The following is a 57,671-nucleotide window of genomic DNA, read 5'->3' as shown; positions in this document are numbered from 1 at the left end:
TGATATAGTGAAAGCTTATCACGAAGTTGGGTTTACAGGATATGTAAGGCCAGATCATGGAAGACATATCTGGAATGAGCAGTGTAGACCAGGTTATGGACTTTATGATAGAGCACTTGGAATTATGTATTTATGGGGAATTTGGGATACATTACAAAGAAATAAATAATGTTTAGGAATAAACAAAATTGGATATTGCAAGAAAAGCTTAGATTTATTAATCCTAATATATAAAAGATAATTAAAATTTGTAATGCCATTAATAATAGTTTTTAAGAGGTGAAAATAGGAATGAGTAATGCCAAATTAATACTAAGCAAAGAAAGTATTAAAAACAGAGAGTTATGGGAAAATGCTGGAATAGAACTTCCAAAGTTCGATCATGATAAGATGTCAGCTTCAACTAAGGAAAATCCTACTTGGGTGCACTTTGGAGCAGGAAATATATTTAGAGGATTTATAGCAATGCTGCAACAAGAACTTTTAAACAATAAAAAAGTAACTGGAGGTATTGTTGCTGTAGAAGGATATGACTATGAAATAATAGATAAAATTTATGCGCCTCATGATGATTTAAGTTTGTTAGTAATTATGAAACCAGATGGAAGCTTGGAGAAAAAAGTTGTAGGAAGCATAGGAGAAAGCCTAGCTTGTGACTATTCAAGAGAAGAAGATTGGAATATATTGAAAGATATATTTTCAAATCCAGCATTACAAATAGCAAGTTTTACGATAACTGAAAAAGGTTATAGTGTAAAAAATCTATCCAAAGAGGATATAACAGATGGATTAGAACATCCTGTAAGTATTATTGCTAAAGCTACTTCCTTAGCATATGTGAGATATAAGAATGGACAACTTCCAATAGCTTTTGTAAGTATGGACAATTGTTCAAAAAATGGTGAAAAGCTTCATGATGCAATGGAAACAATAGCAAAGAAATGGACTGAAAATGGATTAGTTGATAAAGGCTTTTTACAATATATCAATGATGATAAAAAGGTATCGTTCCCTTGGAGTATGATAGATAAAATTACGCCTAGACCATCTCAAAGTGTTAAAGATACTTTAGGAGAAAACGGCTTTGACAGTACTGAGATTATATGTACTAATAAGAATACTTATATTGCACCTTTTGTAAATGCAGAAGGACCTCAATATCTTGTTATAGAAGATGATTTCCCAAATGGACGAATGGCATTAGAAGAGGCTGGAGTATTTTTAACAAACAGAGAAACAGTCGAGAGAGTTGAAAAAATGAAAGTTTGTACTTGTTTAAATCCTCTACACACTTCTTTAGCAGTCTTTGGATGTTTACTTGGATATAATTTAATTGCAGACGAAATGAAAGACCAAACTCTAAAGAAACTAGTAGAAAAGATTGGGTACGACGAAGGAATGCCAGTTGTTGTTGATCATGGAATATTAAAGCCTGAAGATTTTATCAAAGAAGTACTAGAAGTTAGACTTCCGAACCCATATATACCAGATACTCCTCAAAGGATTGCATCAGATACATCTCAAAAGGTTGGTATAAGATTTGGAGAGACAATCAAGGCTTACAGAGATAGAGTAGATTTAGATCCTAAAAACCTTAAATATATTCCACTTGTTATTGCAGGTTGGTGCAGATATTTAATGGGAATAGCTGATGATGGTAATGCAATGGAATTAAGTCCAGATCCATTATTAGACGAACTAAAGAAATATGTAGCTAATATAAAATTAAGTACTACAGAACAATTAGGAGATACTCTAAAACCAATACTAATGAATGAAGAAATTTTTGGTGTAGATCTTTATTTTATAGGATTAGGAGAAAAAATTGAAGGTTATTTCAATGAAATGATTTCTGGAACTGGTGCTGTTAGAGCAACTTTAGAAAAGTATTTAGAATGCAGATAGTTTATGGTGAAATTAAGATATGTAAAAAATAACATTTTTATCATTCCAGTTTATTATATTCTGCCAAATAATATAAACAAAGAATGATAAAAATGCTAAGAAAATTATTAAGAAATACATTATAACACAAATTGTACTAACTAACAATCTTGCTTAGATTATGAAGATTTAAAGAAATATTAGAGTTGGGAACATAATCTAAGTAATGAAAATTTACAAAGATTAGTGTAAAAGAAAACGTTATAGTAGGGTGTTGGATATATAAAGATTACGATAATGTACTCTAATTAGTAGAGTGTGTACCGTTAAAGAAAATCCATTCAATACTTTACAAATATTAAACTTTTATTTGAAAGTAGGATGATGAATTTGAAGAAATTTATGGATGAAAATTTCTTATTATCTAATAAAACAGCTATAGAGTTATATCATAATTATGCAAAGAATATGCCTATTATCGATTATCATTGTCATATTGATCCTAAGGAGATATATGAAAATAAAAAATTTAATAACATAACTGAAGCATGGTTGTACGGGGATCACTACAAATGGAGAGCAATGAGATGTAATGGTATTGATGAAAAATATATTACAGGGGATGGTAGTGATTATGATAAATTCATAGCCTGGTCAAAAACTATACCTATGTCTATAGGAAATCCTCTTTATCATTGGACTCACTTAGAACTTCAAAGGTTTTTTGGAATATATGAACCTCTTGATGAAGACACTGCTCCAGCAATTTGGAAAAAAGCAAATGAATTATTGAGTGGAGAAGGATTTAGAGCAAGAGATTTAATTACAAAGTCAAAGGTTGAAACTATATGTACAACTGATGATCCTACTGATACTCTAGAATATCACATTAAGCTTAAGGAAGACGAGAGTTTTAATGTAAATGTTTTACCAACTTTCAGACCAGATAAAGGAATAGAAATAAACTTAGATGGTTTTGTTTCATGGGTAAAAAAATTAGAAGAAATATCGGAGATCACTATAAGTAATTATGATGAATTTCTAAATGCATTCGACTCAAGAGTAAGGTTTTTTCATTCGATTGGATGTAGGATAGCAGACCATGGCATAGATGGTACAGTAGTTTATGCAGAAGCATCAAAAGAAGATGCTTCAGCTATATTTGCTAAAGCCTTAAATGGAGAAGTAGTAAGCATTGATGAAGAAAAGAAGTATAAAACTTATACATTAACACATGTATTTAAACTTTATCATGAACTTGGATGGGCTATGCAGCTTCATATAGCTGCGCTAAGGAATAATAATAACAGAATGTTCGAAAAAATAGGCCCTAATACAGGATTTGATTCAATTAATGATGAGAGTATAGCGTACCCATTGTCTAGACTTTTAGATTCTGTAGATAAGGAGAATTCCCTTCCTAAAACAATTTTATATACGCTGAATCCAAAGGATAATTATGTTCTTGGAGCTATGACAGGAAATTTTCAAGGTGAGGGAATTCCAGGAAAAATTCAATTCGGTGCAGCTTGGTGGTTTAATGATAATAAAGATGGAATGATTGAACAAATGAAAGCATTAGCAAATCTTGGATTATTGGGCCGTTTTGTTGGAATGTTAACGGATTCTAGAAGCTTCTTATCATATACAAGACATGAGTATTTTAGAAGAATTGCATGCAATTTAATCGGAGAATGGGTAGAAAATGGTGAAGTACCAGGAAATATTAAATTGCTAAAAACAGTTGTTGAAGGTATATGCTACAACAATGCAAAGGAATATTTCAATATTTAGATAGAAGACTTGTAATTAAAAATATTAATTAAAGAAAGAGGTAGATTATATGTCTATAAAAGATAAAAAGATTACTTTACCTAGATGTATTGGATATGGATTAGTTGATATAATGGGCGGCGGAGCCTTTACAATAATTGGAGCTTTCTTATTGTTTTTCTATACAACTTATTGTGGACTTACACCTATACAAGGGGCATCTATTGTTGCGGTTGCTCGTTTTGTAGATGCAATTGCCAGTCTTTTTATAGGGAGTATATCTGATAATTTTTATAAAACTAAGCTTGGAAAGATATTTGGGAGACGTCGTTTCTTTTTATTAATTGGAGCGCCATTAATGGCAATTTATGTATTAATATGGACAATAGGAATGAATTACTGGTTTTATTTAAGTTGCTATTTATTATTCGAGATAGTTGCAGCCATGGTATTAATTCCATGGGAAACACTACCGACTGAAATGACAACTAACTACTCTGATAGAACTAAAATTTCTACTTGCAGATTAGTTATTTCTTCTTTAGGTCAGTTCTTAGGGACTTTTGTTCCTGCACAATTGATTGGACATTTTGGCCAAAAGAATCCTTATGCATATTTCTATAATGGATTATTTTTTGCAGTATTGTATGCGATTTGTATATTTATAACATATAAAGTTACTTGGGAAAGAGAAATTACACCAGCAATGGAGCAAGAATTATTAGCTGCATCTCAATCTAAAGGAAAGAAAAATTTTAGTGATTACTTAAAAGTGCTTGGGGAATATGCATCTACATTTAAGCTAAAAAGTTTTAGGAAACATTTAGGACTTTATTTGTTATCTTTTACTGCTGGAGATATATTTAATGCCGTATTCTTATTTTTCTGTGTTTATAATTTAAAGGTTTCATCATCTTTTGGTGCATATTTGCTTTCATTTAGCATTATTGGCATACCAGGAACAATTATAGGTGGAATTTTATTTTTAAAGCTTGGACCTACTAAATTATATAAGATTACGTATACATTTATGATATTAAGTGTACTAGCTTATTATGGAGTTTATTTAGCTGATCCTGCAGCTAAGACTGCCATTTTACTTGGAATATCTATAGTTTACTTTGCATTTAGATCATTGGCGGTTCTAACTCCTTGGACAGTGTTCCCATTTATTCCTGATGTTGATGAGATTGTTTCGATGAAAAGAAGAGAGGGGCTTTTTGCAGCAGTTATGACTTTTACTAGAAAGAGCACTGTAGCCCTTGCTACATTTTTAATCGGTGTTGTGTTACAAGAAGGAGGATTTGTTAAAGGTCAAGATGTTCAATCTCCTCAAACAGTACAGATTATTGGATATGTTCTACTTATTGGATGTGTTGGTTTGTTTGCATTATCATTAGTACTTGCATTTACTTTCAAGCTTAATAAAGAAACTCATCAGATATTAATAGATGAAGTTGAACGTTTGAAAAATGGTGGTTCAAAAGATGATGTTGACTCAAATACAAAAGAGGTTGTTGAAAGTCTTACTGGATACAAATATGAGGAGGTTTGGAAACAGAATCTTACACAAGATAATTTAATGAATAGTATCAGTTAAGTTATTTTGCTGCTCTCATAATGTTATATAGATATAGGTTGTTAAATAATTGAGTTTTGACAGTTGTTGAAAAAAATCATAATTCAACAACCTATATAACAAGTTTATAAACGGGAAATCTACGCCTTAATAGGTTGTTGATAAATTAATAAGTATAAATTAGTAGTTTAGGAGGAAGTTACATGTTATTAAAGGAATTTATGTCTATAAATAGAATACAGAATGGTTATTTAGTGAAGGGGGATACCGCAGATATAAAAATAATTTTTATGTCAGATGATATTATACGTGTTAGAGCTTCTTTTAATAGAAAGTTTGAGGAAGCATCTTATACATTGGTTACGACTGCATGGGAAGATCGTTTTGATTCTTTGCTTGCAGAAGAACGTGAAAGAATAGAAGCATTAGATATTCCTTTTGAAGAAAATGAAAAAGAAATTATATTTTATACAAAAACATTAAAATTAGTACTAGCTAAATCACCATTACATTTTTCTATATATAAATTAAATGGAGAAAAGTTATATAGTGATCTTGCAGATAGAGCTTTTGAATGTGATCAACTAGGAAGAATTTCTCATTATAATGAAGTTGATTTACAAAATGATCATTTTTACGGATTTGGTGAAAAGACTGGCAAGTTAGATAAAATGGGCAGAAGAATGCGTATGTCGCCTAAAGATGCAATTGGGCATGATCCTGAATTTGGTGATCCTTTATATAAACATATTCCATTTTATATTAAGTTAAATAACAATAATCATCATGCCATTGGACTTTTCTATCATAATTCGTATGATTCAGTATTTGATATGGGTAATGAAATTAGTGGATACTGGCCGCGTTATAGTTATTATCAAGCTGATGGAGGAGACATTGATCTATTCTTTATTAATGGACCAAAAGTTGAACAAGTCTTAGATAATTACACAAAACTTACAGGAAAGCAGGCAATGCCTCCTAAACAAAGCTTAGGTTATACAGCTTCTACAATGTATTATGCTGAACTTGAAAAAGATTGTGATAAAGAAATATATGAAGTAATTAAAAAGCATTTTGATGAAAAAATGTATATAGACAACTTCAAATTAGCATCTGGTTATTCTTCTGGAGAAGAAGATAATTTAAGATATATTTTCAATTGGAACAAAAAGAGATTCCCAAATCCAGATGAATTTATGGAAAAAATGAATGAAATGGGCCTTAATGTTATACCAAATTTAAAACCAGGTATTTTAGCTAAGCATCCTTATAAAAAAGAATTTGAAGAAAATGATGTATTTATTAAAAATCCAGATGGAAAGGGAGATTATAATGGCCGTTGGTGGGGCGGTGTTGGAAGATTTGTAGATTTTACTAAGCCATCTGGTAGAGAAACGTGGAAGAAGCTACTTAAGGAAAATATTTTAAGTAAAGGAACTATAACTGTTTGGAATGATAACTGTGAATATGATGGAATAGAGGATCGTAATGCTGTATGTGATTTTGATGGAAAACCAGGCACTATGGCGGAACTTAAAATAATGCATTCTAATTTAATGGCTTATGTTGGAAAGCAAGCTGTAGCTGAACTTTATCCAAACCGCCGTCCATATATTATAAACCGTGCTGGATTTGCAGGTATTCAAAGGTATGCACAAACATGGGCAGGAGATAATTTGACAGACTGGCGTACATTAAAATTTAATATAGCAACTATTGTTGGAATGGGGCTATCAGGAGTAGCAAATACAGGTTGTGATATCGGGGGCTTTGCAGGAGGTGCTCCAGAAGGAGAACTATTACTAAGATGGATTCAAAATGGTATATTCCAGCCAAGATTCTGCATTAATTCAGCCAATAATGATAATACTGTTACTCAGCCATGGATGTATGAAGAAAATAATGAATTTGTACGTAATGCATATAGTCAGCGTTATAGAATGTTACCATATCTATATTCTTTAATGTATGAAGCTCATACTACTGGTAAATCAATAATGCGTCCATTATTCATGGAATTCCAAGATGATATTAATTGTTATGATGATCAATATATGACATTTATGTTTGGACCATCGGTGCTAGTTGCCAATGTATTAGAAAAAGGAGCACAGTCAAGAAAACTTTATTTGCCAGAAGGATGTACTTGGTATGACATGAATAACAATATGTCTGCATATAAAGGCGGAGATGTGATAGAAATTCCAGTTACCCTTAACAGTATTCCTATGTTCCTAAGAGGCGATGGAATTTTCATAACAAACGAAGAAGTAAAGCATATTACTACTGATAAAATGAAGACATTAGACATTTTAATCGGAGGAGAAGCAGAAAGAAGCTTTAATTTCTACAATGATGATGGTGTAACTAATGATTTTGAAAAAGGTATATATGAAAAGACAGAAATGAATGTAAGCGGAGGAGCACGTAAGAAAATTTCTTTCAAGACAACAGGAAGTTATGAAAGTGGAATATCTGATCTTACAATTAAATTAGTAAGTAAAGAGAAAGGCGCATATTGGGTTTCTGTAGACAATGAACAAATACCTCGTTTCTTAAACAAATCATCCTGGGAAAAAGCAGAACAAGGATGGTACTATGAATTATCAGACAGAACAGTATTAGTAAAATGCAAGAAACCAGCAAAGAAAGAATTTGAAATTATAATTTCTTGTGAAAGATTTGATTTAATTGGCATGGGAGACGAATAGAGCCTATGCTTCAATATAGATATTAAGTATGTAAACTAGACTTTGTGTGACTTACCGAAACAAGTAACATATTGTGTTTCGGTTTCCAGGAATTTTTATGGATGATTCTACGACTAGAAGTTGCACCCACAATGCTTGCCTCAAAAACAAGTTTTGAACAAGCATTGTGGAACAACTTCTAGTTAAGAATCATTACCAGAAAAATTCCAATGAAACACTGCACACAATATGTTACTTATTTCTAGTATAGTTATGTACTCAAAATTATATGATAGATAGTTATGCCAATTACGAGTTGAATTTTTGAATTGGATATCTGTAATGAAATAACTATTATTGAAGTGTATGAAAATAATTATTTGGAAATTGAATTGAAAAAATATATAGAATTCAAGGAGGCTTTCTTATGGCATTTCAAGAAAAAAGTTTCGAATCATTTAATAAAAGAGATATGGTGCAAGCATGGATTTATACACCTTTTTGTAAACCAAGAGGAATCATTCAGCTTATACATGGGTATCATGAACATTCACGTAGATATATGCACATGATATTAAAATTAAATGACGCAGGATTTATAGTTGCTGCGGATGATCATGTGGGACATGGAAAAACTGCTTATGTTTCGGACAATTGGAGCGATTGGGGAGATAAGGGTTATATGACAATGGTAGAAGATGAACATTCACTTCGTAAAATTGTGCAAGAAGAATATCCTGATTTACCTTATTTTATGTTTGGTCATAGTATGGGATCAATGATTGCCAGATGTTATGCTACCATTTATGGAGAAGGAATTGATGGCTTGATTTTATGTGGAACTTCAGGAGTAATTCCAACAGCAAGTTCAGTAATACCTGTTTTTAAAAATTTAATAGATGAAGGTAGAGGAGAAGAAGTTGATCCTTCTTGCTTAGAGATGCTCATGGGATGGATGTGGAAAACAGAACGTTATGAAGAAAATCCTGTTACTTCAAATACCTGGGCATGTGGTGATCCTGATGTAAATGCAGACCATGCAAGAGATATATATAGTGATCTTCTAATGCAGCCTAATATACGTTCACTATATTATTTTGCAAATTTAATGAATGATATTGTTGGAGTTAAGTGGGCAGAGAAAGTGCCGACATCAATTAAAGTTTACAATATTGCAGGAGATAAAGATCCAGTTGGTCTGTACGGAGAAGGTGTTTATGCGGTGTCGAATTGGCTTGCAGAAACAGGGCACATGGTAAAGACAAAAGTTTATTCAGGATATCGTCATGAAATACAATATTATTTAGATATTAGGGATGAAGTTGAAGATGGAGTCATAGATTTTGTGAACTGCATTATTGAGAAGTAGATAAGAATTTCTCAATTCGTTAAAATGGTTGATAAGACGAGGCTTATATTGTAAATAAGGTAAAAATTATAAAATAAATATACTAGGAGATAGCATTATGAAGATAAGTAATAAAATTATAAGTCTAAAGAATATTGATAATTATTTAGAAATAACTACCAATGCAGCTAAATATAGAATTATACTTTTAAATGATGATATAGTAAGAGTTCGCTGTACTTTTGATGAGGAGTTTCAAGAAGAAGCATCATATGCTTTAGTTATGACAGCTTGGAAAGATAAAATGGACGAGTTATTAAAAGATGAAAGAAAGCAAGTAGAGGCAATTAGCAGCAGCTATGAAGATTTAGGTAATTATATTCTATTAGCTACAAAAAGTATAAATATAAATATTTATAAAGAACCTTTTGGAGTAGAGATTACAGATAAGCAAGGCAATATATTACATTCAGATTTAAAAGAAAAATCATATGTAAAAGATAGCTTAGGAAGACTTTATCATTATTCATGTATGGATGATGAAGATTATTTTTATGGATTTGGGGAAAAGGCTGGGTATTTAAATAAGAAAAAGAGAAGAATGAGAATGCATAATGTAGATACTATAGGTTATGATTCAGAACATACAGATCCATTATATAAGCATATACCTTTTTATATAAAATTTAATAATAAAAATAACATAGCTAGCGGAATATTCTATAACAATTCTTATGATTCTACTTTCGATATGGGATGTGAGAGAAGTGGATATTGGAATAAATACAGTTATTTCTGTGCTGATGGTGGAGAATTAGATGCATTTTTCATTTATGGACCTAAAATCAAAGATGTGGTAAGAAATTATACTGATTTAACAGGAAAAACTGCAATGTCTACAAAGTATTCCTTAGGATATATGGGATCAACTATGTATTACACAGAATTAGATAAAGATTCAGATAAAGCTATCTTACGATTTTTAGATAGGTGTAAAGAAGAAGGAATCCCTTGTGATGGTTTCTTTATGTCATCAGGATATACTACAGGGGAAGATGGAAAAAGATATGTATTCAATTGGAATTATGATAGATTCAAAAACCCTGAAGATTTTGTAAGCCAAGTGAAGGAAAAAGGGGCTTGCGTGGCACCTAACATAAAACCAGGTATGTTAATTTCTAATCCGCTATACAAAGAATTTGATGAAGCTGGGGCTTATATAAAGGACGACGAAGGAGAAAAATCTCAAACAGATAGATATTGGGGAGGACAAGCTTCTTTTGTAGATTTTACAAATCCTAAGGGAAGAGAATTGTGGAAAAAGCATTTAAAAGAATCCTTAGTTTCATTGGGAATTACATCTATATGGAATGATAATAATGAGTATGAAATAAATAATACAGAAGCAATTTGCCATTTTGAGGGTATGAAGAAAGAAATAAGTGGTTTAAGACCAATAATGCCAAATTTAATGGCATTTATGGCAAAGGAAACAGTCACAGAAGTTTATCCCAATGTAAGACCATATATAGTGAATAGGGCTGGATTTGCAGGAATTCAACGTTACGCTCAAACATGGGCTGGAGATAATAATACAAGTTGGAAGAGTTTAAAATTCAATATTCCAGTAATGCTTGGAATGGGACTTTCAGGAGTTGCAAATCAAGGATGTGATATAGGAGGATTTTTTGGACCAGCACCTGAGCCAGAGCTATTTGTAAGATGGGTTCAAAACGGAATATTCCAACCAAGGTTCTCAATTCATTCTTGCAATACTGATAATACTGTTACAGAACCATGGATGTATCCATCTTATACAAAATATATAAAAGAAGCTATAAAGCTTAGATATAAATTAGTACCATACTTATATTCATTGTTATTTGAAGCATCTAAAGAAGGATCACCAATTATGAGGCCTTTAATATATGAATTCCAAGATGATAAAAAATTACTTGAGGAAAGCTTTGATTTTATGCTTGGAAGTTCTATTTTGATTGCAAACGTCCTAGAAAAAGGTGCAAAAATAAGAAAAGTATATTTACCTGAAGGAGCTGTTTGGTTTGATTGGTATACAAAACAGGCATACGAAGGGGGACAGACGGTTGAAGTTGAAGTTTCATTAAACTCTATTCCTATGTTCTTTAGAAGTGGAGCAATAATTCCAATGGCTGAAGGCTTAATGAATATTCATAATGATTCAATAGAAAAACTTAAGCTTCTAATAGAGCCATCAGAGGAATCAAGCTTTGTATTATATGAAGACGATGGTACAACTAATAACTACAAAAATGGTGAATGCTTAAAGACGTTAATATCAGTGAAGAGGGAGAATAGTGTTAAAATTGTATTTGAAAAAGAAGGCACATATGATAAGCAGCCTAAAGAAATCAATATAGATTTAATATGTAAGGATATAGCTCCAGTTCAAGTTAACTTAAGAGATAAGAAGCTTACTATGTTCCTAGATATAAAAGAATGGGAATTAAGCGAAGATGGTTGGTATTTTGATATAGAACAAAAAACAACTAAAATAAAATATCAGAATATAACTGAAAATTATGATCTTAATGTTAATTTTAGCGTTAAAGATTTAATTTCTATATAAATTGTAATATTCAGAAATATACATGAGAAAAAAGTATAATGGGAGCATTCATCTTACTTAAGATGGCTTATGCTTATAAGAAATTATGGCACTAGTTATAATAAAATAAATGAAAAAATATATAAATAGATAGAAGAGAATAAAATTAATAATTAATTCTATTTAGAATTTGAGGCTAGAGAAGAAGTATCTTTAGCCTTATTTTTTTTGTATTATAGTATATAATAGAAATTATAGGTAAATATTTTACAAGAAAATTTTGAGTAAATACATGTTGTAGAATATATAAACGAGTATGGAGGGATTAAGAGATGATAAAACTTATTGCAGCTGATATGGATGGAACACTGCTTAATAGCAATCATAAGATATCAAAGGAAAATATAGAAGCTATAAAAATGGCTGAGAAAATGGGAGTAAAATTTGCAATTTCTACTGGAAGAATGTATGAAGATGTTAAACCCTTACTTGATGAATCTAATTTAAAATGTCAATGTGTCGTTCTAAATGGTGGAGAATACATAGATGAGAATGGAAAGGTATTAGAAGGAATCTACATTGATAGTAAGCAAGCAAGAGAAATTATAGATATGATATTAAAGGAAAAAATTATAGCTGAAATTTATACTAATGATGGATTATACAGTGTAAATACAAGAGAGGAAGCATTAACTGAAGTTGCATACAGAATTATGGTATTTGACCCAGAAACAACTTTTGAAGATGCTATGGAAATGGCTAAAAATCATCCTCATTTTATTAATTTAAAATATGTTGAAGATATAAACGATTTTTTGAATAGTAATGTTAAGATAGGAAAATTTGTTGCGTTTTATAACGATGAAGAAACAACTAAAAAGGTAAAGAACAAATTGGAATCAATAGGGGAACTTGCTATAGCATCAACTTTTACTAAAAATATAGAAATAAATAATAAAAATGCACAAAAGGGATTAATATTAGCAAGAGTTGCGGAAAAAATGGGGATAAAAAGAGATGAAGTAATGGTTATTGGGGATAGTTTTAATGATTACTCAATGTTTACTGAATTTACTGAATCTGTTGCTATGGAAAATGCAGTACCGGAAATAAAAGAAATAGCCAAGTATATAACTGATACCAATGATAATGCTGGAGTTGCTAAAGCTATTTATAAGGCTTTGAATTTAGAGAACAAAAAATATTAAAAATAAGTTTATATGGAGAATGTTAAACCGCTATGTTCTGGAATAAAGCCTTCTAGACCTATAGTGGTTTAATTATTATTAGGTTGTTGAATAACTAATTTTTACAAATAGTTATTTAAGAAAATATTCTTAGGAATCAAAGATTCCAAGGATATTTTCTCGATTTTATTCCCTGCTGTTTTTTATTAAATTCATCTATTAAATAGGCTAATAAAACCCATTTTATATGACGTTCGTATCGGGCTTGCCATAGAGCCTTGGATTTTCTAAGTTATATAAACCTTTTAGAACTGAGAATAATTGCTCTATTTTCAATCTATTTTTATATAGGTTCGCTCCGATAGGAGATTCAAAAAATAAAGCATTCTCATATCGTTTATCAATGAACGCCTCAATGCTTTTAGCTTTACGCATATTTATATCAGCTAATAAATTAAATTCTAGTTTTGCAGCAATTTCAAACCATTCGACTGAGTCATATGCCGCATCAGCAAGTATTAAGAATGGATTATAATTTTTAGCTTCATATAGTAAATCCTGAACTTGATTATCGTAAACATTAGCTGTTGTTAAACTAAAAACTAGAGGAATCATAGTATCAGTAACTGTTGCAATGCAGTGTAACTTGTAACCTTTATAATATCCCAGACGTGTACCTTTGCCGGATTTAGCTTCGCTATCGTATTTTGAACTTCTTAAGGCAGTAGCATCAATTGCACATAGTCTAGTTTCTGGGTTAATAAGTTCAACAAACATAGCATAAATACCATAATATATATGTTTCTCTAAAGTCTTAGCTCTTAACGAAAAGGTAGAATAATCAGGTATTTCATTAAGATTAATTATAGATTGAAACACATAATCTTTTTTTATTTCGTATTCAAGTTCTCTCAGACTGAATATACTATGTTTAACACCATATAACATGCAGGCAACTATTTGCTCATCTGAGTACTTTCGTGGTCGGCCTTTAGCATTTTTACTATTAGAATTTAATTTAGCAAATGCAATTTTAACAGCTTCAAAAATCTTATAATTATCATTTTCAGTTTTAATCTTTCGTGATATAATCATATTTAAGTCATTCCTTGTGTGATGTGATTTGGTTTTTAGCGAAATTATTATATCACAAAGGAATGGCTTATTTACTTTTTACAAATTTTGTTTACTCAACAACCTAATTATGCGTATAAGTGATTTTAAGTTTTTATAAATACTACTTGACATCTTTTGGTGAAAGCGTTAACATTATATTAAGTTTAGAAACCGGTTAACTAAAACGATAAACTAAAGTGAAAATATTCAAATTTAAACTTGAGTTTTAAATCTGAATATTTGAAATAGCCTAATAACGGTAGGGGGAATGCAAGAAAATAATCGATATTATTATAAACTCGCTGAAGGAATAATAAATTTTCTAAATTGAACAAATGATTGCACAATAAAGCTGAAATTGTTTTTAATTATTAAATTATATGGAAATTAAAATGATTATTATGGGAGGATATGAAATGGATAAATCAAGTATTCAATTAACTTCTAAAAGGTGGAAAAGATTAATACCAGTAGCATTTATTACTTATAGCCTGGCTTACTTGGATCGTGCAAATTATAGTTTTGGTGTTGCAGGAGGTATGGGTGAATCTTTGCATATTACAGCATCGATAGCATCACTTCTATCCGCCTTATTTTTCTTAGGATATTTCTTTTTTCAAGTACCAGCAGCATGGTTTGCAGAAAAGAAAAGTGCTAAAAAATTAGTTTTTTGGAGTTTAATATTCTGGGGGATATTAGCTGCTTCAAATGGTTTAATAACGAATGTAAAAGTTTTAATGGTCACTAGATTTATACTTGGAATAATTGAAAGTGCTGTTATGCCAGCTATGTTGATTTTTTTAAGTAATTGGTTCACAAAAAAAGAACGTTCAAGAGCAAATACATTTCTAATTTTAGGTAATCCAGCTACTGTTTTATGGATGTCAATTGTATCAGGATATCTAGTAAATTCTGTAGGATGGAGATGGATGTTTATACTTGAAGGAATACCACCAATTTTATGGGCATTCTTTTGGTTGAAACTTTCAGATAATAAACCAAAGGAAGCAAAATGGCTAACTGAACAGGAAAAGAAAGATATTGAGATGGTGATGGAGGAAGAACAAAAAGGTATAAAGCCAGTAAAAAATTATAGAGAAGCATTTAAATCACCTAAGGTAATAATTTTATCATTTCAATATTTCTTCTGGAGTATAGGGGTTTACGGTTTTGTAATGTGGCTACCATCAATACTAAAGGCAAGTCCTCAAATTGGTATTGTTTCAGCAGGTTGGCTATCATCATTACCATATGCTTTAGCAGTAGTATTGATGCTAGTATCATCTTATTATTCAGATCGTACCGGAAATAGAAAGACATTTGTTTGGGTGTACTTATTAATAGGTACAATTGCATTTTTTGGTTCATATTTAATTGGAACTTCAAACTTTTGGCTATCATATATTTTACTTGTAATTGCAGGAGGGGTTATGTATGCACCTTATGGTCCGTTTTTTGCAATAATTACAGAAATATTACCTAAGAATGTATCTGGAGGAGCAAGTGCCTTAATCAATAGTATGGGTGCACTAGGATCATTTGTAGGCTCATATGTCGTAGGATATTTGAATGGTATAACAGGCTCAGTAGATGCATCATATATATTTATGTCAGGGTCACTTTTGTTATCAGTATTTCTAATGATTGCGGTTAAAACTTCTAAGGTATCGAATAAAATAGAAAATGCAATAGAGGCTTCATAAATTAGTAATTCATTAGGTTATTGAATTTATAGTATAAAAAGAATCTTATACAAACTAGACTTAATATTTAAGAGATAGAGGTAAGTCTTTTATTTAAAATTTTTGTAAAGGATATCTAGAATAATAAACTTAATCAGATTATTATATAAATGATCGTTAGTAATGGCTTGACATTTTTTGGTGAAAGTCTTAACATTATATTGTCACTTTAGAAACCGGTAAACTAAAACGATAAACTAGTAATGAATACGATTGTTAAAGTGATTTAATCTGATTGAGTTGATTAATAAATATGTTAAAGAAAAATAGAGAATAGTAGCATAAATTATTGAATCTTTGACAGTTAAGATTGATAATAAAAGTATTGAATGGAGGAATAAGTTATGCTGAAAAATTCTACAGATAAACAAAAGAACGTAACAATTGCAGATGTTGCTGCTTATGTAGGAGTCTCTAAGACAACAATATCTAGATATCTAAACAAAAATTTTGAATTTATGTCACAAGAAACTCAAGAAAAAATAGATGAGGCAATTAAAGTATTAAAATATAGACCAAATCGTATAGCTCAAACACTAAAAGCTAAAAATTCCAATATAATTGGGGTAACAATTGCAGATATAGGAAACCCATTTTCTTCATTACTAATTAAAGGAATAAATGACGTATGTAGAGCAAATAATTATCAGCTACTGGTAACAAATGCTGACAATCTAGCAGAGAGAGAAAGAGAGAACATAGAATCCCTGTTAGATAGCCAAGTTGATGGTTTACTAGTTAATACTACGGGTAATAACTATAAATATTTACAAGAGTTTAAGGATAGTGATAATTTTAAACCAATAGTATTATTGGATAGATTTATAAATCCATTAATTTATGATTCGGTGACAATGAATAATGCAGAGGTAACAAAAAACATATTAGATGAGTTGCTAAAGAATGATTATGATCATTATGTATATTTTTCAGAAGACATAAATGGGATAAGTTCAAGAATAGAGAGAAAGAAAGCAATGGAAGAATTTCTATCTAGAAATGCAAATACGTCGGGAGAAACTAATATTATCAAAAAAAATGATATAAAAGAAATAAAAGAAAGTATAGAAAATATTCTAAATAAAAATAAAGATAAGAATATCTGTTTCTTTGCAAATAATGATGAAATTTTAAAGGTTCTTATAGAATGTTTATATGATTTAAATATAAGAATTGGAGTAGATATCGGTATATTTGGTTTTGCTGAGGAGAAATGGGCACGCTTAATTGGCCCAGGGATTACATCAATAGATGAGAACCCATATGAAATGGGAGAAAGAGCAGCTAAGCTACTATTTGAAAGAATAGATGGAAGTAGAAAAGATGATTTTGTCTTAGAAGAAATTCCGGTTAAAATACATCTAAATTACTCAACAAGAAATATAAAAAAATAAGTGGGGATAGTTATGAATCAACTGGGTATAAATTTATTAGTATTTAAAAATGAATTAGACAAAGGGATAAAACAACAACAAATATTAGAGCAAATAGAGGTGTTAGGTGTTCATATAGCCGAAATAAGAAGAGAATGTCTAAAGAACTTAGCGGAAGAAATTCCGATTATAAGTAAATTAGCTAAAGGATTTGGAATGGAATTATATTATTCAGTTCCGGAGAAAGTAGCTTATGAAAAGAAATTAAATCCAGATATTAATGTCTATTTTGAGGAAGCAAAACTGATGGGGGCAACTCATATAAAATTCAACATAGGTGACTTAGTAGATTTAAGCTTAGATGAAATAAAAAAATTAAGAGATATTATTTATAAATTTGAGATTAAAGTAACAATAGAAAATGATCAAACTCCTGAAAATGGAAATTTGAAATGTGTAATAAGTGCTATTGATATTATAAATAAAAATTCATTACCAATTGGATATACTTTCGATTTAGGAAATTGGTATTGGCAGAATGAAGATCCTGAAAATGCATTTGATATCTTACGTTCAGCTATTACAGTATTTCATTTAAAAAATGTAGAGTTTCTAAATAATAAGCCTACTACAACTTTACTGTCAAAAGGACAAATTAATTGGAAGGCAATGTTAAAGAAGTTATCTAATAATGTGCCAGTAATGATCGAATATCCAATTAGAAATGAAGATATACGAGGAGAATTAGAGGAAGTAAGAAAAATTTTGCTATAGATTGGCAACGGAAAGGGTGAAAAAAATGAGTGAGATTATTACAATTGGTGAACCAATGGTAATGTTTTTAGCAGATACTAAAGAACATCTTAGCAGTGTAGAACATTTTACAAGGTTAATTGCTGGAGCAGAACTTAATGTAGCTATGGGACTAAGAAGACTTGGACATACAGTTACATATATAAGCCAAGTTGGAGAAGATCCATTTGGGCAATATGTAAAGAAATATCTAGAAAATGAAAATATAGATGCAACTTTTGTAAAGACATATAAAGAAGCGCCAACAGGATTTCAATTTAAAAATAGAACTGATGAGGGAGATCCAGAGGTACTATATTTTAGAAAAGGGGCAGCAGCATCAAGAATAACTAAGGATATTTTAGATGGAATAAGTTTTTCAGATGGAAAGGTGCTTCACATTACAGGAATTTTTCCAGCATTAAGCGAAACAACTTTAGAAACAACATTTAAAGCTATAGAAAAAGCTCACGAAAATGGTATGCTTGTTACTTTTGATCCTAATCCAAGACCCGTACTATGGGAGAGCAAGGAAAAGATGATTCAAGTGACTAATGAGTTAGCAGTTAAATCAGATATTGTATTACCTGGTTTCAGTGAAGGAAAATTATTTACAGGGAAAAATTCCAAGGAAGAGATTGCTGATTTCTATTTAGACAAAGGTGTAAAAAAGGTAGTTATAAAAATGGGAACTACTGGTTCATATTCTAGGGAGAAATTAGAAAATGGACAAATAAAAGAGGCTGAATGTCCAAGCTTTGAAGTTCCAGTTTTAGATACAGTAGGAGCAGGAGATGGATTTGCAGCAGGCGTTATTAGCGGAATTTTAGAAAATCTTGAAGATAATAAAATTTTAGAAAGAGGAAACGCTATTGGTGGAATTCAAGTAATGCATTTAAGTGATAATGAGGGATTACCAACAGTAAATGAATTAGATAATTTTTTAAAAAATCATAAAAGAAAAGTTTCATGAGAATTTAAGGAGGATGAAATGAAGTTACAAGTTGCAATAGATAGGGTGTCTTTAGAGAAAGCAGAAAACTTAGTTAAAACTTTTGATGGATTAGCAGATATTATTGAGATTGGAACATCTTTAATAAAAGACTATGGACTTCTTAAATTAAAAGATATAACAAGCAAAAAAAGTAAATCTCAAATACTGGGAGATATAAAGACAAGTGATGAAGGTGCTTATGAATTTGAACAAGGTTTTAGACAAGGATTTGATATCCTAACTGTGATGGGGAGTGCATCACTTGGTACTATAGAAAAATGTTACGAAGTTTCTGAGCAATATAATGGAACAATGATGATAGATTTATTAGAATGTTCAGATGAAAAAATTAATGAAATATCACATTTCAGCAGTGCTATTTATTGTATACATGCCTCTATTGATAAAGAAAAACTAGCCAACCCAGGTGGAACAGTAAAGAGATTTAAAGAACAGTTTCCTTCAATTAAAAGAATTGCAGTTGCAGGAGGAATAACATTAGATTCCATACCAGAATTGAATAAATATAATATAGAGTTAGTTATAGTAGGATCAGCAATAACTAGTGCTGATGATAAGATGGAAAAAGTAAAAGAGTTTAAGGGAGTAATAGATAAATGAGAGTAATAGATCAAATATTAGAAGAAATTAAAGATGTAATAAGCAAAGTTGATGAAGAAGAGATTAAAAAAATAATGGGTGTATTCAAAAAAGAAAAAAAGATTTTTGTAGATGGCGAAGGTCGTAGCGGATTTCAAGCAAAGGGATTTGCAATGCGCTTGATGCATATTGGTTATAATTCTTATGTTATGGGAGAGACAATTACACCAGCTCTCAAAAAGGGAGATATATATGTTGCAATATCAGGTTCTGGAAAAACAAAAAATACATTAAGCAATGCAAAAGCAGCAAAGGATTTAGGCTTAACTATAGTTGGAGTTACAAGTAAAAAGGACTCTCCACTTGCAGAAGTATCAGATCTTGTACTTGAGGTTCCAGGAAAAACAAAGAATGATACCGGTGTTTCGTCAATTCAACTACTAAGTTCATTATTTGATCAATCTGTCCACATAGTATTAGATGACTTGTGTTTATTAATGAGTAGAAGAGATAATTTATCAGATAGCGAAGCAGCAAAAAATCATATAAATGTAGAATAATAGTTTTAAGAATTATAATTAATAAAGGGGTAGATTAAAATGAGATTTTTTTTAGACACAGCAAATGTGGAACACATTAAAGAAGCAAATGAAATGGGAGTAATATGTGGTGTAACAACAAATCCATCACTAATAGCAAAAGAAGGAAGAGACTTCAATGAAGTTATTAAAGAAATAACAGAAATAGTTGATGGACCAATAAGTGGAGAAGTTGTAAGTGAAGATGCTGAAGGAATGATAAAAGAAGGAAGAGAAATTGCAGCGATTCATAAGAATATGATAGTAAAGATTCCAATGACAGCTGAAGGCTTAAAGGCAACTAAAGTATTAGCAAGTGAAGGAATTAAAACAAATGTAACATTAATATTCTCAGCAACACAAGCTTTACTTGCAGCAAATGCAGGAGCAACATATGTAAGCCCATTCCTTGGAAGAGTAGATGACATCTCAATGATAGGTATGGATTTAGTTAGAGATATAGCAGAAATATTTGCAGTTCATGGAATAGAAACAGAAATAATTGCAGCAAGCGTAAGAAACCCAATTCATGTAATAGAAGCAGCAAAAGCAGGTGCAGATATATCAACAGTACCTTATAGCTTAGTAATGCAAATGTTAAAACACCCATTAACAGATCAAGGATTAGAAAAATTCAAAGCAGACTGGGCAGCAGCATTCGGAAAATAGGCCGTCGAAATAAGAAACATATTTTGGTTCCGGTTCCTAAGAAATTTTGTTGAGTGCTTCTAAGATTATAAGTTGTACCCAAAATGCTTGCTTCAAAGACAAGCTCTGAACAAGCACATTTGGAACAACTTATAATCAAGAAGCACTACCAACACAATTTCTAATGAACACTCCACAAAATATGTTACTTATTTCTAGTGCAGATATATTTCGAAAATGGAAGAGTAATTTGGAGATATGATAGCTAGATTCTGAAATTAGGAAGGCATAAATGTTTATGGATAAATATTTTGATACAATGCTTTCGCAAAAGTATGACTATCATTTATGATTTATTCATGTTCCAAATGACAGAGATAAAAATATATATTCTTAAGAATATAAGAATATAAGAAGTTAAGAATAAAAGAACATAGGAATTTAAGAATTTAAGAATATATGAATGAAAACATAAAACAATTTAAAAAGAAACCAATAAAAAAAGGTAACAATTTAAAAAGGTGTAGTAAAATCGGTACCTTTTGAAAAGAGAATGAAGGACAGCTAAGATCATTTCTTTTTTGAAATGAATGTGAAGCGCAGCATGTGATTTAATTAGCACAACTAAGAACTTATAAAAAAATATGTCTATGAAATGAGGATAAAGATGAGTAGAGAATTAGATAAATTATCTATTAATGCAATAAGAGTATTATCAGCAGATGCTATTGAAAAATCAAAATCAGGACATCCAGGGTTACCACTTGGATCGGCTACAATGGCTTATACATTATGGACAAAGATGAATCATAATGGAAAGAACCCTGAATGGGATAACAGAGATAGATTTGTATTATCAGCAGGACATGGTTCAATGCTTGAATATTCATTGCTACATTTATTTGGATATGGACTTACAGTTGAGGATATTAAAAACTTTAGACAATTCGGAAGTTTAACACCAGGACACCCAGAGTATGGCCATACAAAAGGTGTTGAAATAACAACAGGACCACTTGGACAAGGCATTTGTAATGCAGTAGGTTTTGCTATAGCAGAAGCACATCTTGCAGAAAAATTCAATAAACCAGATTATAGCATAGTTGATCACTATACATATGCTATAGTTGGAGACGGATGTCTTATGGAAGGTATCTCAGGAGAAGCATCATCTCTTGCTGGAACTTTAGGTCTTGGAAAATTAGTTGTATTGTATGATTCAAATAATATTTCAATTGAAGGAAATACAGACATAGCATTTAGAGAAGATGTAGCTAAGAGATACGAAGCTTATGGATGGCAAGTACTAAATGTAGCAGATGGAAATGATATAGATGCAATAGAAAAAGCAATAGAAGCAGCTAAAGTAGAAACAACAAAACCATCTATTATAATAGTTAAAAATCAAATTGGTTTTGGATGTCCAGCAAAACAAGGAAAAGCTTCAGCACATGGTGAACCTTTAGGAGCAGATAATGTAAAAGCTATGAAGGAAAACTTAGGATGGAAGACTGAACCTGCATTCTACGTACCAGACGAAGTGTATACAAATATGAATGAACACATAGCAAAAGGTGAAAAGACTGAAGAAGCTTGGAATGAGTTATTCAAAGCATATGCAAAAGCTTATCCAGAACTTGCAGCAGAATATACTAAATGGATGAGTGGCGAACTTGATAAAGAAGCTTTATTAAACAACGAAGAACTTTGGAGCTTTGATAAAGAAATGGCTACAAGAGAATCTTCAGGAATAATGATAAATAGATTGGCTAAACTAATTCCAAACTTTATTGGAGGATCAGCAGATTTAGCTCCATCTAACAAAACTCATATGAACGATAGAGGAGATTTCTCAGCAGAAGATAGAAGTGGATCAAACCTTCACTTTGGAGTTAGAGAACATGCTATGGCAGCTATCGCTAACGGAATGTATGCTCATGGTGGACTTAAAGTATTCTGTGCAACATTCTTTGTATTCAGTGATTACATGAAAGGTGCTATGAGATTATCAGCTCTTATGAATCTTCCAGTAGCTTATGTATTAACACATGATAGTATTGGAGTAGGGGAAGATGGACCAACTCATGAACCAATAGAACAATTAGCAGCTCTTAGAAGTATGCCAAACATGACAGTATTTAGACCAGCAGATTCAAAAGAAACTGCAGCAGCATGGTACTACGCTGTAACTAATGGAACTACTCCAACATCACTAGTATTAACAAGACAAAAGTTACCACTATATGATGGATGTCCTAAGAGAGCATTAAAGGGTGGATATATCTTAAAAGATTCTAAGAAAGAAACTCCAGATGTACTTTTAATGGCATCAGGTTCAGAAGTAGAATTAATATACAAAGCAGCAGCTGAATTAGAAACTAAAGGAATAGATGCAAGAGTTATCAGTATGCCATCATTTGAATTATTTGATGCTCAAGATGAGGCTTATAAAGAATCAGTTATGCCAAATAAAGTTCGTGCAAGAGTTGCAGTAGAAGCATTAACAAGCTTTGGATGGCACAAATATGTAGGTCTTGATGGAGATGTTATATCTTTAGATACTTTTGGAGCATCAGGTAAAGCAGAAATCCTATTCGAGAAATTTGGATTCACTGTAGAAAATGTTGTTGAAAAGGCTATTAATGTAGCAAAGAAATAGATGTTACAGTAATTAAATCTACGATAAAGTGTAAGCTAAGTGTTCAAATAAGACTATAATGTAAAAAATAATTATGAGAAGTATATAAGAAAATTTAAGGATATTATTAATGAAGCTGTTACTGGTAAAAAGAGTTTTTGCCTGTAGCAGCTTTTTTAAAACAACTTGTTTTCTAAAAAAACAAATACCTAAAAAGTAGCATGTGTTCCTAAATTATAAAAAATATATAAAGTGGTTACAGTATATGATATATTGAATTCATAGGAATCAACTTATTATGATTAAAAAATTTATGTTAATAATAAAAAGATAATGTGCAATGGAGGGTTTTATATGTTTCATAAGAAATTAAAAGATTTCCCAAAGAATTTTTTATGGGGAGCTTCAACATCAGCTTATCAAGTAGAAGGTGCTTATAATGAAGATGGAAAGGGATTATCCGTTCAAGATACAAAGGAACCATTCCCAGGAACACCAGATTTTAAGGTGTCTAGTGATCACTATCACCATTACAAAGAAGATGTAGCATTATTTGCAGAAATGGGATTTAAGACTTATCGTTTTTCAATTGCATGGACTAGAATAATACCAAATGGGGTAGGGGATGTAAATCCTAAAGGAATTGAATTTTATAACAATTTAATCAATGAACTATTATCATACGGAATAGAACCGCTAGTTACTATGTATCATTTTGATTTGCCAGATGCGCTTCAAAGAGAAGGTGGTTGGTCAAATAGAAAGACTGCTGATGCATTTGTAAATTATGCAAAAGTATTGTTTGAAAATTTCGGTGATAGAGTTAAGTATTGGCTTACAATAAATGAGCAGAATATGATGATACTTCATGGAGGGGCAATTGGAACTGTAAATGATGGAGTAGAAAATATTGAAAAAGAATTATATAAACAAAATCATCATATGATGCTTGCGCAAGCGCAAACAATGAAGTTATGCCATAGTATGTGCCCAAAAGCGAAAATAGGGCCTGCACCTAATATAAGTTCAATATATCCAGCAAGTTCAAGACCAGAAGATATATTAGCGGCTAGTAACCAATCATCTATAAGGAATTGGTTATACTTAGATATGGCTGTACATGGTAGGTATAATCCAATAGCTTGGAGCTATATGGTTGAAAAAGGAATCGAGCCAACTATTGAAGATGGAGATATGGAAATATTAAAAGGTGGAAATCCAGATTTCATAGCATTTAATTATTATTGTACAGGAACAGCAGAGGAAAGTAAGATTGATGATAAAGAAGTTTCGACTCAAGGTGGAGATCAACAAATTGCTGTAGGAGATTTAGGTGTTTATAAAGGAGCTTCTAATCCGAACTTGGAGAAAACTCAATTTGGATGGGAGATTGATCCTATAGGATTTAGAAATACTTTAAGGGAGGTATATGAAAGATATAATTTACCTATAATAATTACTGAGAATGGATTAGGTGCTTATGATAATGTTGAAGAAAATGATACTATAAATGATGATTATAGAATTGATTATTTAAGAAAACATATCGAACAGGCTAGACTTGCTATAACTGATGGAGTAGATTTGATTGGATATTGTCCATGGTCAGCTATAGATCTTATAAGTACTCACCAAGGTTTCAAGAAAAGATATGGCTTTATATATGTAAATAGAGATGAATTTGATCTCAAGGATTTAAGAAGAATAAGAAAGAAGAGTTTCTTCTGGTATAAAAAAGTCATCGAAACTAATGGAGAAGAAATTTAGTGAAAGATAATTAATATAATATTAGAATAAAATAATAGTATTTAAAAATAGATACTAATATAAATGAAATATACCAAGGTGTAAGAAATTTCACTTTGGTATATTTTGCTTTTATAATATAGCTGGAAGGAATTTTTACAAACATAGCCTTAAAAGTTTTTTTCAAATAATGTATACTTAAATTAAAAGAACTTTGGTGGATAGTATCAATGAAGATAAATTATACTATCTACCAAAGTCATAAAAGGCTAACTAGTATAGTGTTTTAAATTTTAAGACAACAATATATTCAAGTATATATGAATGTAAAAAAGCTAGTTATAAAGGAAGAGGTTGATTAAATTATGTTTAATTATGAAATTATCCAGAGTTTAAACGATTTAGAGTTGTCTCTATACAGATATATAATGAAGAATATTGAAAAAGTTGTTTATATGAGAATTAGAGAATTAGCTGACGAAGCACATGTGTCAACAACAACTATATTAAGGTTTTGTAAAAAGTTGAACTGTGAAGGGTATTCAGAATTTAAAGTGAAATTAAAATTGTATCTTGAAGAAAATGAAAGTACTAAAGTAAATAATGATACATCGATAATAGTTGATTTTTTTAAAAAATTAGATAATAGCGAGCTTGATAGAAAATTAAACGTACTCTGCGATTTAATAAAGAAAGCAAGCAATGTAGTATTTATAGGAACGGGAACATCCGGAATACTGTGTAAATATGCAGCCAGATATTTTTCATCAATTGGTAAGTTTTCTATGTATATAGATGATCCATATTTTCCAAGAAATTATAAGCTATATGAAGATTCAATAATAATAGCAATGTCAGTTTCAGGCGAAACACGTACGGTTATTGATTATATAAGTAATATAAAAAGAGAGAATACTACGCTTGTAAGCATAACAAATAGTGAAAATTGTACAATATCGAAAATATCAGATCTTAATATATCGTATTATGTCCAACAAGAAAGATTAGGGATTAGTGATATAACAACACAAATACCTGTATTATATATTATTGAAAGTATGGGAAAAAGGCTACATAATAAGTTTATAGTAGATTCTTCTGATTATTCTAAGTAAAACTTCAATATCCCTATAAAAGAATGTGTTTATTCTTTTATAGGGATATATTGCTATTAAAGTTTACTTTGTAATTCAGGAGCTGAGTTTGATAAAAGATTCATCAAATAGCATATTTCATCATCTGATATTTCTACTTTATATTTGCTAGTTATAAAGTTTAAATTTTCTTTTATTATATTATATAGATTTATATTTTCTTCTAGATATTTCTCTTTTTGAGGATAAACAGCCGGATTATCTTCATTTCTTAATCGTCCTATTACAAATGATAAATGGAGAATAACGCCAACCATATTTTCATCAGATAATTTAATTAAGAGTTTCTCTTGTAATATATTCAAAAATAGAGTCACATCTTTATAAAGTTCAACACCATCTATATTATATATATTTTCCTTTATAATTTTAGGTAGATTAATCATAGTTAATTTTGAATCAATTATACTTTGTAATTCTTTTAATACATTCATGTTAAATACTTCGTACATTGTATATTGTTTTATAGGTGAATCTACAGGAAAAGATGAAACTATAAAAAGTACCTCATTTTTTTCTTGAAGATTAATTATTTTTTGCTTGAAGTATTTTTTGTCTAAGCAGTTTAGACAAACGACTTCAAAATAATCTTTGTCTAATCTAAGATTACTTAGTAAGAAGTTTTTAATTGCAATAGCAGCTCCCTCACCAGTTAAGCAGGCAGTTACTATTAAAACTTTATCTGAATCGCTAGAAGGATTACTTATATTTTTATGTATTTCTACATAAGAATTTACCATAAGAACATCATTATATATTTCGTCTAGCGATGATCCAATTAATGCTTTTCGTGCTGCTTCTAAAACATGTAAAGTTGAAACAAGAGATATCACTTTAATGTCTACTTGAAATTCCTTTTTTATAACATCTGCAAAAGTTGTTAAAGACCCCATATCTACCAATAAGAGATAACCAGCAGAAGTTGGATTGTCCTGAATACCAATCTTAAGGCTTTCTAATACTTTTGATGGAGCAACATCTATTGGAGCGTTTATTGGAATTATATAGTTTTCTCCAAGTAGTCTGTTAGAAACATCAGCCATTGAAGTTGCAGTTGATTCACCATGAGCAATTAGGATAACTTTTACTTTATCTTGAGATTTATCGTTAAAAGTATTATCTGGTATCAAGAATAATGTTAAGTATCCAGCTTCATCTATTGGAATTGATTTATTAATAGTGTTTTCTATGATCTCCTTAATCTCTAGTGCAACAGCAAATTCAGAAGGATAAAGATCTTTTATTCTATTTAAATTAGTGTTTATTATTATCTTGTCGCTGTTTATTCTATTAATTAATGTGTTTATATGCAGAGCAAAAGCCGTATATAAATTACTATCAAAAATTACAGGAAGCTTTCGAGTTATATGACTTACTATACTATCAATACATTTTAATGTATCTTCATCAATAATGGTTAATAAGTTTTGTTTGCTTGTTTCTTCGGAAACTTCAGAGTTATTTTTATTGAAATGTTTGGCTATATCTTTCTCAAGAATGTTCTCAATATCAATATCTGAAATTTCTAGAGACTTAAGCTTTTCAAGTTTACTTTCTATAAAATCGTAAATAGTATTATCTCCATTATTAAATATAGTGTTTGTATCTTCATTAGAACCATTAAATCTGAAATATTCAATTTCTTCACTCATAAGTTTATTCCATAAAACTCTATGTTCTTTCTCTTTATAAAGACCTTCTTTAATATAAGGAGGCAGTATTTTACTATGGATTCTTACGTCGCGTCGTATATTAGTTAAGTATTCAGAGTATGCTTTTGCACAAAGTAGCTGAACGTCGCTTTTCAACTGACCTATATTATTAGGACAATCATAAGAAAGTAATGCTCTAAGAGAGTTTAAAGATACATAAATCTCTTTATTTAAACGGATACTTTCATATTTGAAGAAACTTTTAATTAAAAATAATCTTTCATCTAAAGTTCTTTCTTTAAGAGAAGGAATATTAATAACAAGAGGAATTCTTCTTGTAAATGTGTTTAATAAAGCAGAATTTGGGTCTTCTGTTGTAGCTGAAATTATTAATACATCTGATTTTCTGGTTTCTGAATCCCCAATACGTCTAAAAGTACCTGTATCTAAAAATATGAATAGAGCTTCCTGCCCTTCAGGTGGCAATCTGTGAATCTCATCTAAAAATAAAATACCACCATCAGCCTGTTCTATTAATCCGACTTTGTCAGATTCAGCTCCAGTATACGCACCTTTTTTTACACCAAAAAGTTGAGAAGTTAATAGTTGTGGGTTATTAGTATAATCTGCACAGTTAAACACTATAAAAGGAGAATCTTCTGTTTTTACCTTCATTTCCAATGCATAATTGTGCATAAGAGATGCGAACATAGACTTTCCTACACCAGTACTACCTAATATTAAACAATTCATACCTTTAGGTGGATATAGTATAGCTGCTTTAGCCTGTTCCACAGAATCTTTAAGAGAAATATTATTTTTAGCTAACAAATCTAGTTGAGATTCATTGCTTTGAATCTTATTTTCAGCAAGAAAAAATAATACTGGTCTACCTGATGATTTATACAATTTACCTTCCTTACAAAGTTCATTTAGTTCATGGCTTAAATTAGCTCTAGTCATATTAACTAGAGGCGCTAGTGTTTTAGTATCTATTCCATCTGGAGAATTTAGCTGGAGAAGTTTTTGGTAAATCAAATCTTTTTTAGCCATTATATGTCCTCCTATATAACTAAAAATATTATAGCTACTATAAATAGATTAAGCATTTTCATACACTATGCTGAAAACACTATAGTAAGTAGACTATTATAGTAAAATTATTTATTATCAAACATTGTTTATTTAGTGTTTACATACAGTTTTAAAATTAATCAAACACTATATATAATTATAAAACACTAAGTGTATTAAGTAAACACATATCATAAAATAAATAAAATATATAACTTTTATTATAAAAATGATATAACTTTTGTGTAAAATTATATTGTCTATTTTTATTATAAGTGTTGATATATAGGAACGATCCGATAGTATGTAAAATTTAAACAGCAAAAAAATTAGAAAAAAATTTAAATATTTAATAGTGTTTGGCACAGGTATTGCTATATATATTGGCATGAAGCAATAAAGCATCAAGTAAAACTTTATTCAGTGGGAGTTTAATATATCTTCTGAATTTTAGTTTAACTTATCCAGAAGTATGTAGCCGTTAACTATATTACGGATACTATCTATTGGATAAATTGGAGGAGGAGTACAAATGGATCAATTAGAAATGGCAATAATGAATATTATAATCAATGCAGGAGATTGTAAAAATCATGCTTATATGGCTCTTAGTTTAGTAAACGAAGGTAAGTATGAAGAAGCTGAAAATGAAATGCAACTAGCAAATGATGCGTTAGGAAAAGCGCATGATGCACAAACAGAAATGCTTCAAAAAGAAGCTTCTGGAGAAAAAGTAGAGTTATCAGTTTTATTTGTTCATGCACAAGATCATTTAATGACATCTATATCAGAAAAGAATCTTATTGAACAAATTATAGAATTAAGAAAAATTGTAAACACTTTAGTAAAATAAAAAATTGAAGCTTGGAAAAGTAAATAGACAAGCTATATTTTGTAAATACTATAAAAATAAAATTCGCAAGTAACTTTAAAATTAACACAAAACTATATAAAGGTATAGAACATATTAAAATTTATAAAAGTTAAATCAAGGAGGAAGAAATATGGTTACAATCAAATTATTCTGTGCATCAGGAATGTCAACAAGTGTTTTAGTTAATAAGATGAAGGAGGCAGCTAAAGCTAAAGGTGTTGATGCAGAAATTATAGCATTTCCAGAATCTCAAATGGATAGACATTTAGATAGTATGGATGTTGCATTACTTGGGCCACAAGTAGGATATACTTTAGGAAAAGCAAAGAAACTTTGTGAACCACATGGCATTCCAGTAGAAGTAATACCAATGGTTGATTATGGAATGATGAATGGAGCTAAAGTTTTAGATCTAGCATTAAATCTTGCAAAAAATAAATAATTGAAAAATTAATTATTTTTATAAACTTAACCAATAAGAAATAATTTGCAAAAATAAACAGCATTTGTAGTTTTACATGATTAAGTAAAAATACAAATGCACATATAAAGATATATCTAATCGATTAACTTATATTCATATGTTATATGAGGAAAGAAAACCTTTAACAACAATTATAGGAAAATCAAAATAAATATGTAAGTTTATAAGTAATAATAGCAAATTTTTATTTGTAATTATTCATATTATAATCACAATTTAGTTATAAGGGGGAAATTTATTATGTCACTCAATCAAACACTGAACGAAAAAGTAGTGCCAGCGGTAATGAAATTCGTTAATCTTAAAGGTGTTCAAGCATTAAAAGATGGTATGTTATTTACTTTACCATTAAATATTGTTGGATCTATATTCTTATTAATTGCTTGCTTCCCAGTAAAAGCATTTACAGATGGTATGGCTAGCGCTTTTGGACCAGGTTGGAATGATCCATTATTTAAATTACAGCATTCAACAATGGGTATTATGGCAGTGGTAGCTGTTATAGGTATGACTTATGTATACTGTAAAAATGAAGGTCTTGAACCTTTTTCACCAGCAGTAATTGCTTTAAGTGTATTCTTAACTGTAACAAATGATTTTGTTATGTTTAAAGCTACATCTGATGCAACTCCAATTCAAGTTGGTGGAGTTATTCCACAAGACTGGACTGGTGGATCAGGTATGATTACTGCAATTATTGTAAGTTTAGTTGTTTCATTTGTTTATTGCGCAATGGTAAAGAAAAATATTACAATCAAGATGCCAGAAGGTGTACCTCAAGGTGTTGTTAATGCATTCTCAGCATTAATTCCAGCTACAGTTATATTTATAGGTGCAACTGTTGTATATGCGGTATGTAAGTTTGGATTCAATACTTCTTTTGTAGAAATTATATATAAAGTTGTTCAAACACCATTACAAGCTGCATCAGATTCACTTCCAGGAGCTATACTTATTGCTTTTGCTGTTCCATTCTTATGGTTCTTCGGAATTCATGGAGGTATGACAGTATCAGGTATGGTAGGTGCTTTATTAACTGCTAATACTGCAGCTAATGCTAAATTACAAGAAGCAGGGACTTTAGATCTTGCTCACGGAGCTCATATAGTAACTCAACAATTCTATGATAACTTCATTAACTTAGCAGGTAGTGGTCAAACACTTGGATTTACTATATTATTATTAGTACTTGCAAAATCTGCTCAATATAAACAATTAGGTAGATTAGCACTTCCAGCTAACTTATTTAATATTAATGAACCTGTATTATTTGGTACTCCAGTAGTAATGAACCCAATAATGGGTGTACCATTCATACTTACTCCAGTAGTAAATGCAATATTACTTTATTTTGCAATTGCAACAGGAATACTTGCACCAATGGGTGGAGCATTACCACCTTGGACAGTTCCAGCTGTATTCTCAGGATTAATAATTGGTGGTCCTAGTTATGCTATAGCTCAATTAGTATTCCTACTTGTTGGAATGGCAATATACTTCCCATTCTTTAAGAAAGTTGATGCTATGTCATATGCTGATGAATTAGCAGCACAAAAACACGAAAATAGCGCTCAAGCGTAAATCAAATTAATTAGCCCTATTATTAACAATTTAAAATAAATCTAAAAACTCTAACATTTTTAATTATTGAAATTATGATTTCTGCAGTAGCAGAAACACAATGAGAGAATAATTGAAATGTTAGAGTTTACTCAGTATAACTTTGAAAAATAAATGATATAATATGTTAATAATCAAAGTATAAGAAAGAATTACTAAAAATCAAATTAAGATAAAGTTATTTTTTCAAAAGATTAAATAGGAGTGAGGTAGAAAGATGATATTAATAAACTGTGCATTAAGACAAGACGATATAATAAATATAGTAGAAAATATTGAAGTTGAGAATGAGAAAGTATTTAAATTTGTTAGAAAAGAAGGGATTAAGATACTTTTTGAGTGCAGCCTTAGTGATCAACAAAATGCGGCTGCAATTGCAAAACAATCAATAAAAGATACTGAACTTGGAAAAGTATTATATTTTGGAGTTAGTGTACAATAAAAATTAGATATAGTTTAATTATTTATATTGTAGATAAAAAGCATTTTCTTATAGTTAAGAAGATGCTTTTTATTAGTTCTATATAATTTGCTTAATTTCGAGTTGGTGAAATTATTTTTTGATAATTAAAATAAATTTAGTGATTAAACAGTTCTTGGAAGTGTTCAAACACTAATCACAATTATATACTTTCATCTAAACACTGGACAATGTTACCAAAACTCTAATAAGAATAATCAAACTCTTATATTAGATATTGATTATATTAAGTAAACATATAAAATGTTAATCATAATTTGAATGCATAAAATTTCTTGTAAACGTTTTTGAAAATCTAGGGTTAAGATTAATATAGATAATATTAATATGTTTAAAATAATGTCTACTAAAAAGCAGAATAGTGTTTGGCACAATTTATGCTATGCAATAGGATAAAAGGAAAAATATTCTAAAAGACATTGAATGGGGGAGTGTAGAGTGGAAGAGTTAGAAATGGCAATCATGAACATTATAATAAACGCTGGAGATTGTAAAAATCATGCGTATATGGCACTTAACAATGTAAATGAAGGAAAATACGAAGAAGCTGATAAGGAAATGCAATTAGCAAATGATGCATTAGCAAAAGCACATGATGGGCAAACAATGTTCCTTCATAAAGAAGCAAATGGTGAAAAGATTGACATGTCAGTTTTGTTTGTGCATGCACAAGATCATCTAATGACAGCAATAACAGAGAAAAACTTAATTGAACAAATAATCGAACTAAGAAAAGTGGTAAATACATTGGTTAAATAATTAACAAAGAGATTAAAATTTCATAAGTACATTTATTCAAAGTTTATATAAATAAATTTATATTTCAGGAGGAATGAACCATGGTAATAATTAGATTATTTTGCGCAGCAGGAATGTCAACAAGTCTTTTAGTAAACAAAATGAAGGAGGCAGCTAAGAATAAGGGGATAGATGTAGATATTGAAGCTTTTCCAGAAAGTCAAATGGATAAAAATATAGAGGGAGTTGATGTTGCATTATTGGGTCCGCAAGTTGGATATACATTAAACAAAGCAAAAAGGATATGCGAACCTAAAGGAATACCTGTGGATGTTATACCAATGGTTGACTATGGAATGATGAATGGGCAAAAAGTTTTAGACTTTGCCTTAAAGCTAGCAGGAAAATAGTTAAAAAGTTTTTACAATATCATTTTTTATAAATTATCTAATAGACCTTGTTAATTTATATTTATTAATTTTTAAGGAGGAATTATTATGTCATCATCTGGGACAACTTTAAACGAAAAAGTATTGCCAATAGTTATGAAGTTTGTTGGTTTAAAGGGAGTTGTTGCATTAAAAGACGGTATTTTATTCACTTTACCATTAACTTTGGTAGGATCGGTATTTTTATTGCTAGCGCAATTGCCATACCAACCGTTAAATGATTGGCTAAATGTTACATTAGGTGCAGGATGGACTGACCCGCTGTTTAAAGCAAATGGGGCAACTTTTAACATGATAGCACTTGTTGCAACAATAGGAATAGCATATACTTATGCTAAAAATGAAGGTCATGAACCTTTATCAGCAGGAATAATATCATTTGTAGTATTTATATTAACAACTAGCTCTTCAGTAACTACTAAAAGTGGAGAAACAGTAGGTGATGTCATACCAACAGCATGGTGTGGTGGAAAGGGAATGGTTACAGCAATTATAATAGGATTAATAGTTGGAGCGGTTTATTCATGGTTTATGGCAAATAAGATTACAATAAAGATGCCTGATGGCGTACCACAGGGAGTTGTGAATTCGTTTGCAGCATTAATACCAGCAGCAGTTATAGTGCTTGGAGCAACAATAGTTTATATGATATTTAAATGGGGATTACAAACAACATTTATTGAATGGATATATAAAGTACTTCAAACACCATTACAAGGTATGACAGACTCATTAGGTGGAGTTTTAGTCATGGGATTTTTAATTCCATTCTTATGGTGGTTTGGTGTTCATGGAGCAACAATAGTAAGCGGTGTAATGTCAGGGATATTACAATCAAATACCTTAGATAATGCAGCTATAGTTACAAGTGGAAAAGAATTAACAATACCAAATGGAGCGCATATAGTAACACAGCAATTTCTTGATCAATTTATGACAGTAACAGGATCTGGTATGACAATAGGTTTAGTAATATGTATGTTATTTTTTGCAAAATCAGCACAATGCAAACAACTAGGAAAACTCGCAATAGTACCAGGAATATTTAATATAAATGAACCAATTACATTTGGAACACCAATAGTAATGAATCCATTTATGGCAATTCCATTTATAATTACTCCAATGCTATCAGGCACAATACTTTATTTTGCAATAGCAACAGGAATAGTTCCACCATTTGGTGGGGTAATGGTTCCATGGACAACTCCAGCACCAATATCAGGACTTTTGACAGGTGGAGTTAGAACAGCAATATTACAGTTATTAGTATTAGCAATGTCATTCTTTGTTTACCTTCCATTCTTTAAGAGACAAGATAGTATAAACTTAAAAAATGAATTGGCAGCTCAACATGGTGATAATATTCAGGCATAAGAATTATTAAATATTATTAGTATGACAAGGAAAGATTAAAACTTTAGGTAATTAGAATTTAAGCTTATCATTTGTAAAAAAGTACAAATGATAAGCTTTTTTTAATTTGAGTTAATATTAAGATTTACTAGCTGCTGGTTCTACATTCCAATTATCTTTAGTAGAATATACTGAAATTCCATCAGGATTACTGCTTGTCTCATATATGTTGACACCACATGTAGTTAGAACATTGTAAGATTCATTAGTAGTGCTAATAGATTCTTTAGCTCTAGAAATTATTCCTACAATTGGGTTAACATATCCGATAAATGGATACGATGAAGATGTTGGATTTCCATGATGAGGAACTTTTAATACATCAACTTCTTTTCCATCTAAGGCTTTTCTACTAAGAAAGTCGTTTTCTGCGCCCCATTCAATATCTGCAGCAAATAATTCTTGAAGATCATGATAATTCAAATAAACAAGAGCAGAGTTATTGTTTAGCAATGTATATTCTTGGTAAGGGTTAGCTGCTTCAAAGCTTGGATAATCCTTATCAGCATGAACAAATTGTAAAATATTTTCGCTATCAATATATGATTTTGGTTCAGCTGTAACTAAAGGTACTCCGCTTTTCTTTATAGCATTCATTGTTTCTGTATATACTTCATAATCATATTTCATAATTTCTTTTTCACTGGCACTAGAAGTAGTATCATTTATACTTGTAAAGTCTTTCATTTCAAAGTATTTAGGAACCAATATTTTTCCGACATTAAAGTTTTTTAGCAAATCAATCACTCCACCAATGTGATCTGAGTGAGGATGTGTAAGCACTACGTAATCTACAACTCCTTTTCCATTAGAAATTTTGCTAGTGTTAGATTCAGTAGCTTGTACACTACTACTAGTAGTAGTAGATTTGAAAAAATCTTTTTTTAGGTTTTGACTATTTAAAAAGTCTATTAATGTTTCGCTAGTTGTTGTATCACCAGTATCTATTAAGACAGTTTCTCCACTAGGTAATCTTATAAATGCACAGTCAGCATTGCCTACATTTAAATGGCGTACAAATAAATAGTCTTTATCATCTTTATCTGAACCTTGGTAGTAACCATTTGAATTAAAATCTTCCATAGTTCCGTTTAAATAAAGCTTTCCAATGGCAACAGAACCATCGGATTTTATGTAATATTTGTGATTTCTAGAATTAACCCAAGTATTTACAACCATTATTCCTTTGTCATCAGAATAATATTCTTTATTTTTATAATAATAAAGACCTTTTTGAAGTTGTCCATCATCGTTAAAGAAATACCAATTATTATCTATTAATGTTTTATGAGTAGCCATGTGGCCATATTGATCAAAATAATAAGTATCCCCATTTATTTTTTGCCATCCAGTTTGCATGGCACCATCTTTATCCGTATAGTAGATATTATTATCATAAACCCATCCAGTTTGCATTATTCCATCTTTATTGAAGTAATACCAGGTTCCGTCTATCTCTTTCCAGCCAATTACTACTGAAAAATCACTATCTAGATAATATTTATCATCATAGCTGTTATCTTTAGAGGTTATATCAGGATTAACATCTTTCTCCATGAACCATCCAGTTTTTGCGAGAACTTTATCATTAACTATATAGTATTTTTTAGAATCAATAGTTTTCCATCCATATGGAATAGATACTTCTTCCTGCTTATTCGGTACAGAAGTTGCATTGTTATTATTATCTGTATCTTTTTTTGAATCTTTCTCTGATTCGTTGTTTGAAATGCTTGTACTAATATCTTTGTCAGTATTTTTTGAAGAATCTTCGTTTGTTGAATTATGTAAAGTTGATTCATTTGTTTTTTGAGAAATTTCATTTGTTTGCTGTTCAGCATATACTATTGTTTCTGTAAAAAGATGAAAAGATAAACAGATTAGAAAGAATAGTATAAAACTTTTAAAATATTTTGTCATCATTATCTTTTAACACTCCTTAAATTCAATACAAAATATTATAACACATAATCAAGCAAATTTTAAGCCAAGTCTCGGAATTTATTCCGCATTATGTAAAATTAAGAAAAAATTTTTAGAGGTAATAAAAAAATAACAAGTCAATATGTTAGCTTATTTTACCTAGTGTTTCGCACAGATATTAACCTAGTAGTAACCTAGTAGTTTTCTATGGGATTAATATCATTCAGTGTGTAACACAAAATATACATCGCATTTTGGACTTGTTATTTTTAAAAATATTTATTTACTAAAACAAAATATGAATAAAATAATTCTCTTGTTATTTTTTAACCTCTTAATATTATTTTATATAATTTAGGATTGATTTTAAATATAGAAAATAAAATTATCCAGTGAAGTTGTTTTTTATCGCTTTGAATATAAGATTTATATGTTTCCGATACTTTTTGGTTAATCAAGGTTAAATATTCAGTATTATTTTCAATATTATTAGAACATTCAAAATAACAATTTATAAGCTTAAATAAATACCATTTTAATGTTTTTGAATAGATTTCTTCATTATTTATATTTTTAATGAACTTAACTTTTTCATCGTAAACATCTATTATATCTAACCTTTTTTTATTAAACTTGCTTGTAGTTATACTGTTAGGAGTGATCCTATAATAGTATAAAGGCCTATTAGTATAAGTGATTTTATTAGCTTTATAATATAATTTATATGTAGTGCCTTCATCCTCATGAATTTTGCCTACAGGATAAGAAATATCTTTAAAGAGTTCTCGTTTATAGAGTTTATTCCAAGCTACTACTGTTTGAGTATATAAGCCATTATAGAAGTTATTTAGGCTTTCGATATTATTGTAAGAATTAATAATCTCATTATCTATATGAGGTATTGAGTCATTGCTATTAGCTGTTTTAAAAAAATCGCAACATGAAATATCAGAATTATTTTCCTTTAGCAATTTTAACAAAACTTCATACATAGTTTTATCTAACCAGTCATCGCTGTCTACGAAACCAATATAATTTCCTCTAGCTATCTCAAGGCCAGCATTTCTGGCAGAACTTAGACCATTATTTTTCTTATGTATAACAATTATTCTATCATCCTTTTTAGAGAATTCATCACATATCTTTCCGGAATTATCCAATGAACCATCATCAACTAAAATAATTTCAAGATTTTTTTCAGTTTGATTTAAAATGCTATCTATACATTGAGGTAAATATTTCTCAACATTATAAACAGGCACAATAACACTAATTAAATCTTTAGTATTTTCCATAATATATTCTCCAATCTTTTACTCAGGTTAAAATTTGCTCTATAGATGGTTAAGCTGTAATAAATTATAACATATTAAGGCATAATTTAGAATTAATAATCTGTAGAAGGTATTGTAATAGAAAATTAAAAGTCAATATTTAATATGTATTATTGAGTTTTATGACTACATTGATATAATAAAAGGTAGATATGTATTAAAGGAGAAAAAGATGAACAATAATACTAATTATTCAAATTATGAAGACTTACGGCTAAGAGATGCGCAGCTAATAATGGCAAGCATTTTAAAAGATGTAAAAAAAATTTGTGACAAGCATAATATTAGATATTTTTTAGATGCTGGAACGCTTATAGGAGCGGTAAGACATAAAGGATTTATACCATGGGATGACGATATTGACATTGGAATGCTTAGAGAAGATTATAATAAATTTTTAAGTGTAGTTAAGAATGAACTACCTGATCATTTATTTTTGCAGACTCATGAAAATGATCCTAATTATGATATCTATCAAGTTCCATGCAAAATAAGATATAATAATACACTTTTTATTGAAGATAAGATTGCAGAAAATGAAAAGATGCATAATGGTTTATTTATAGATATTATACCTTATGATAGTCTTCCTAAAAAAAGATGGGTATACAATATTCAAAGAAAAATAAGCAATTTTGTATTAAGAAGTTTCATAAGAATTAGAGAAAAACCTGAAAAGCTTACATTAAAAAATAAAATTACATATTTTATTTATAATATTGTATCAAGTATTTTTACAACAAAAAGAAGACAGAAATTATTTGACTTTTTAGTTAAATGGAATGATAGAAATTCAGAATATATGGGATATGGATTGGATACAGTATGGAGTCAGTACATATATAGAAAAGAAGATTTTTTTGATTTGATAAAGGTTGAATTCGAAGGAGATTATTTTAATGCGCCTAGGAATTATGATGCTGTTTTAACACAATTGTATGGAGATTATATGACACTTCCGAAAGAAGAAGATAGAGTATGGCATGCCAGAATAATAAAAAAGTTAAAAAATACTAAATAGGCATTTTCATTTTAATGGTACAAGAATGTAGCTTTATTTATAGTAGTAAAACTATTTCTCTAAATGAGAGTATTTTTACTTAGCTACAATGAATGAAAATGAAAATTTACTTAAGAAAATGGCTTAATATTGCATATGGGCATCAATACTAGTATAATTCAAGTAGTGTTGAAAAGTTTAAAGTTATTTGACGGTACAGTATTTAAATATAAAGGTAGTTTTATATTTTTAAAATTATAGATAAATCAACTATAATCTATACTTATGAGTATACCTCACCGAAATGAATAATATACTTTTGTTCCAGTTTCTAGGTAATTCTGATGGGGGATTCTAAAGCTATAAAGTTGCATCGAAGGTGCTAGCCTCAAAGAACAAGTGCTCACAGAGAAAGTTCGAAGAACGAAATATAAAATGCTCATAGAGAAAGTTCTGATTCCCAAATGTAAAATTTGGAGCATCACTTTTCGATTCTCACTTTTTGAACTAGCACACTTGGAACAACTTATAGCTAAGAATCACATACATCAAAATTACCAATGAAACATTCCATATTATGAACCTTGTGGTTACAAAAGTATATCACTCATTTCTAGTTGGAATATATTTCATTGGCTAAGTATAGTTTATTATTGGGATATCCACAATTGATGTAAAAAATGATAATTTTAACATATATATTCTTTAAGACAAAAGAATATATATGTTTATAATGTCTATTAGTCCAATATTATAGTAAGTTATGGCATTAGATAGACTGTATGCTGACTTATTGTTTTCTGAATATGATTAAATAAAAGGAGCGAATAGTTTTGGTAAAAGTATCTATCATTACTCCTGTTTATAATGTAGAAGAATGTATTGAAAGAAGTATTAAATCTGTTATGAATCAAACTTGCAAGGATTTTGAACTTTTACTTATAGATGATGGATCAAAGGATAAAAGTATCGATATAGCAAGAGAATTACTTGAGAATTCAAGTATAAATTATAAAATCATAACTCAAAAAAATTCGGGTGTTAGTGCGGCAAGAAACAGAGGAATAAAAGAAGCTAGTGGAGAGTATATAACTTTTTTAGATTCAGATGATTATATTGATCATAAATTTGTTGAGCGTATGTATGAAAAAGCTGAAGAAACTAAGTGTGAGATAGTTTTCTGTGATTATAGTGAGGTTGACGCTAAAGGAGATGTGCTAGTTCAAAATAGAACTAACTATTTAAATGATTTCATTAGCGGAAAAGAAGCTGCTCTTATGCAGTTAAAAGATGATATAACAATAGGAATGAGAAGTGCTATATATAAATCTTCCATTATACAAGATAATAATCTTTTATTTGATACTAAAAGAAAATATGGAGAAGATATGGTCTTTGTTGTAAAGGCACTGCTATATGCAAAAAAAGTTATAAGCGTAAATGAAGTATTGGCTTTTTATGTTATATGGGGAAATTCTGTGACTCAAAATGTATCGCTGAAGCATTTGGATTGTTATTATTCATATATTGACCTATTAAATGATATAAAAGATGATGAAAGCCTAAAGAAAATAAAAAGTTTTTTAGTTGAATTTAAAATACCTTATTCAATATCACATGTTTTTTCAGTATTAGGTAAGGATTCAAATTTCCATGAGGAACTTTTTAAGTTTTTAAATAAGGATGATGTAAGAAAATATTTAAAGAATTATAAAATGCAAAAATTGGATAAGAATAATATTAGATATTCTATTCAATGTAAGGGAATGCTGTCTTGTCCTAAATTATTAATAAAAGTTTTAGATAAAGTAAGATAATACTTTAAATTAGGACATTTTAGTGAGAATCTCTGAAGTAGGAGGGGAAGTATAGTGAAGAATTGGAAGACTTTTATAGTTATGATAATCGATATGTTTATGGTTAATATGGCATATCTTTTCTCAATAAATATAACACAAAGTGGAACTTTTACAGAAATTGCGAAAATATATACGCACGATTGTATAGCTTTGAGTCTTATATATTTAGTGTGTTTTTACTTATTTAAAATGTATGAAAGTCTATGGCATTTAACTGGTACTGACGAGTTTTTGTTAGGTGTTGGTGGAAATATTTTAGCAGGGATAATATCAATAGGGTATACTAGAATTCTAGGTAATACAATTCCGCTAAATGTTTCGGTTGTCGGAATACTTTTAAGTATTTTCTTTGTGTTGGGATATAGAATACTGTATAGAGTATATAGAAGAACGCTTTTGTACATACCATTTAAATACTCATCAGACCAAAGAAGAGTAATGATAGTTGGAGCAGGTTCGGCTGGAACTATGCTTATTAATGAAATGATGGCAAGAAGAGAACTAAAGTATAATCCAATAGTTCTTATAGATGATGATAAAAGTAAACTTGGAAAAAGAATATCAGGTGTAAAAATAGAAGGAAACAGATACGATATACCTTATATAGTTGGAGAGCAGGAAATAGATTTAATATTAATTGCAATTCCATCTCTTGATGCTAAAAATAAAGCAGAAATAATTGAAATCTGTAAGAATACCAATTGCAAACTTCAAATAATACCTGGAATGTACGAAATATTAAGTGGAGATGCTACAGTTAGTAGAATAAAAGATGTTGATTTGGAAGATTTACTTGGAAGAGATCCTATTCAACTTGATAATAAAGGAATTTCAGATTATATAGAAGGAAAGACTATATTAGTAACTGGAGGGGGAGGATCAATAGGTTCGGAACTTTGCAGACAAATTTCCATATATAATCCTAAAAGGCTTATAATATTTGATATTTACGAAAACAATGTATATGATATACAAAATGAGCTTAGAGAAGAGTTCCCAGACATGAATCTTACTGTATTAATAGGTTCAGTTAGGGATAGAAAGAGACTTCATGAAATATTCACAAAATATAAAGTAAATGTGGTATTCCATGCAGCAGCACATAAGCATGTGCCTTTAATGGAAGATAGTCCTAAAGAGGCTATAAAAAACAATGTTTTTGGAACCTTAAATTTAGCAATAGAAGCAAGTGATGCTAATGTAGAAAGATTCGTTATGATTTCAACAGATAAAGCTGTTAATCCAACTAATATTATGGGGGCAACAAAAAGATTATGTGAAATGATCATTCAAGCCATGGATAAGCAGTCTAGGACGGAATTTGTTGCGGTTAGATTTGGAAATGTACTTGGAAGTAATGGATCAGTAATACCATTATTCAAAAGACAAATTGCTAATGGTGGCCCTGTGACTGTAACTCATAAAAAAATTATTAGATACTTTATGCTAATTCCAGAAGCAGCGCAGTTAGTGCTTCAAGCTGGTGCGTTTGCAAGAGGCGGAGAAGTTTTTGTATTAGATATGGGAAAACCAGTTAAAATTTATGATTTAGCATGCGATTTAATAAGGCTTTCGGGACTTGAACCAAATAGAGATATAAAAATTGTAGTTACAGGTCTTAGACCAGGAGAAAAGCTATACGAAGAACTTTTAATGAGTGAAGAAGGCTTAGAAAATACAGTTCACAATAAAATATATGTAGGTAAACCAACATTTGAAGATATGAATAGCTTAACAATTAAGCTGGAACAATTACAAAAGTTATTGGAGCTTAATGATATATCAGAGATTAAGCATCAAATGCAAAAGATAGTTCCAACATATCACTATAAAAACGAAGATGAAGTGGCTGCAGAAAATGCGGATAAGGAGTAATAATGACGAGAGAAGACGTAATTAGAAATATATTTTTAGCTATTATATTTGCTATTAGTGGATTTTTAGGAATAGCAAATGGAAGTTATATAGTATCTATAATGTACATATTGACAGTAGTAATATTAGTAGTTTTTATTCTTAAAGATAAAGATTTATATAATATGTTTTATACACTGCTTTTAATTTCTGCATTTTATGATTATACATTATATGTGCCAAGAGTACAAAGTGTATACTTATTTCATATAGTTTTAGGCATATTTACACTTATGTCATTGTTTAGAATATTTAAAGACAGACAGATTTTAATGGATTTGGATAGAAAAGTGTTAGCAATATATGTACTTTGGTTTATATATATGTGTGTTAGTATAATATGGTCATTAAACAAAAGTTTATCAATAAAATATATAGCTATATATTTAATGATGTTTGCATTTATTGTAAATATGATGGTATATAACATTAATAGAGAAAGAATTAAAAAAACAATTACTATATTATTGTCGCTAATTTTACTTATCACATTAATTGGTTTTGTAGAAGTTATTCTTGGAAGACAATTGCCAGTTAAACATTATGCTGACGCTTTTATTGAGTTTTTGCCAAAGGGTGATCAAGACTTAATACATGCAAGACCTATAGCATTTTCATTTAATCCTAATAACCTAGCGGCTACTCTTGCAATACTGTTACCAATTGGTTTTTATGCAATATATAAAGTTGAGAATATGCTTTTCAAGATAGTTTGTATAATTGCTTCAATAATTGCTTTTTCATTAATTTCAATAACAACATCAAGAACAGGTTTTGCGGCTGCTGCATTTGGAGTTATAGTTTATTTAATTTATTCTATAATAAATATAAAAAAGATAGGATTAAAGGGAATATTATGCCCACTAATTTTAGTGATTTCTCTTTTTGTAGCTTTCAAATATAGTTATATGATAATGAATATTGCGCAAACTGAATCTGGTCAGGAGCAGAAGAAAAATGGTCTTGCAGATAAGCTTGATGCCCTAGGGGAGCAAGAAATTCAAGAAGGCGGAGAGGGATCTCTTAATGTTAGATGGACAATAGTAAGCGATGTATTAAGAGGGACAATAAAAGAGAAGCATTATCTAGGCTACGGAGTAGGAAATGTTGAACAATATATTAAAAATCAAGGAAATACAGGAAATATATATAGCCCGCACTGTTATCCAATAGAGATTCTTGGAGATTTTGGTTTACCAGGTCTAGCACTTTATGGCATATACTATTTATACTTGTTAATTCAAAATATAATTATTGGAATAAAGAAAAAGAGTCCAATGTGTTTTGCAGCTGTAACAGGGCTTATAGCTTTTGCACCAGCAAGTTTTGGACCTAGTTCTATAACATATGTATTTTCATATTGGATTCTTATGGGATTTGCAGTAGCGTGTATACAAGTTTACAAAAAGGAAAGTGATGAGTATAGACCAACATCATCATCGTCAATGAAGGAATATAGAATAGGATAATAGAGAGCACGAGTGTTTATAATTTAAAATGTAATATAATTCAGATATTAATATATTATCAAATAAAAAAATGGAAGGAATACCTTCCATTTTTTTGCTTATTTTTAGTTGTTAAAGTCTTGTATTTCAAATGTTTATAATATGTTGATTTATACTTATCCTAAATATTTTTCAATAATTTCTGTAATTATTGAAGAACTGTCTCCATTTCCAAATGCAGAAGCAGGAGTACCTGTTGGATTGAAGTTTTCTATAGCATCCATTATCTTATCAGAATTGCTTCCAACTATAACGTTCCAACCGTTAGTTACAGTTTCAACCCATTCGGTTTCATCTCTCATAGTTATACATGGTTTCTTTAAGAAGTATGCTTCTTTTTGAACTCCGCCGCTGTCGGTAACTATCTTTTGAGAATTTTCTTGAAGAGAAATCATATCTAAATATCCTACAGGATCAATAATTCTTATATTTTCTCCAATATGCAAATCATACGTTTCAATAAATTTCTTTGTTCTAGGATGTAGTGGAAGTATGATTCTCTTACCAGAGTTATTTAAAGCAGTAATGATTGAAGATAATCTTTCAATACTGTTAGTGTTTTCAGCACGATGTATTGTTGAAAGTATATAACTATTTGGTGCTAAATCAAGTTTGTCAAGTATTGTTGAGATATCTTTAGCTCTTTCTTTAAAGAGATTTATTGCATCATACATTACGTCACCGACATTATGAACACCTTTTGTAATATTTTCATCCTTTAAGTTATTTAAAGCAGTTAAAGTAGGTGTGAAAAGTAAATCGGATATATGGTCTGTTAATATTCTATTTTGCTCTTCAGGCATAGCCTTATTGAAACTTCTAAGACCAGCTTCAACGTGCGCTACAGGAATTAATAATTTGCTTGCACATAGGCTACCTGCAAGGGTTGAATTTGTATCTCCATAAACTAAAACCATATCTGGTTTTTCTTTTAAGTATATATCTTCAAGAGATATTAACATGCTACCAGTTTGATGTCCATGGTTAGATGAACCAATGTTTAGATTATAATCTGGCTTTGGAATTCCAAGTTCCTCAAAGAATATATCAGACATATTATTATCATAATGCTGTCCAGTGTGTACTAAAATTTCACTGTTTCCATTTCTTCTAATTTTATTAGATACTGTCGCGGCTTTAATGAACTGTGGTCTTGCACCTATAACAGTTAATACTTTCATATAATAGGCCTCCTTAAATTTTAGGTATTTATTTGTGAATTATTTATATTTACGTATAAATAAATATCAAGTGAAATTTATTTGATATGAGAATTATCTCAATCTGAATATTAGTTAAACTTATAAAAAATAATCACCACAATGTCTAGGTATATGAAAAGTGATATTACGCTTACGCAGAATTAAAAATTGATTTAGTGTAACTCGTCTAAGCGAACCTCTCAAAAGTGAATTCCTAAAGTTTATATTTTAGAAACATAAGCTTCCGCTTTAGAATTTTTATGTTCTGTCCTTAGCCATCTCCTTGCGAGTATATTGGCTTATTGCTATATAATCATTCAGATGACTTTTGAAAGAGGGCTCTCTCATAAAGAGTAAGCGCTATAGCGGCTAGACATCAGATAACGTTATTTTATCATATAAAATTCATAAATGAAATAATATGGGCGATATTATAAAGTAAAAGCTTATATTCATATTGTTGAAATGAAGTATTTCATATGTTATTCTTATACTGATTATAACTCTGGAGGGAAAAAGATGAAAAACTGTTTAGTACTTTTAACTAAAGTTTTTCCTTTTGATAAAGGAGAAGAATTTATAGAAGGCGAAATAAAAATGCTTTCTGAAGCTTTTGAAAAAGTAATAGTGATAGCAACTAGTGTAGCTGATGATGCGATACAAACAAGAAGTATTCCTAGTAACTTTGAAGTACATAAAATTAAGGCTTCAAAAATAAAGCATAGTTTACCAATTAGTGCTGTGAAGCTATTTCCATTTTATAATTATAATGGATGTGTAAATAAAGAAGAACGTAATGATATTAGTGGTTCCATAAAAAAGAAAGCTTATTTAACATATTTTACAGCAAAAGCAAACAGCGTGTTAAAAGAAGTTTTGGAAATCATTAAAAAATATAATATGGATGAGTATAGCGGAATAACTTTATATAGTTATTGGTTATATGATATTGCTTTTGTGGCAATAAAACTTAAAGAACTTTATGGTAAAAAGATTACAAGAGTAGTAAGTAGAACACATAGATATGATCTTTATGCTAATGAAAACTCGATGAATTATATACCACTTAGATATTATTTCCTAAGAAATTTAGACACGGTATATCCATGTTCTGACGATGGAAGCAATTATCTAAAGAAGCTTTATCCAGATTACGCAGCTAAAATTAAAACTGCATATCTTGGGACAAAAGATTATGGAACTTCACAAGGATCAAAAGATTCAACATATAGAATTGTGAGTTGCTGCCATGTTTCTCCAGTAAAGCGTATAGATTTATTGGCAAAGTCACTGGCAACATTGAAAGATTCGGGATTAAATCTAAAATGGACACATTTTGGAGCAGGAGATGGCTTGGATGAAATTAAGGAGTATGCAAGAGAAAATCTTGATTTTATGGATACAAGTTTTCCAGGGAGTGTTAAAAATTCCGAGTTAATGGAGTATTATAAAAATGAACCAGTCGATTTATTTATAAACACAAGCAGTTCAGAAGGATTACCAGTTAGTATCATGGAAGCATGTTCTTTTTCAATTCCAACTATTGCTACTAATGTAGGCGGTACGGCTGAGATTGTTAAAGAAGGTGAAACTGGATTGTTATTGGATAAAGATTTCGATCCTGAGGAGCTTAGAAATAAAATTAAATATATGGCGGAAATATCAGAGGAAGAAAAACAAAAATTCCGTGATAGATGCCGTTCACTTTGGACTGAAAATTTTTGTGCAGATAGTAATTTTAGAAGATTTGCACATGAAATTAGAGCGGTTCAATAAAATTAATAAAAAAGTTCTGAGATATCTTTATCAGAACTTTTTGGTATATACTAATTATAGATTATCTAAGAAGAGTGTGGTAGAAAGTTTTATCTAAGATGATTGCGGATAGGTTAGATTTTAGCATTCACTTTCCAGACTCATATTTGTTCATTGAGTAAGTTCACACAGCAAAATCATAAAATGATTGGTAGAAAGTTTTATCTAAGTCAATTAATAATAGGTTAAGTTTGTGGCTTTCACTTACCCGACTCACATTCATTCGCTAGATAAGTTTGACTAGCAAAATCATAAAATAGATAATTGTGATAGAGAGCATGAAAAGAGTATTTTGGGCAACTCTTAAGATATTTTTCAGAGGAAACTCGACTCACATACGCTCGCTGAGTAAGTTCACATAGCAAAATCATAGATTTTGATGTTCACTTATGTTATAATCTATAGCGTTAATTAACATTATAATGCAAAAAAGGAGCAATTAAGATGAATATCTTACTTATAAATCATTACGCAGGGTCTGATTATCATGGAATGGAATTTAGACCTTATTATATGGGGCGAGAATGGGTTGATATGGGACATAAAGTAGTCATACTTGGTGCTGATTTTTCACATTTACGAAAGAAAAACCCACAAATAAAAGAGGATTTCGAAGAAGAAATTATAGATGGAATTACATATGTATGGGTTAAGACTCCAGAATATCAGGGAAATGGAGTTGGAAGAATTAAAAATATATCAACATTCATGTTCAAATTGAGAATGAATTATAAGAAACTTGCAGATAAATATAGACCAGATGCAGTAATAGCATCTTCGACTTACCCTTTAGATATATATCCAGCTCATAGGATTGCAAAGAGGAGTAATGCTAAACTGTTTTTTGAGATACATGACTTATGGCCTTTAACGCCAATGGAAATAGGGGGGTATTCTAAGAATAATCCAGCTATAGTTATGCTTCAAAGAGCAGAGGATTTTGCTTTTAAGAATTGTGATAAAATTATTTCAATTTTACCTAATGCAGATAGGCATATGAAAGATAGGGGATTTAGTGCGGATAATTATGTTCATGTTCCAAATGGAATAATTGTTGGAGAAAAGAAGAATGCTCCTATGGAAAAAACTATTGAAAGATTGCAAGAACTAAAAGATGAAGGGTATTTCTTAGTTGGATATACAGGAAATCACTCACCAGCTAATGTATTAGATACGATGATTGATGCTGCAAAGAAAACTACAGATGAAAAAATAAAGTATGTATTAGTTGGAAATGGAAACGTGAAAAATGAATTAATACAATATGCTAAAACTAATAATGTAACAAATGTAGAGTTTCTAGATCCTGTACTTAAAGATAATATGGATAATGTACTAAGATTATTAGATATATGTTATATAGGATTAAAAAAGCAAAATTTATTTAATTATGGCGTAAGTCCAAATAAATTATTTGACTATATGATGGCAGCAAGACCAGTAATATATGCAGTTGAGGCTTCAAATGATCCAGTGAAGGATTCAAATTGTGGTATTACGGTACCAGCAGAAAATCCAGATTCTGTTGTGAAAGCAGTTATGAAAATTAGAAACTTAAGCGAAGATGAAAAAAATAACTTGGGCCAAAATGGTAAGGATTATGTATTGGAAAATCATACTTATCGCGGGCTTGCAGAGAAATTTTTAGATGCACTAAAATAACTTAAAAATTTATGAAGAAATTCAATAATATGAGCTGAATTGACTAAAAAGTTGTAAAATAGTTAATATAATATTATATGTTCTGAAATAAATAAATTAGGAGTAAATAGATGAATACATTCAATAAAGTAGTTAAAAGAATATTTGATTTGATATGTTCTACTTTAGGACTTATAGTTTTAAGTCCGATTTTGATAGTTATTGCCATCAGAATAAAAACAGATTCTGATGGACCTGTATTTTTTAAACAAATAAGAATTGGTGAAAAAAATAAAGAATTTGAGATTTTAAAGTTTAGAACTATGGTTGTGGATGCAGAAAAGTTAGGAAGGCAAATTACTGTAGGAAATGATAGCAGAATTACTAAAATAGGTGCTTTCTTAAGAAAATATAAACTTGATGAACTTCCACAATTAATAAATGTATTTAAAGGGGACATGAGCCTAGTAGGACCTAGACCAGAAGTTCCTAGATATGTAAATATGTATAATGAGGAACAGAGAAGGGTTTTAGAAGTTAAACCAGGGATAACAGATTTAGCATCAATTAGATATAGAGATGAAAATGATTTACTTGGAGAAGCAGAAAATCCTGACGATTTTTACATAAACACAATTATGCCAGATAAACTCGCATTAAATTTAGAATATATAAATAAAAATAATATATTTTTAGATATTTATATAATACTTAAAACAATAGTAAAATGCCTTTAATCAAAGAAAAATATAGATTTATAATTATCTCAGACAGAATTCGAAATTATTAAATAAAAAAATCAAAGAAAATTATTTCGATAGCTAATGAAGTTAAAATGCTATTATTTAAAATTAGTGTCTTAACTTCTGATCTTAGCTTATGTATTTAAAATGTTGTTTTAATGCATTAGTAAAATTAACTTTAGAGGAAATTATGAACTATTGAATTTGACTAAAAGTATTTAATTTGAGAGAGGTAGATTAATATGAAAAAATTAAAATTTGCTATTATTGGTTGTGGAAGAATCTCATATAAGCATGTTGAAGCGTTAGCTAAAAATGTAGAAGAAGCGGAACTTGTAGCGACTTGTGATGTGGTTTTAGAAAAAGCGGAAGCAAAGAAAGTTGAATACATAGAAAAAACTGGAGCAGCTGAAGATTCTGTGCATGTCTATACAGATTATAAAGAAATGTTAGAAAAAGAAGATATAGATGTGGTTACAATAGCAACAGAAAGTGGTTATCATGCTGAAATTGCTATTTATAGCATGAAAAAAGGAGCTAGTGCATTAGTAGAAAAGCCAATGGCTATGTCCATTGAAGATGCTAATGAAATGATTAAGGTTGCTAAAGAAAACGATGTTAAGCTTGGAGTTTGCCATCAAAATAGATTTAATAAGCCTATACAGAAGTTAAGAGAAGCTATAGAAAGCAAAAAGTTTGGAAAATTAGTTAATGGTACAGCTAGAATACTTTGGAATAGGAATATGGGATATTATGAACAAGCACCTTGGAGAGGAACTTGGGCACTAGATGGTGGTACACTTATGAACCAGTGTATACATAATATAGATTTACTTCAATGGATGATGGGTGGAGAAATCGAAAGAGTTTATGCTGAATGTGATACGTATCTAAGAGATATTGAAGCTGAAGATTTTGGTGCTGTAATAATAAGATTCAAAAATGGTGCTATTGGAATAGTTGAGGGATCAGCTTGTGTCTATCCTAAAAATCTAGAAGAAACATTAAGTATATTTGGAGAAACAGGAGCAGTATCAATTGGTGGTCTTGCAGTTAATGAGCTTGAAACATGGAGATTTGAAGGTGAAGATGAAGAAGCGGTTAAGAAGTCTGTAAATGTTAAAATAGACAATGTATATGGAGAAGGACACACACCATTATTTAAGGATGTAATAGATGCTATAAATGAAAATAGAGATCCACTAGTATCAGGAGAAGAAGGTAAGAAGGCAATGTCTATAATACTTGCAGCATATAAATCAAGAAAAACAGGAATGCCAGTAAAATTTCCATTAACAGATTTTAAAACATTAGATATGAAAGAAAATTAGTAAATGTTTTAGTTTAAATGTATTAATTTATTGAATGCATTTAAACTATTATTTCATAAATATGTAAAAAGTATATATAAAATAGGAATACTTAAAAAATGTGTTGGGCAAAATTAATTAGAATTGTTTATTATGGCTTAATATATTTAAATTACCAATAATAAGATGAGAGGATGATATATCGTGAAAGTAAAAAAAGCTATTATACCAGCCGCAGGTCTTGGAACAAGATTTTTACCTGCAACTAAGGCACAACCAAAGGAGATGCTTCCAGTAGTTGATAAACCAACAATTCAATACATAGTTGAAGAAGCAATCGCTTCTGGAATTGAAGAAATCTTAATTATTACAGGTAGAAACAAAAAATCTATAGAAGATCATTTTGATAAATCAGTAGAATTAGAATTAGAATTAGATAAGTCTGGAAAATCAGAATTACTTGAATTAGTAAGAGATATATCTGACATGGTTGATATACATTACATAAGACAAAAAGAGCCAAGAGGCTTAGGTCATGCAATTCATTGTGCAAAGACTTTTGTTGGAAATGAACCATTTGCTGTTTTGCTAGGTGATGATATTGTTGATAGTGAAAAACCATGCTTAAAACAATTAATAGACTGTTATAGCGAATATAAAACTACTATCTTAGGAGTTCAAACAGTAGCTAAAGAAAATGTTTCCAAGTACGGTATAGTAGACGGAATACATGTTGAAGATAGAGTTTATAAGGTAAAAGATTTAGTTGAAAAGCCTAATACTGAAGAAGCACCAAGTAATGTTGCTATACTTGGAAGATATATTATAACACCAGAAATATTTAATATATTAGAAAATACTAAGCCAGGAAAAGGTGGAGAGATTCAATTAACAGACGCGTTAAAGACTTTAATTGGAACTGAGGCTATGTATGCATATAACTTTGAAGGTAAAAGATATGATGTGGGAGATAAACTTGGATTCTTGCAAGCAACAATAGAATTTGCTTTAAAGAAAGATGAATTAAGAGATGAATTTATAGATTATTTAAGTTCTAAGCCATGGGAAAATAATTATTAGAAAATAAATTAATAGTAATTAAATTAATAAATCCTAAAGTGTATTTTAGGATTTATTAATTTATAAAATATACATAACTATAGTAGTTTTGATATGTATATAAAAATCTAATATCAGAAATTAAACTTTTAGAAACTAATAACGATTGGTATACTTTTGAATTAAAAATCTTATACCAAATATAATTAGTGAAATAAGTAATACAATATTTAATACCGAATTACCAAATTGTATAAATAGTGTACATATCAATAAAAATATAAATACACCTAAAAGCCATTGTATAAATCTCATTATTTTGTCTCCTCGTAAAATTAATTTTGTAATATTAGTTTATCCTAAATTGAAAGATGCAATTCATGAAAATTTTCCTAGTAATTGAAGAGAGATGAAGAATATAGTAAAAATCGTTATAAAAAAACTAATTATAATTAACCTTATTATGATTTTTTATGGCGTGTACATGCTGGACATATGCAATTTAAAGATATAGTAAAATTTACAAACAGCTTGAAGTAATTGTATTCAATTATTTTGTTACTTGTAGTATAATTGTATTAAGTATAAAATAATGGTAAATTTAAGTTGTTATATAATCATGGAGTTCGTATGATTAGAGGATGGTGGGACAAATGCAGGATTATGAGAAGCTGTATAAATCGCTAAAGATAGAATATGAAACATATCAGAAGTTTTCAGAACAACATATACAAGAACTAAATGAGAAAAACGTAAGACTAGAAAAGAGTATAGATTCTTTATCTAATATAATAGAAGTAAGTAAATATATAAATACATTTTTTAGCAGTGATAATTTAATATCTCTAATTAATGACATGATTCTTGGAATACTAGGAGTTACATATTCAACCATATTTATGATAGAAAATGGTGAGTTGATAGTTAAGGCGAGCAATATTGAGAATATGAATATAAATCTAACTTCTAAGGAATTTGTGCATATAAACAAGGGAGAGGAATTCTTAGTTAATTCTAGAAAGCCTTTGAAGCAGACTGGAGAACATAAAATAGACATACACTCAATCATGGGATCGCCAATAAAGTTGAGAGAAAAATTTATTGGATATATAGTAGTAGAACATAATCTCTATAAATTTATGAACATAGAGCTTAAACTTTTCCTTAGGTCGATTGCAAACCAGATTGCAATTGCAATAGAAAATTCTTTGCTATATAAAGAATTAGAAAAAATAAATCAAAGAGACCCTCTACTTGGAATATATAATAGGAAATACTTTTTTGAATTTTTAGAAAAGAATGAGAATAGAAAATTAAACGATAAATTTGCCATAGTAATGATAGATATAGATGATTTTAAGAAGGTAAATGATACATATGGTCATCAATTTGGTGATAAGATTTTGATTAACACAGCTAATATTGTTAAATATGGAATAGATAAAAATGATATCTTCGCCAGATATGGAGGGGAAGAATTTATTCTATATATTTCAGATTTTACTAGTGAGGATAATGTATATAGCAAAATTGAAGCTATACGACGTACAATTGAAGGTAGTAAAATTAATTTTAACGGTAGAGATGAGTCTATAACAGCAAGTTTTGGAATTTCATTTTTTCCTTTAAATGGTACAGATTTAAATGAACTTATAAGTAAGGCTGATGATTTATTATATAAAGCTAAAAAAAGTGGTAAGAATAGAGTTCTGAGTGGAAATATATTTAAAATCTAATAATAATATTATAAAGCAAACTTATTTATATTAATAAGAATGCTTTTTTATTATTTAGGCTAATAATATTTTATAGTGGATAAGTAAAAAAATTATTATTAAATTAAAAAGTGGTTATTGGCTAAATTTATATACATCTTTAAAGTATCCGGTAAAATATTTTGTAACTTGTGGTATTTATTAATAAATATATAAGGAGGGTATATTATGGATAGTAAAAAGTTACTATCTTTGATAAAAAGAGAAGAAGGAACAAAGTTAGATTTTAAATTGAAACTAGAGCTTTTCTGCGAGACAGGTAAGAAAGAATTAACTAAAGATATATGTGCCATAGCTAATTCGAGTGGGGGAAGAGGATATATAATTGTTGGAGTTGAAGATAAAACCAAGAATATTATAGGCATACAAGAAAATGACATGTTTAAAGAAGAGCAGATACAGCAAATAATAACGACAAGATGTGAGCCTCCAATACCAATAGAAGTTGATTTCGTAGAGATTAAAAATAAGAAAATAGGCGTAATATCAATTTATGATGGGGGACAAAAGCCATATCAAGTTAGAGATAATGGAGCTTTTTATATAAGGAGAGGTTCTACTACAGATGTAATGAGAAAGCAAGAATTAATTGTGCTACTGGAGGAAAATCTAAGTTTAACCATTGAAACTTGCCCTCTTATAAAAAGTAGCATTGATATTTTAAATATGGAATTAGTTAATAGATATTTCAGTAAAAAAGGCATAGAAATTAATGAAGAAAATAAGAGATTTTTACTGTTAAGTGCAGGAATAGCCTTTGAACATAAAGAAGGCGCACCTCTTAAATGCACATATGGAGGATTGCTTGTATTTTCTGATAAGAATTATATATATATTCCTAACAATATGATAAAAATCATTAATAAGTTAGAAAAAGCCAATGGAGAATTGCACATAATTCAAGGAAATCTTTTATCTATGATAGATAGTGCAGAAGAAAAAATAAAAGAGATATTACCAAAGAATTATCCAATGCAAGCAATAATTGAAGCAATAAAGAATGCAGTTCTATATAGGGAGTACTTTGATTTGAATAAAATAATCGAAATAATTATAGATAGGAATAAGATTATTATTTCAAGTCCTGGTGAGTTCATAGATGAGAATGTAAAAGGGCAAAGAACTAACTATAATAAAAGAAATATTTGGTTATATGAAAAACTAATTTCTTTAGATGAGAAAAGAAGATTTTTAAATAGCGGAAGAGGATTCACAATTATTAAAAATTCTTTTAAAGGGAAAGGCAGAGTTAAATTTATTAATTCACGAGCAGAACATAGTTTTAAGGTGATATTGCCAGGCGTTGAGATTAAATGACATGGAGTTTTAATCTAAATAAGTGTATATAAAATATGAATTATTGCCAAAATTTAAGGTTGAGGATATACTATAATAAGTAATTCTAATATGAAATTTAGAATAATCTTACTCTATTAACCTGAAATGCAGTATAAGTTAAAAACTTAGGTAACAAAAAGTTATGATAAAAAGTTTAATAAATTTATGAAGCTAAAATATATTTTTTGAGAAATACGTATAGTTTTTATAACCTGGACTTGTAATCTGCAATTAGTTTATATTAACTCAAATAAGAAAATTTTAGGAGGTACTATAATGGCAAATGTATTAGATGAGCTATTAGAGAGAGGATACATAAAACAATTTACACATGAAGAAGAAACAAGAAAATTATTAGAGAATGAAAAAATAACTTTCTATATAGGTTTTGATCCAACAGCAGATAGCTTACATGTAGGGCACTTTATAGCAATGATGTTTATGGCTCATATGCAAAGAGCAGGACATAGACCGATAGCTTTAATTGGTGGTGGAACTGCTATGGTTGGAGATCCAAGTGGTAAAACTGACATGAGAAAAATGCTTACTAAAGAAGATATTCAGCATAATGTAGATTCTATTAAGAAACAAATGGAGAGATTTATAGATTTTTCTGATGGTAAGGCAATATTAGCAAACAATGCTGATTGGCTTTTAAATCTTAATTATGTTGATTTCTTAAGAGAAGTAGGAGTTCACTTTTCTGTAAATAGAATGTTAACAGCAGAATGCTTTAAACAAAGATTAGAAAAAGGATTATCATTCTTAGAATTTAACTATATGTTAATGCAAGGATACGATTTTTATGAATTAAATCAGAAATATAACTGTAAAATGCAGCTTGGCGGAGATGATCAATGGTCTAATATGATAGCTGGAGTTGAACTCGTAAGAAGAAAAGCTCAAGGGGAAGCTATGGCTATGACTTGTACTTTACTTACAAATAGTCAAGGACAAAAAATGGGTAAGACTGTTGGAGGAGCATTATGGTTAGATCCTGCAAAAACTTCACCATATGATTTTTATCAATATTGGAGAAATGTAGATGATGCAGATGTTGAAAAATGCTTGGCATTATTAACATTCTTACCAATGGATGAAGTGAGGAGATTAGGTGCGCTTGAAGGAGCTGAGATAAATGGGGCTAAGAAAGTTCTTGCGTATGAGATAACTAAACTTGTTCATGGAGAAGAAGAAGCTAAGAAGGCAGAAGAAGCAGCAACAGCATTATTTGCTGGTGGAGCTGATATGTCAAATGTTCCAACTGTTACTATAGCTAAAGAAGAAATTGGTTTACCTATATTAGATGTAATGGCAAGTACTAAAATTATTCCATCTAAAAAAGAAGGTAGAAGATTAATTGAGCAAGGCGGCTTGTCTGTTAATGGGGTCAAAGTTGAAGAAGTTAATAGAATTTTAACTGAGGAAGACTTCCAGGATGGTGCTGTATTAATTAAAAGAGGAAAGAAAAATTATAATAAGATAGAAATTAAATAATTTTATCATATAAAATATGTTGTTAATTGAAGGTATAAAAACTTTTAGTTAACAACTTTTTATTTTTTCTATTACTAGATAAAAGGCTAAAAGTTCTCGAATATTTATATCAAATGAGTATAAATAGTATCTATGACAATATTATTTATAACTCATATTCCGCCTAACTAATTTTTCCTATTTAACCTCAACTATTCACTATATTATTTGACTAAAAATTATTATGATTACGGTATGCAAATAATATTTAATGGGGGGATTGGAATGGATAAAGAGTTGTTATTGGAAAATATTGAAATGGAAGCATATAGCCATGGAAAAGCGACGCTTGTAGCAGGTATGTGTAAGAAACTAGGAGTTATCAACATCTTTGATCAATATTTGACTAAACAAAATGGGAGAAAGCCTGATATAGCTTATGGGATAATGGCTCAAATGATGTTAGCAAATCTTTGTCATTCAAGACGACCATTATATCTTATGGATGAGTATTTTGAACATATTGATATTGAAGGGACATTTAACAGCGATGC

43 protein-coding genes (2 of these 43 running past the window's edge) are annotated in these 57,671 nt (G+C 29.7%); 38 read left to right on the top strand and 5 right to left on the bottom strand.

Going from position 1 to position 57,671, the window contains the following annotated elements:
• The 8 genes from uxuA to PZA12_RS22555 all read left to right on the top strand — a co-directional run.
• Positions 1-169, top strand: partial view of a mannonate dehydratase gene (gene uxuA, locus PZA12_RS22590; RefSeq protein WP_103699249.1) — the end only. Its footprint begins 893 nt before the window's first position; the window shows 169 of its 1,062 coding nt (coding positions 894-1,062); its start codon lies off the left edge, out of view; the stop codon is at positions 167-169.
• 122 nt (positions 170-291) lie between these two features.
• Positions 292-1,905: a mannitol dehydrogenase family protein gene (locus PZA12_RS22585; protein ID WP_103699248.1), complete on the top strand. Its 1,614-nt coding sequence runs from the start codon at positions 292-294 to the stop codon at positions 1,903-1,905.
• A gap of 369 nt (positions 1,906-2,274) precedes the next feature.
• The gene (gene uxaC / locus PZA12_RS22580; protein WP_181006046.1) at positions 2,275-3,678 is read left to right on the top strand and encodes a glucuronate isomerase; all 1,404 of its coding nucleotides are present in this window, start codon (positions 2,275-2,277) and stop codon (positions 3,676-3,678) included.
• Between the two features lie 49 nt (positions 3,679-3,727).
• Positions 3,728-5,257: an MFS transporter gene (locus tag PZA12_RS22575; RefSeq protein WP_078114373.1), complete on the top strand. Its 1,530-nt coding sequence runs from the start codon at positions 3,728-3,730 to the stop codon at positions 5,255-5,257.
• A gap of 182 nt (positions 5,258-5,439) precedes the next feature.
• A complete protein-coding gene (locus PZA12_RS22570; protein WP_103699246.1) occupies positions 5,440-7,950 on the top strand; it encodes a TIM-barrel domain-containing protein in 2,511 nt (836 codons plus the stop codon).
• Between the two features lie 406 nt (positions 7,951-8,356).
• Complete coding sequence (locus tag PZA12_RS22565) at positions 8,357-9,298, top strand: alpha/beta fold hydrolase (RefSeq protein ID WP_103699245.1); 942 nt, start codon at positions 8,357-8,359, stop codon at positions 9,296-9,298.
• Between the two features lie 97 nt (positions 9,299-9,395).
• Positions 9,396-11,885, top strand: a complete 2,490-nt coding sequence (locus tag PZA12_RS22560; RefSeq protein WP_103699244.1) for a TIM-barrel domain-containing protein — start codon at positions 9,396-9,398, stop codon at positions 11,883-11,885.
• A 311-nt stretch (positions 11,886-12,196) separates the two neighbouring features.
• On the top strand, positions 12,197-13,072 hold the full coding sequence (locus PZA12_RS22555; RefSeq protein WP_103699243.1) for a Cof-type HAD-IIB family hydrolase: 876 nt from the start codon (positions 12,197-12,199) through the stop codon (positions 13,070-13,072).
• Positions 13,073-13,294: 222 nt separating this feature from the next.
• Here the strand turns inward: PZA12_RS22555 and PZA12_RS22550 are convergent, their stop codons facing one another.
• Positions 13,295-14,146 carry a transposase gene (locus PZA12_RS22550; protein ID WP_242964219.1) on the bottom strand — a complete coding sequence of 284 codons (852 nt, stop codon included), beginning with the start codon at positions 14,144-14,146 and terminating at the stop codon, positions 13,295-13,297.
• Positions 14,147-14,583: 437 nt separating this feature from the next.
• On the opposite strand from PZA12_RS22550, the gene PZA12_RS22545 reads away from it, so the two are divergent.
• The 10 genes from PZA12_RS22545 to PZA12_RS22500 all read left to right on the top strand — a co-directional run bounded on the left by PZA12_RS22545 (position 14,584) and on the right by PZA12_RS22500 (position 26,393).
• Positions 14,584-15,870: an MFS transporter gene (locus PZA12_RS22545; RefSeq protein WP_078114377.1), complete on the top strand. Its 1,287-nt coding sequence runs from the start codon at positions 14,584-14,586 to the stop codon at positions 15,868-15,870.
• A gap of 383 nt (positions 15,871-16,253) precedes the next feature.
• Entirely contained in the window at positions 16,254-17,303 is a 1,050-nt protein-coding gene (locus tag PZA12_RS22540) for a LacI family DNA-binding transcriptional regulator (protein ID WP_078114378.1), read from the top strand.
• A 12-nt stretch (positions 17,304-17,315) separates the two neighbouring features.
• Positions 17,316-18,056, top strand: a complete 741-nt coding sequence (locus PZA12_RS22535; protein WP_078114379.1) for a sugar phosphate isomerase/epimerase family protein — start codon at positions 17,316-17,318, stop codon at positions 18,054-18,056.
• A gap of 25 nt (positions 18,057-18,081) precedes the next feature.
• The gene (locus PZA12_RS22530; protein ID WP_078114380.1) at positions 18,082-19,047 is read left to right on the top strand and encodes a sugar kinase; all 966 of its coding nucleotides are present in this window, start codon (positions 18,082-18,084) and stop codon (positions 19,045-19,047) included.
• 18 nt (positions 19,048-19,065) lie between these two features.
• Positions 19,066-19,689 (top strand): orotidine 5'-phosphate decarboxylase / HUMPS family protein, encoded by a 624-nt coding sequence (locus tag PZA12_RS22525; RefSeq protein WP_078114381.1) that lies wholly within the window; start codon positions 19,066-19,068, stop codon positions 19,687-19,689.
• Entirely contained in the window at positions 19,686-20,228 is a 543-nt protein-coding gene (hxlB, locus tag PZA12_RS22520) for a 6-phospho-3-hexuloisomerase (RefSeq protein WP_078114382.1), read from the top strand. The genes PZA12_RS22525 and hxlB overlap by 4 nt, the downstream gene beginning before the upstream one ends.
• A gap of 39 nt (positions 20,229-20,267) precedes the next feature.
• The gene (gene fsa / locus PZA12_RS22515; protein WP_078114383.1) at positions 20,268-20,915 is read left to right on the top strand and encodes a fructose-6-phosphate aldolase; all 648 of its coding nucleotides are present in this window, start codon (positions 20,268-20,270) and stop codon (positions 20,913-20,915) included.
• A 646-nt stretch (positions 20,916-21,561) separates the two neighbouring features.
• On the top strand, positions 21,562-23,553 hold the full coding sequence (tkt, locus tag PZA12_RS22510) for a transketolase (RefSeq protein WP_078114384.1): 1,992 nt from the start codon (positions 21,562-21,564) through the stop codon (positions 23,551-23,553).
• Between the two features lie 333 nt (positions 23,554-23,886).
• The gene (locus PZA12_RS22505; protein ID WP_077869824.1) at positions 23,887-25,299 is read left to right on the top strand and encodes a glycoside hydrolase family 1 protein; all 1,413 of its coding nucleotides are present in this window, start codon (positions 23,887-23,889) and stop codon (positions 25,297-25,299) included.
• A gap of 344 nt (positions 25,300-25,643) precedes the next feature.
• Entirely contained in the window at positions 25,644-26,393 is a 750-nt protein-coding gene (locus tag PZA12_RS22500; protein ID WP_012060797.1) for a MurR/RpiR family transcriptional regulator, read from the top strand.
• Positions 26,394-26,449: 56 nt separating this feature from the next.
• On the opposite strand, the gene PZA12_RS22495 is transcribed toward PZA12_RS22500, so the two are convergent.
• Positions 26,450-29,137 (bottom strand): sigma 54-interacting transcriptional regulator, encoded by a 2,688-nt coding sequence (locus tag PZA12_RS22495; RefSeq protein ID WP_077869825.1) that lies wholly within the window; start codon positions 29,135-29,137, stop codon positions 26,450-26,452.
• A gap of 553 nt (positions 29,138-29,690) precedes the next feature.
• On the opposite strand from PZA12_RS22495, the gene PZA12_RS22490 reads away from it, so the two are divergent.
• The 7 genes from PZA12_RS22490 to PZA12_RS22460 all read left to right on the top strand — a co-directional run bounded on the left by PZA12_RS22490 (position 29,691) and on the right by PZA12_RS22460 (position 35,181).
• Entirely contained in the window at positions 29,691-30,011 is a 321-nt protein-coding gene (locus PZA12_RS22490) for a PTS lactose/cellobiose transporter subunit IIA (RefSeq protein WP_012060795.1), read from the top strand.
• A 151-nt stretch (positions 30,012-30,162) separates the two neighbouring features.
• Positions 30,163-30,474, top strand: coding sequence for a PTS sugar transporter subunit IIB (locus PZA12_RS22485; protein ID WP_012060794.1), 312 nt, complete (start codon positions 30,163-30,165; stop codon positions 30,472-30,474).
• Between the two features lie 282 nt (positions 30,475-30,756).
• Entirely contained in the window at positions 30,757-32,097 is a 1,341-nt protein-coding gene (locus PZA12_RS22480; RefSeq protein ID WP_078114385.1) for a PTS sugar transporter subunit IIC, read from the top strand.
• A gap of 256 nt (positions 32,098-32,353) precedes the next feature.
• Positions 32,354-32,578 carry a hypothetical protein gene (locus tag PZA12_RS22475; RefSeq protein ID WP_012060792.1) on the top strand — a complete coding sequence of 75 codons (225 nt, stop codon included), beginning with the start codon at positions 32,354-32,356 and terminating at the stop codon, positions 32,576-32,578.
• A gap of 477 nt (positions 32,579-33,055) precedes the next feature.
• Positions 33,056-33,376 (top strand): PTS lactose/cellobiose transporter subunit IIA, encoded by a 321-nt coding sequence (locus tag PZA12_RS22470; RefSeq protein ID WP_017211270.1) that lies wholly within the window; start codon positions 33,056-33,058, stop codon positions 33,374-33,376.
• A gap of 80 nt (positions 33,377-33,456) precedes the next feature.
• Positions 33,457-33,765 (top strand): PTS sugar transporter subunit IIB, encoded by a 309-nt coding sequence (locus PZA12_RS22465; protein WP_023976460.1) that lies wholly within the window; start codon positions 33,457-33,459, stop codon positions 33,763-33,765.
• A gap of 87 nt (positions 33,766-33,852) precedes the next feature.
• On the top strand, positions 33,853-35,181 hold the full coding sequence (locus PZA12_RS22460; RefSeq protein ID WP_103699058.1) for a PTS sugar transporter subunit IIC: 1,329 nt from the start codon (positions 33,853-33,855) through the stop codon (positions 35,179-35,181).
• 117 nt (positions 35,182-35,298) lie between these two features.
• Here PZA12_RS22460 and PZA12_RS22455 read toward each other — a convergent pair whose 3' ends face one another.
• Together PZA12_RS22455 and PZA12_RS22450 are read right to left on the bottom strand one after the other, a co-directional pair.
• Positions 35,299-37,143 (bottom strand): MBL fold metallo-hydrolase, encoded by a 1,845-nt coding sequence (locus PZA12_RS22455; RefSeq protein ID WP_103699057.1) that lies wholly within the window; start codon positions 37,141-37,143, stop codon positions 35,299-35,301.
• Between the two features lie 326 nt (positions 37,144-37,469).
• Entirely contained in the window at positions 37,470-38,438 is a 969-nt protein-coding gene (locus PZA12_RS22450) for a glycosyltransferase family 2 protein (RefSeq protein ID WP_023976457.1), read from the bottom strand.
• Positions 38,439-38,649: 211 nt separating this feature from the next.
• On the opposite strand from PZA12_RS22450, the gene PZA12_RS22445 reads away from it, so the two are divergent.
• From PZA12_RS22445 to PZA12_RS22430, 4 genes are all read left to right on the top strand, one after another.
• Complete coding sequence (locus tag PZA12_RS22445; protein ID WP_077843892.1) at positions 38,650-39,498, top strand: LicD family protein; 849 nt, start codon at positions 38,650-38,652, stop codon at positions 39,496-39,498.
• 812 nt (positions 39,499-40,310) lie between these two features.
• Positions 40,311-41,294, top strand: coding sequence for a glycosyltransferase family 2 protein (locus tag PZA12_RS22440; RefSeq protein ID WP_103699056.1), 984 nt, complete (start codon positions 40,311-40,313; stop codon positions 41,292-41,294).
• 54 nt (positions 41,295-41,348) lie between these two features.
• The gene (locus PZA12_RS22435) at positions 41,349-43,211 is read left to right on the top strand and encodes a polysaccharide biosynthesis protein (protein WP_077837162.1); all 1,863 of its coding nucleotides are present in this window, start codon (positions 41,349-41,351) and stop codon (positions 43,209-43,211) included.
• A 2-nt stretch (positions 43,212-43,213) separates the two neighbouring features.
• Complete coding sequence (locus tag PZA12_RS22430; RefSeq protein ID WP_077843889.1) at positions 43,214-44,719, top strand: O-antigen ligase family protein; 1,506 nt, start codon at positions 43,214-43,216, stop codon at positions 44,717-44,719.
• Positions 44,720-44,874: 155 nt separating this feature from the next.
• Here PZA12_RS22430 and wecB read toward each other — a convergent pair whose 3' ends face one another.
• On the bottom strand, positions 44,875-45,939 hold the full coding sequence (gene wecB / locus PZA12_RS22425; protein WP_103699055.1) for a non-hydrolyzing UDP-N-acetylglucosamine 2-epimerase: 1,065 nt from the start codon (positions 45,937-45,939) through the stop codon (positions 44,875-44,877).
• 540 nt (positions 45,940-46,479) lie between these two features.
• On the opposite strand from wecB, the gene PZA12_RS22420 reads away from it, so the two are divergent.
• The 9 genes from PZA12_RS22420 to PZA12_RS22380 form a co-directional block, all read left to right on the top strand.
• Positions 46,480-47,736 (top strand): glycosyltransferase, encoded by a 1,257-nt coding sequence (locus tag PZA12_RS22420; protein ID WP_078114390.1) that lies wholly within the window; start codon positions 46,480-46,482, stop codon positions 47,734-47,736.
• 483 nt (positions 47,737-48,219) lie between these two features.
• Positions 48,220-49,437, top strand: a complete 1,218-nt coding sequence (locus PZA12_RS22415; RefSeq protein ID WP_103699054.1) for a glycosyltransferase family 4 protein — start codon at positions 48,220-48,222, stop codon at positions 49,435-49,437.
• Between the two features lie 110 nt (positions 49,438-49,547).
• A complete protein-coding gene (locus PZA12_RS22410; protein WP_077843885.1) occupies positions 49,548-50,153 on the top strand; it encodes a sugar transferase in 606 nt (201 codons plus the stop codon).
• Positions 50,154-50,401: 248 nt separating this feature from the next.
• Positions 50,402-51,490, top strand: a complete 1,089-nt coding sequence (locus PZA12_RS22405) for a Gfo/Idh/MocA family protein (RefSeq protein WP_077843884.1) — start codon at positions 50,402-50,404, stop codon at positions 51,488-51,490.
• 183 nt (positions 51,491-51,673) lie between these two features.
• The gene (galU, locus tag PZA12_RS22400; protein ID WP_103699053.1) at positions 51,674-52,549 is read left to right on the top strand and encodes a UTP--glucose-1-phosphate uridylyltransferase GalU; all 876 of its coding nucleotides are present in this window, start codon (positions 51,674-51,676) and stop codon (positions 52,547-52,549) included.
• Between the two features lie 632 nt (positions 52,550-53,181).
• Positions 53,182-54,264, top strand: a complete 1,083-nt coding sequence (locus tag PZA12_RS22395; protein WP_077843883.1) for a sensor domain-containing diguanylate cyclase — start codon at positions 53,182-53,184, stop codon at positions 54,262-54,264.
• A 207-nt stretch (positions 54,265-54,471) separates the two neighbouring features.
• Entirely contained in the window at positions 54,472-55,620 is a 1,149-nt protein-coding gene (locus PZA12_RS22390) for a helix-turn-helix domain-containing protein (protein ID WP_103699052.1), read from the top strand.
• Positions 55,621-55,917: 297 nt separating this feature from the next.
• Entirely contained in the window at positions 55,918-57,138 is a 1,221-nt protein-coding gene (tyrS, locus tag PZA12_RS22385; RefSeq protein ID WP_103699051.1) for a tyrosine--tRNA ligase, read from the top strand.
• A gap of 264 nt (positions 57,139-57,402) precedes the next feature.
• A protein-coding gene (locus tag PZA12_RS22380) for an IS1634 family transposase (protein WP_181006061.1) crosses the window boundary here: on the top strand, positions 57,403-57,671 show its start. Its footprint extends 1,417 nt past the window's final position; the window shows 269 of its 1,686 coding nt (coding positions 1-269); it begins with the start codon at positions 57,403-57,405; its stop codon lies off the right edge, out of view.

Source organism: Clostridium beijerinckii, from assembly GCF_036699995.1.
GTDB lineage: Bacteria > Bacillota > Clostridia > Clostridiales > Clostridiaceae > Clostridium > Clostridium helianthi.
This window is presented reverse-complemented; position numbering and strand designations above follow the sequence as displayed.

Coding starts and splice junctions, on each gene's coding strand:
- PZA12_RS22560 (WP_103699244.1), top strand. CDS start 9,396: ATGAAGATAAGTAATAAAATTATAAGTCTAAAGAATATTGATAATTAT.
- PZA12_RS22420 (WP_078114390.1), top strand. CDS start 46,480: ATGAAAAACTGTTTAGTACTTTTAACTAAAGTTTTTCCTTTTGATAAA.
- PZA12_RS22575 (WP_078114373.1), top strand. CDS start 3,728: ATGTCTATAAAAGATAAAAAGATTACTTTACCTAGATGTATTGGATAT.
- PZA12_RS22480 (WP_078114385.1), top strand. CDS start 30,757: ATGTCACTCAATCAAACACTGAACGAAAAAGTAGTGCCAGCGGTAATG.
- PZA12_RS22530 (WP_078114380.1), top strand. CDS start 18,082: ATGAGTGAGATTATTACAATTGGTGAACCAATGGTAATGTTTTTAGCA.
- tyrS (WP_103699051.1), top strand. CDS start 55,918: ATGGCAAATGTATTAGATGAGCTATTAGAGAGAGGATACATAAAACAA.
- PZA12_RS22585 (WP_103699248.1), top strand. CDS start 292: ATGAGTAATGCCAAATTAATACTAAGCAAAGAAAGTATTAAAAACAGA.
- PZA12_RS22495 (WP_077869825.1), bottom strand. CDS start 29,137: ATGGCTAAAAAAGATTTGATTTACCAAAAACTTCTCCAGCTAAATTCT.
- PZA12_RS22490 (WP_012060795.1), top strand. CDS start 29,691: ATGGATCAATTAGAAATGGCAATAATGAATATTATAATCAATGCAGGA.
- tkt (WP_078114384.1), top strand. CDS start 21,562: ATGAGTAGAGAATTAGATAAATTATCTATTAATGCAATAAGAGTATTA.
- PZA12_RS22465 (WP_023976460.1), top strand. CDS start 33,457: ATGGTAATAATTAGATTATTTTGCGCAGCAGGAATGTCAACAAGTCTT.
- PZA12_RS22505 (WP_077869824.1), top strand. CDS start 23,887: ATGTTTCATAAGAAATTAAAAGATTTCCCAAAGAATTTTTTATGGGGA.
- PZA12_RS22455 (WP_103699057.1), bottom strand. CDS start 37,143: ATGATGACAAAATATTTTAAAAGTTTTATACTATTCTTTCTAATCTGT.
- PZA12_RS22415 (WP_103699054.1), top strand. CDS start 48,220: ATGAATATCTTACTTATAAATCATTACGCAGGGTCTGATTATCATGGA.
- PZA12_RS22485 (WP_012060794.1), top strand. CDS start 30,163: ATGGTTACAATCAAATTATTCTGTGCATCAGGAATGTCAACAAGTGTT.
- PZA12_RS22390 (WP_103699052.1), top strand. CDS start 54,472: ATGGATAGTAAAAAGTTACTATCTTTGATAAAAAGAGAAGAAGGAACA.
- PZA12_RS22525 (WP_078114381.1), top strand. CDS start 19,066: ATGAAGTTACAAGTTGCAATAGATAGGGTGTCTTTAGAGAAAGCAGAA.
- PZA12_RS22500 (WP_012060797.1), top strand. CDS start 25,644: ATGTTTAATTATGAAATTATCCAGAGTTTAAACGATTTAGAGTTGTCT.
- PZA12_RS22550 (WP_242964219.1), bottom strand. CDS start 14,146: ATGATTATATCACGAAAGATTAAAACTGAAAATGATAATTATAAGATT.
- PZA12_RS22405 (WP_077843884.1), top strand. CDS start 50,402: ATGAAAAAATTAAAATTTGCTATTATTGGTTGTGGAAGAATCTCATAT.
- PZA12_RS22535 (WP_078114379.1), top strand. CDS start 17,316: ATGAATCAACTGGGTATAAATTTATTAGTATTTAAAAATGAATTAGAC.
- wecB (WP_103699055.1), bottom strand. CDS start 45,939: ATGAAAGTATTAACTGTTATAGGTGCAAGACCACAGTTCATTAAAGCC.
- PZA12_RS22565 (WP_103699245.1), top strand. CDS start 8,357: ATGGCATTTCAAGAAAAAAGTTTCGAATCATTTAATAAAAGAGATATG.
- PZA12_RS22410 (WP_077843885.1), top strand. CDS start 49,548: ATGAATACATTCAATAAAGTAGTTAAAAGAATATTTGATTTGATATGT.
- PZA12_RS22445 (WP_077843892.1), top strand. CDS start 38,650: ATGAACAATAATACTAATTATTCAAATTATGAAGACTTACGGCTAAGA.
- PZA12_RS22570 (WP_103699246.1), top strand. CDS start 5,440: ATGTTATTAAAGGAATTTATGTCTATAAATAGAATACAGAATGGTTAT.
- PZA12_RS22545 (WP_078114377.1), top strand. CDS start 14,584: ATGGATAAATCAAGTATTCAATTAACTTCTAAAAGGTGGAAAAGATTA.
- PZA12_RS22475 (WP_012060792.1), top strand. CDS start 32,354: ATGATATTAATAAACTGTGCATTAAGACAAGACGATATAATAAATATA.
- PZA12_RS22395 (WP_077843883.1), top strand. CDS start 53,182: ATGCAGGATTATGAGAAGCTGTATAAATCGCTAAAGATAGAATATGAA.
- PZA12_RS22540 (WP_078114378.1), top strand. CDS start 16,254: ATGCTGAAAAATTCTACAGATAAACAAAAGAACGTAACAATTGCAGAT.
- fsa (WP_078114383.1), top strand. CDS start 20,268: ATGAGATTTTTTTTAGACACAGCAAATGTGGAACACATTAAAGAAGCA.
- PZA12_RS22555 (WP_103699243.1), top strand. CDS start 12,197: ATGATAAAACTTATTGCAGCTGATATGGATGGAACACTGCTTAATAGC.
- hxlB (WP_078114382.1), top strand. CDS start 19,686: ATGAGAGTAATAGATCAAATATTAGAAGAAATTAAAGATGTAATAAGC.
- PZA12_RS22430 (WP_077843889.1), top strand. CDS start 43,214: ATGACGAGAGAAGACGTAATTAGAAATATATTTTTAGCTATTATATTT.
- PZA12_RS22460 (WP_103699058.1), top strand. CDS start 33,853: ATGTCATCATCTGGGACAACTTTAAACGAAAAAGTATTGCCAATAGTT.
- PZA12_RS22450 (WP_023976457.1), bottom strand. CDS start 38,438: ATGGAAAATACTAAAGATTTAATTAGTGTTATTGTGCCTGTTTATAAT.